The following is a 56,855-nucleotide window of genomic DNA, read 5'->3' as shown; positions in this document are numbered from 1 at the left end:
AGACCCGTTCCTGCCCCTCAAGATCCAGGAGGGCCGCATCGACGACATTCGGGAGTGCATCGGCTGCAACATCTGCGTGGCGGGCGACAACATCGTCGCGCCGATGCGATGCACCCAGAACCCGACGATCGGCGAGGAGTGGCGGAAGGGCTGGCATCCGGAGCGGATTCCGGCGTTGGCTGGCCCTGCGACGACCCTGATCGTCGGCGGTGGGCCTGCCGGGCTCGAGGCCGCCCGCGCATTGTCGCAGCGGGGTGCATCGGTGATCATCGCGGACGCGGGAACCGAATGGGGCGGGCGCGTATCCCGCGAGAGCCGGCTTCCAGGGCTTTCCACCTGGGCCAGAGTGCGAGATTGGCGCCTCGGGCAGCTTCAGGTCGCATCCAATGTCGAAATGTACCTTTCGAGCCCACTCACGGCCGATGACATCCTCTCCCATGGGAGCGAGCATGTCGCGATTGCCGTGGGCGCCAGATGGCGGGAGGACGGTGTCGGCCGGGCTCACCGCTTGCCGCTGCCGTTTCTCAGGAATGGCAAGGTCGCCGGGGTAGATTTGCTCTTGGACGAGGGAAGCTCCGCCGCCGGGCAAGGGCCTGTGGTGATTTTCGATGACGATCGATACTACATGGGCAGCGCTTTGGCTGACAAACTGGCTTCGGCAGGTATCGATACGACCTATGTCACCCCGGCGCCACTGGTGGCGGCCTGGACGGTGAACACTCTCGAACAGGCCCGTATTCATCGCCGATTGCTGGAACTGGGCGTGAAAATCAGGGTTCTTTCGGCTCTCGCAGATCGAGCAGCCGACACCTTGTCGATCAGGTGCGTTTACTCGGGCGCAGTCGAGGTCATTCCCTGCGACTTGCTCGTGCCTGTCACCGCGCGTGTCCCCTCAAGCGATCTGTGGACGGCGTTGCAGGCCCGGCAGGAGGAATGGCTGGATAGCGGGCTGACCCGCGTCGACAGGATTGGGGATTGCCTGGCGCCGGGCACTATCGCCGCAGCCAACTACAGCGGTCACCTGTTCGCCAGGAGCATCGGTGCGCTGGAGGAAACCGAGGGCGCTGACGCTTTCCGGTAGCTCCTGGGCCGCCGCGGTTTCTCGGCCAGTTGCCTGCCGTCACGCTGCCGAGCAGGGGGAAATTCTCAATTGGGTTCGCGAGGTCGTTATCAGCGGTAGCACGGAGTATCGCCGTTATCAGTTTGCGGCGGCGAAGCGGAGATACGCCCTGCGCTTCAAGGGCCTGGGGCTGGAACCGACGGCGGGTAGGCACGCCAGAATCGACACCGCGCGCAACGGCGCCCTTGTCGACGCACCGCCGCAATTATTGCACGAGATGAGCGAGATCGTTCGCTTCAACACCTCCCATCTGACGGCAGTCGGCTTACGACGGAACGGCGTCTGGAACGCCGAGACCGCGTCCCAGAAGGTCGAGCACTTCGCGCTCATGTTCGGCGCCCTCGGTTCCGATCCTCAAGGCGACATCGCCGGTCACGGTGTTTCGCTCGAAGCGATGACGCTCGCCATGCCGGTCTTTTCAGCCGTGTGGGATTGGTATCTCGGCTGGCGTGATCGAGGGTCTGCTTTCACACGGGCCCCATAACGTTCGGGACGTCCTTGCAACTCACATCCTGAAACAGACCGGCTCGCACGAGCAGCCCAGTTATGCGATCCAGGACACGCCAGCGATGATTGCAAATCACTACGGTCGCTTCCTCCCACAGGACAAGTCTGTCACCGCAGCCAAAATCCTGAATCGTGTCTGGCCGGACGCATAGGCGTCGGTGCTGGAACCCGCAGAAAGAGGCAGGCAGGCCGGATCGTCTAGCTCAGGCTCGATTACGGCGCCGGATGATCGGAACGGCAAAGAAGAAGGCGGGGCCGGTTCCGGCCCCGCCCCTCCAGAGCGATGGGATGTCGTCTCTGCTTACTTCGCTGCGCGCCCGGCCGCGACCCAGCTGTCGAACTGAGTCTTGTGGGCACCGACCCATTCATCGGCCATCTTGGTGATCAAGGCGTTGCTGCCGCCGTTCTTGTTGATGTTGAACTCCCAGTGCGACCAGTCCTCAAGCGGGAACTTGATGTTCTCGATCAGCGCCTTCACGGCCGGGTTGGCGGCGACGAACTTCTTGTTCCCGACGGCGCCCCAGTTCCAGGAGGCCATGGCCATGCGGCAGGGATCGGCGCCGCCGGCGCATCCCTTCACGCCCTTGACCAGCGCCGAGCCCTTGTTCGGGACAGAGGGCGGCAGCGCGTCTTCCGGCGTCGGCAGCCAGACGACATCCTTGCCGGGAACGAGCGCGTTGTTCACCCAGGACGGGCTCCAGGCGTAGAAGAAGGCCGGCTCGCCGCGCTTCACGCGGGCCACGGCTTCAACCATCAGCGCCTCGTACTTACCGCGAATAGACTTGACGTTGTCCTTCAGGCCGAACTTGTCGAGCTGAAAGTCGACGACGTCGCCACAGCTCCAGCCGGGATCGCAGTTGATCAGGTCGGCCTTGCCGTCTTTGCCGAACAGCGCCGCGATCTTTGGATCCTTCATCTGGATCAGCGAGGTGATGTTGTGGGCATCTGCCGTCTTCTTGTCGATCAGGTAGCCGTTGATGCCGCCACCGACGATCAGGCCGCCGCCGACGATCTCCGCATCCTTCTCTACCGCGCGGAAGCCAGGCTCGCGCTGCGGGAAGTTGACGTCGGTCGCGAGGTCGAGATCGCCCTGCGCCGCCGCCTGGAAGAACAGCGTCGTGTTTATGGTGCTGAGCTTGACGTCGTAGCCGAGCTCCTTCAGCGCCTTCATCACGATCTGGGCGGTGACGTAGTTGGCGCCGAGGCTGTCACTTTGGGCGTAGCGCACGGTCTTGCCTTTACCGGGCATCTCCTGCGCTTGCGCGGGCGCTGCCGCGAAGGCGAGCGCGCCAGCGGCCATTGCCGCCGTCAACATCTTCAATCTGGTCATGGTCATCGGCTGTTCTCCTCGTCGTCGACCCGTGCCGGTCGTTTTGTTGCTTTCCCCTCCCCGCCTTGCGGTGGGGCTTTAAAAGCCGGGACGCTGTGCTGTCCCGGCCATTCCTTGAATGCGAGAGCCTCGGGTGACCTGGAGCTCCGCGAGACGCTCAGAGCGCCTGCTTCGCCGGCATCACGGCCTGGACGGTCTCGTCCGGGCGGCCGCCTTTGAACAGCCGCGCGACGATGCCGAGCAGCGAGGCTCGTGCAGCGGTCCGGCCGCCTGCCTTGGGGGCTGCAAGCTTCTGGGTGATCCGGTCGAGCACCATGGCCAGGAGCACGATGGCGATGCCGCCCACGGCCGCACGACCGACATCGAGGCGACCAAGGCCCTGCAGAACGACGAGTCCGAGGCCCTCCGCGCCGATCATGGCGACGACAACCGACAGCACCATAGCCGTCAGGACGGTCTGGTTCAGGCCGCCGAGAATGGTCGGGATCGCCAGCGGCAGCTGGATCTCGAAGAGGAGCTGGCGCTTGTCGGCACCGAAGGCGAGGCCGGCCTCGACGATCTCGTGCTCGACCATGCGAATGCCGAGATTGGTGAAGCGGATCAGCGGGGGCACCGCGGCCGTCACGACTGCGACCTCGCCCGGTACCGTGCCGACGCCGAACAGCATCACTACCGGCACGAGATAAACGAAGCTCGGCGTAGTCTGCATGATGTCGAGGATCGGGCGCACGACGTTCCAGACCCGATCGCTGCGCGCGCACCAGATGCCGATCGGGATGCCGATGACGGCGCAGAAGACGATCGCGGTCGAGATCAGCGACAGCGTCGTCATCGCCTCGTTCCAGACGCCGAGCACGGCGATGACGATCAGCGAGACGGCGCTGAAGATCGCGATGCCAAGCGTCGAGAGCCGCCAAGCCAGCAGGAAGAAGCCGACGACGAAGACCGGGAACGGAATCGCGTGGAGAATCCAGTCGTTCAGGCTCAGCAGGTTCTCGACCGGCCATTTGATGGCGAGGAAGATCGGACGCAGGTTGAGCGCGACCCAGCTGACGCCCTGCTGGATCCAGGCGTCGATCGGGAAGACGGCAAGATCGTCTGCCTTAAACATGGCGCTCTCCGGCGGATGCGGTCTTGCAGGAGTTGGAGGAGATGCGGGCCAGGATGTCGTCGGCGCCGAGCGAGCCCATGAACTTGCCCTCATCGTCGACGACCGCGATCGGGCGGCCGTCGCGATAGCTGCGGGCAACGTCGAGGAGCTTCGCGCCGGGGGGGACGCTGACATAGTCGCCGCTCGGTGCTGCGACCCCACCGCCCGCGCGGGCCTGCCCGCAAGCCTCGGCGTCGAGCGTGCCGAGTACCTTGCCGTCGCGGTCGAGCATGAAGCCCGGCCCGCCGGCCTCGCCGACCAGCGTGCCCCGCTCCGATTGCAGGATCGGCTCGGCCGCCCGCATCACCGAGCGCGCGTCGAACAGCCGGGCGCGGTCGACCTCGCGGGTGAAGGCGGCGACATAATCACTGCCCGGTTCCAGCACGATCGACTGCGGCGTGCCTTCGCGGACCAGCTCGCCCTCGGACATGATGGCGATGCGGGTGCCGAGCTTCAGCGCCTCCTGGAAATCATGGGTGATGAACAGGATCGTCTTGTTCAGCGTGCGCTGCAGACGCAGCAGCTCATCCTGCATCTCCGAGCGGATCAGCGGGTCGAGCGCACTAAAGGCCTCGTCCATGATCAGGATGTCGGCGTCGGTGGCGAGCGCGCGAGCAAGGCCGACGCGCTGGCGCATGCCGCCGGACAACTCATGCGGGTAGTGGTAGCCCCAGCGGCCGAGGCCGACGACGGTGAGCACTTCCTCTGCCCGGCGGCGGCGCTCCGCCGGCGCGATGCCGCGCAGTTTCAGGCCGAACTCGACATTTTCGATGACACGCTTGTTGGGCAATAGCGCGAAATGCTGGAAGACCATCGAGATGCGAGTGCGGCGCACCTCGCGCAGCTCCTCCTCACCGAGCGGAACGATGTCGCGCCCGTCGAGCAGGATCTTGCCGGCACTCGGCTCGTTCAGGCGGTTGATGCAGCGCGCCAGCGTCGACTTGCCGGAGCCGGACAGACCCATGACCATGTACATGGCGCCCTGCGGCACGCTCAGCGAGACGTTGTTGAGCCCGACAACCGCGCCGAGCTTCTCGAAGACCTCGTTCTTGTTGCCACCCCGCGCCAGCATCTCCAGCGCCGGGCGGGGCGTGTTGGAAAATATCTTGTACAGATTCTGGATCTGCAGTCGCTCGGTCATATCCGGACCCCTCTTCTCGGCGCCCGATTGATCGGGCTTGTTCGACCTGCCTGCCGACAACCATTAAGTGCCGGCCGGGATGGCGCGTCTTCCTGCGATCCGATGGAGGAACGAGCTCCTCCCTCGTTCCTGCGGAGGAAGATGCGCTTGGCAGCCGCTAACGCAGCGGCGAAAAATCCGTCGGCAGCAGGATCCGGTTCTCGGCCTGCTCGATGTTCTCCGAAAGCTTGGGCAGGAAAGCCTGCCAGCGCGGATCGTCCGCGAGCAGCTGGCGCCGGCGGGTCCTGTCCTCGAAATCGGCATAGGCCCAGAGATGGGTCACATGACTGAGCGCGCCGATCTCGGTGGTGAAGTAGCCGATCAGATGGCCGAGGATCGGCTGCTGGATCGCCAGCCCCTCCTCGCGCACGAGCTGGAGATAGCGGCCCATGCGGCCGTTGCGGATGCGGTAGATGCGTTCTTCGACGATCATGGCCGTGCGTCCTCCCTGCCATCGCCGAGGAAGCCGCCCATCAGCCCGGCGATCTGCTCGGGTGCCTCGGTCAGGATCGAGTGGCGCAGGCCCGGCAGGATGTGCAGCTTTGACCCGGAAATGCGCTCCTGCATGTAGAGCGCCATGCGCGGGTTGGAACCGGCGTCCTCCTCCCCGGTCGCGATCAGGACGGGGACGCGGATCTGGTCAAGCAGCCCGCCGAAATCTGTCTGCGCCAGAACGCGATAGGCCGCGGCATAGCACTCCGGGTCGTTTTCCGCATTGCGCTGGCGCAGCTTGGCGATGAGTTCCGGATTCCTCGCCTGGAAGTCTTCGGTCAACCAGCGCGACAGCGACGCGTCGTAATGCGCGCCGCGATCACCCGCCTGCAAGGCGGCGAGCCGGGCGGCGACGCGATCGCGCTCCTCCTCGGTGCGCCCAGCGACAGTCGATAGCAGCACGAGGCGACGGATGCGGTTCTGATGGGTCAACGCCAGGCGCTGCGCGATCAGCCCGCCGAGCGAGAAGCCGGCGAGGTTGAAGCTCCCGAAGCCGGCCCGGTCGGCAAGCGCCAGCACGTCGCCGACGAAATCGTCGATCTCGTAGCGGCCGCGCACCTTGCTCGAGCGGCCATGGCCGCGCAGGTCGAAGGTCAGGATGCGGAAGCGATCGGAGAGACGCGCGACTACGCCCTCCCAGGCCTCCAGGTAGGAGCCGACGCCGTGGATGCAGATCAGCGGCTCGCCCTGCCCATCTATCCGGTATTTCAGCGTCACGCCGCTGATGGTCAGGCTCTGCGGACCCTCCGCCGGCTTGGCGCTCCGGGCAGCCGTTGTTGCGGCGGCCATCGCCTAGTACCCCACCGCGGCCAGGCGCGGGGCCTGCTCCGCCACCTTGGCCTTCTCGCGCTCGCGAGCGGCGAAATGCGGCATCACCTCATCGATGAAGAGACGCAACGTCTTCACCTGCAATTCGAAGGGCAGGTTGAAGGAGAGGCCCAGCGCGAACTGGTCAACGCCGGCATCCTCGTAGACCTGCAGCTTGCGGATGATCTCGTCGGGCGTGCCGAACATCAGATTGTCGCGCACAGCCTGCGGATTGTAGTTGCCGCGGTTGGCGATGGTTTCGAAGGGAATGGCCTCGGGGAAGCCGTTCGTCACCGTGCCGCTGTTCTGCATCAGGTTTTCAAAATAGCCGCCGTAGTCGACCGAGTGCCGCACCGCGAGCTCCCAATCTGCCTGCCCGTCGTAGACGCAGGTGCGCCGCTGCATCATCAGCTTCGGACGCGACCGCTCCGGATGGTCGGCCACCGCCTTGCGGAACTTCTCACCGAGCACGCCGACCTCGGCCGGGGGCGCCGACAACGGCGTCGACAGGATGTTGGCACCGATGCCGACCGCCCAGTCGAAGGTGCCGGGATCGCGCGCGGCGACCCAGATCGCCGGGTGCGGCTGCTGCAAGGGCTTGGGTACCGATGTGGCGAGCGGAAACTTCCAGTAATGACCGTCGTGCTCGTAGTCGCCGGCCCAGAGCTTCTGCACGGCCGGGACCAGCTCCTTCATGAAGGCGACGCCTTCCTGCTGCGGGATGCCGCCGGCCATGCGGTCGAACTCGTATTGATAGGCGCCGCGCGCGATGCCGAATTCGAGTCGCCCGCCGGTTAGGTGGTCGCAGAGCGCCGCCTCTCCGGCCAGCCGGATCGGCGACCAGTAGGGCGCCACCAGCGTCGCCGTGCCGAGCCGGATGCGGTCGGTGTGCTGGGCGAGCCAGGTCAGCGTCTGGAAGGGGTTTGGCGAGATCGTGCACTCGATGGTGTGGTGCTCGGCGGTCCAGAGCGTCTCGAAGCCGCCCTCGTCGGCGATCTTCGCCAGCGCGCGGAAGTTGCGGACGGCGTCCTGCATGGATTCCTGCGGCGAGAACCGCTCCATGGAGAGCGAAACGGCGAATTTCATGGCTTTCCTCCGTTCTGGTTTCTGTCGCGGACAGCTCAGCGCAGGCGAATGACGAACGGGTCCTGCATGGCGCCCGAATAGTCGATGAGAACGTTCTTCAGGCGCGAGAACTCGCGCATGACCTCGAAGCCGCCGCGGCGGCCATAGCCGCTGTTCTTCATGCCGCCATTGGCGGACATGTAAGCGGCGGAGCGGTAGGTGTTGATCCAGACGGTGCCGGCATCGATGTTGCGGGCGAAGCGCATCGCCCGGTCGATGTCCTTGGTCCAGATGCCGGAGGCGAGGCCGTATTCGGTGTCGTTGGCGAGCTCGATCATCTCCTCCTCGGTCTTGAACGGCACGATGCCGACGACCGGTCCGAAGATTTCCTCGCGCATGAAGCGCATGTCGTTGCGCGCCTCGACCAACACGGTCGGCTCGAAAAACCAGCCGCGTGCCAACTCGCCGTCCTGTGGCTTGCGGCCGCCGGCCGCGACCTTGGCGCCCTCGCGCACGCCAGAGCCGACATAGTCCTCGACCTTGGCTAGCTGAGAGGCCAGCGCGACCGGGCCGATATCGGTGTCCTCGACCTGCGGATGGCCGACCTTGATGCGGCGCGTGCGCTCGACCAGCGCATCGACGAAGCGATCGTAGATCGGCTGCTCGACGAAGCAGCGCGAGCCGGCGACACAGGTCTGGCCGGCGGCGGCGAAGACGCCGGAGACGACGCCGTTCACCGCCCGGTCGATGTCGACATCCGAGAAGATGACATGGGGTGACTTGCCGCCCAGCTCCATCTGGCAGGGCACCAGGTTCTGCGCGGCGTTGCCGGCGATCTTTCGCCCGGTGAAGGTCGAGCCGGTGAAGACGTATTTCGCGATGCCGGGATGGCGCGTCAGCGCCTCGCCCGTTGTGGCGCCATCGCCGGTTACGACGTTGATCACGCCCGGGGGAATGCCGGCCTCGATCGCCAGCTCCGCCAAGGCGAGGCTCGACGCCGTGGCGTGTTCGGAGGGCTTGACGACGATGGTGTTGCCGATCGCGAGGCAGGGCGCGAGCGTGCCGGTCAACATCATCAGCGGCGAGTTCCACGGAATGATCATGCCGATCACGCCGAGCGGCTCGCGCAGGTTGAAGTTCAGCGAGTCGAGCTTGTTGACCGGAATGGTCTCGCCGAGCAGCTTGTCGGCCATGCCGGCGAAATAGAGATAGGAATCGGGAATGGCCCGCATCTGCGCGCGCATTTCCTTGAGCAGCTTGCCGTTGTCGCGGCACTCGATCATCGCCAGCGCGTCGGCATTCGCGAGCACGAGCTCGCCGAGGCGGCGCACCAGCTTGCCGCGCTCGGTCTGCGTCATGCGGCGCCAGGACGGGTTGACGAAGGCGGCCTTCGCCGAGCGCACGGCGGCGTCGACATCGGCCGCGTCGCCCTGGGCGAATTCGTACCAGGGCTCGGCCGTGGTGGGATCGTAGGACGGAACGTAGACGCCGCTTTTCGGAGCGACGAAGGCGCCGTCGATGAACAGGCCCTGGCGCGAACCTTCGAGGGATGTGACGGTAGTCTTCATGATCGCTCTGCCGGCTCAGGATTGCGGAAGGTTGGCCCAGGGCCGCGCGTCGCCGACCATGGCGAGGCGGCCGCCATCATCGGAATCCATGTAGATTCCGAAGCGCTTGCTGGCGCTCTCGCGGGCGTAGCGCCGCAGCATCGAAGAGATCTCCCGGGTCGGAATCTCGTCATAGGGAAGCTGATCGATCGGAAAGAAGCGCAGGCCTGAGGAAAGCTGCTGCGAAGCGGCTTGCTGCGCGAGGCGGGCGCGGTAGATCAGGTAGCCCGGGTCGCCGTCGGTCACATCGAAAACGGAGTAGACGAAGGTGTCGTCGGGCACGAGCGTCAGTGCGTCGCCGCCATCGAGCTTGAGCTCGTTGTCAGCGATGCGGCGCTTCGCGCTCGGCAGCACCCAGCCTCCCTTACCATCCGACCGTAGCAGAAGATTTCCTTCCGCTTCAATCAGATAGCCGACAATCATGCCATGCGACTCGAGCCAGCCTGGCGGCAGCGGATCCTTCACATTGGCATAGCGGCCGCGGCAGAAGCCGAGCGGCGCGGTGGGGCTCGTGCCGAAGGCCTGCACCTCGCCGATCAGCACCAGATGATCGCCGGCATCGACGCGGCTATGCACGGTGCAGTCGAACCAGGTCAGGCAATCCGTGAGCACCGGTGCGCCGGTATGGACGCGATCGTGATTGATCGTGTCGAACTTGTTCGCAGCCTTGGAGGCGAAGAGGTTGGAGACGTCGGTCTGCGCCTCGTGCAGAAGATTGACCGCGAAGGCGTCGGAACTGTTGAAGGCACCGTAGCTATGGGCGCTCTTGCCGACGCAGACCAAAAGCAGCGGCGGGTCGAGCGAGACCGAGGTGAAGGAGTTCGCGGTCATGCCGCGGGGTGCGCCCTCGGCATCGCGCGTGGTGATGACCGTGACTCCAGTCACGAAGGTGCCGAAGGCGCGTCGCAGCGCGACCGGATCGATCGCTGTTGCTGTTTTTTCCGCGGGAGCGAGCATCCGCCTCACCTCGATCAATGCGGGATCGTGGTGAAAGGCTAGGCGACGGGAATGCCCTTCGCTTCCTAGGAACAGCCGGACAAATTCTGGAAATGTTTCGTCGGATCGATGGAGGAGAACTTCGCCTCACGCCACCGTCACTTCGCTGCTTTCGATGACACCGTGCAGCCGGATGGCAAGCTCGATGGCGAAGCGCTTGTCGGCGGTTTCGGGGTCGATACCGAACAGATCCTGAATGCGCGAGAGCCGGTAGCGCAGCGTCGTGACATGGAGCCCCATCGCATCGGCACAGGCCTGGGCACGGCAGCCCTCGCGCAGATAGGCGGCGAGCGTCTCCAGATAGGGCGTGTCGTGCTTGCGGTCATGCGCGATGACCGCGCCGATCGCGCCATCGACGAAGCTACGCACATCCGCCGATTCGGCGGCACCGATCAGCATCGGCATCGGGCCGAAATCGAAGGCCGACAGGGTGCCGCTGCGCCCAAAGGAACGCGCGATACGGATCATGCGCCAGCAGCGCTCCCATTCCTTGGGATAGCTTTCAAGGCCATCGCAGATGCCGCCGAGCACGACGATCGGCTCGCGGTTGAAGCTGTGGCGGAGCACCTCGACCATGCGGCGCGGCAAACGTCCGGCGCGCTCCGCCTCCCCGCTCTTCTCCTCCGGAACGAGGCAGACGAGCCCGCCACCGACCGCGATGACGCTGATCGGCAAGTTCATCTGGCGCGCAAGCCGGGTCACGGCATGATGGCAGTCGATGCTGATATCGGCCGGGAGGGACGGGCCGTCGGGAAAATCCACCACGATCATCCGGGCAGGCGCGCCGAGCGCGAGCCCGAGCCGACGACCGCGCTGGACGATGTCGTCGGCGTCGCGCCAGCGACGCTCGACGATCTCGAAGAAAAGCTCGGTCAAGGTGCGCGTCTCGAAGCGGAAGCGGATGACGCTGCGCATCATCTGCACGCTCAGGGCGAATTTCACGCTGTCGAGCAGCAGCCGCTGGAGATCGCCGCCACTCTCCCCGGCCTCCGGAAAGACCACCAGCGCGCCGACCGCCTGCCCGTCGACATCGAGCGCCTCGATCCGCGCCGTGATCTGCAGACGCTCGATTCCGTTGTCGAGACGCAGACCCAGAGGCTCGGTGCGGCCCGCTGCAACCGCGTCGCGCGCGGCGGCTGTGATCTGCGCCCCGATCGCGCCGTCGAGCCCCCGCTGCCAGGCGGCATCGTCGAAGCGCAGCGGCGCCGGCGAGCGGCTGGCCGCCAGCGCGTTGCCGGCGAAATCCACCACCAGGATCGCGTCTGGCAAGAGTTCGGCGAGCATCGTCGAGAGCGCCACAGTCGAGCCACCTGACAGGACCGCCTGCAGCAGCATGGTCTGGGTCTGCAGCGCGTTCTGCAATTGCTCGGCCGCCTGGCGCTGCGCGCGCAGGCGGTGCTCGCGCTCGACGGCGATGCCGCCGAGATGGACGATCATGCTCATGAAGGCGAGATCGTCGGCCGAGACGTCCTGGATGTCGCGGGAGACGACGTTCAGCACCATGGCCCGCCCCTGCGCATCGGAGCAACTCATCGGCAGCACCAGCACGGTGCGGTAGTCGCGTTCGAAAGCCTCCCGGCGATAGCCGGGGAATTCCTCGGAGGCGCGTGCGTCCCGTATATAGATGGGCTCATTGCGCTGGAGCGCGATCAAGGCTGGGCTGGTGGCCAATTCCCAGCGATCCTCCAAGCGTCGGCGCAGCAAGGTCGGATCATGGCGGACAACGACATGGGCGTCGCCATGAGGAGCGTCGATCGCCATGATCGAACCCAGCGCCCAGCCGCCGTGCTCGCAGGCCGCGCGGATGAGATCGCGGAGCACCGTGTCGAGATCGCCGCCGGAATTGATCCGGCTTGCGACATCACGCAACGAACGCATCTGCGAGGCCTGATCCGCCATGGGTCTCTCCCTACCGACCGCATGCGATCTTACGCTGCATCGCAGGTCGATCCATGAGTTTCTTCCCGCGTTCCGATGGAAGACGATGCGGGAACGGTCTCGCTAGGCTGCTTCACCCATTCACGATCGCAACAGGTGGACACGCCATGGACTACGGCCTTCGCAAGATCTCGACCTTCGTCGAGGAAACCTTCATCGAAGGCGGCAAGGGCGCCGACAAGCCGGTGCGCTTCGTCGTGGTGGCGGCCGTGCTGCACAATCCCTGGGCGGGCCAGGGCTTCGTCGAGAATTTGCGCCCGGAGATCCTGCGCATCGCGCCTGAACTCGGCAAAGAACTGACGAAGCGGCTTGTCGCCGTGATGCCGGCCGAGCAGGTCGAGGCCTATGGCAAGGCTGCCGCCGTCGGCACGAACGGCGAGATCGAGCATGCCTCGGCGCTGATCCACACGCTGCGCTTCGGCAACATGTTCCGTGATGCGGTGAAGGGCACGGCCTTTCTGAGCTTCACCAACACCCGCAATGCGCCGGGCGCGCTCATCTCCCTGCCGATGATCCACAAGAGTGAGACTGGCAAGCGCTCGCATTTCCTCACCGCCCAGTTTCAGATTCCGGACGCTCCGGCCGCCGACGAGGTGCTGGTCGCCATCGGCGCCGCCGACAACAGCCGCGCCCATCCCCGCCTCGCCGATCGCTTTCAGGACATGGAAGAGATGAAGCGAGAGCTGGTGGACGCCTGACGCCACCGAACCGAACAGCTCCCCCAGTCTTGCAGGGCCCGCCCATCCGGCGGCCCCTTTTTTCGTGGCCAGAGAGCGCCGGGCCGCCATCTCAGGCGAGCGCGACCTTGTCACGGGCGAGCTCGTCCATCACCTCCCGCACCGCCTTCTCAGCGATGACGACGATCTCATCGACCTCGTCGCGAGTCGTGACCAGCGGCGGCGCGAAGCCGAGGATCTCGCCATGCGGCATGGCCCGGGCGATCAACCCGCGATCGCGTGCTGCCTTGGAGATACGGGCGCCGACCTTCAGGCCGGGATCGAAACGCGTCTTGCGCTCGCGGTTGGCGACGAATTCGAGCGCGCCCAGCATGCCGACACCGCGAACCTCGCCGACGATCGGCAGTTGCGCGAAGACCGCCTTCAGTCGCTCCTGGAAATAGCCGCCGACCTCGCGCGCCTTGCCCGCCAGATCCTCCCTCTCGACGATGTCGAGCACGGCGTTCGCTGCGGCGGCGCCGATCGGATGACCGGAATAGGTGTAGCCGTGCGAGAAGGCGCCGACGCGGTCCGCGCCCTCCTCCATCACCTTGTAGACCTTGTCGCCGACGATCGCCGCCGAGAGCGGGAAATAGGCCGAGGTCAGCCCCTTGGCGACGGTGATGAGATCGGGCTCGATGCCATAGAGATGCGAGCCGAAAGGCGTGCCGATGCGGCCGAAACCGGTGACCACCTCGTCGGCGATGAGCAGCACGTCGTATTTGCGCAAGATGGCCTGGATCGCCGTCCAGTAGCCCTCCGGCGGCGGGGTGATGCCGCCCGTGCCGAGCACCGGCTCGCCGATGAAGGCGCCGACCGTCTCCGGCCCCTCGCGCAGGATCAGCTCTTCCAGTTCGGAGGCGAGGCGCTTCGAGAACTCGGCTTCCGTCTCGCCGGGCTGGGCGCCCCAATAGTGATGTGGCGCGCCGGTGTGGAGGATGCCGGAAAGCGGCAGGTCCATATGGTCGTGGTAGAAGCTCATCCCGGTCATCGAGCCGGAAACGACGCTGCAGCCATGGTAGCCGCGCAGCCGCGAGATGATCTTCTTCTTTCGCGGCTGACCACGCAGATTGTTGTAGTACCAGACGAGTTTGGCCTGGGTTTCGTTCGCGTCCGAGCCGGACATCCCGTAGAAGACCTTGCTCATCTTGCCTGGCGCCATCCTGACGAGACGATCCGACAGGATGGCGAGCTCATCCGTCGTGTGGGCGGCGTAGGAGTGGTAATAGGCCAGCCGGTAGGCCTGCCGGGAGATCGCCTCGGCGACTTCCGTACGGCCATAGCCGATATTGACGCAGTAGAGCCCGGCGAAGCCGTCGATATAACTGCGGCCTGTCGCGTCCTGGATGCGGATGCCCTTGCCGGTCTCGACGATGGTGGGATCGCCGAGCTTGCCGGTGGCGAAGTCCTTAAGCTGGGTGAAGGGATGCAGGGTGCTGGCGCGATCCAGCGCGCCGATCGTCGCGATGTCGATCGTCATAGTCTTGCTCCTTGATTACGCTGCCAGATTGCCGAAGCAGACATATTTCGCTTCGAGATACTCGCTGAGGCCGTGGCGCGAGCCCTCGCGGCCGAGTCCGGACTGCTTCCAGCCGCCGAAGGGAACGGGCGCGCCCGTGAATTTCGGCGTGTTGACCGCGACCATGCCGTATTCGAGCGCATCGGTGAGGCGCATCGCCCGGCGCAGATCCTCGGTATAGAGATAGGCAGCGAGGCCCATCTCGGTCGCATTGGCGCGGGCTGCGACCTCCTCCTCCGTGTCGAAGGGCAGAATCGCGGCTACCGGACCGAAGGTCTCCTCGCGGGCGATGGTCATGTCATCGGTCACATCGGCCAGCACGGCGGGCTGGACGAAATTGCCGCCGAACGGGCTGTCCTGGCCGCCTGCGACCAGCCGGGCGCCGGCCGCCACCGCCTGCGCGATGTGCAGGCGGCACTTTTCAGCGACCGAGGGCCGCGTCATCGGGCCGATATCGACGCCCTCCTCCAGCCCGTGCCCGACCTTGAGGCGGGCCGTCGCTTCCGCATAAGCCGCGACGAAGCGCCGATAGACGCCGCGCTGGACATAGATGCGGTTGGCGGCGAGGCAATCCTGTCCCGAAGTCGCGAACTTGGCGGCGATGCCGCCGATGACCGCCTGATCCAGCGGAGCGTCGTCGAAGACGATGAAGGGCGCGTGGCCGCCGAGCTCCAGCGAAGTGCGCTTCACCGTCTGTGCCGCCTGGCCGAGCAGGAGACGGCCCACCTCCGTCGAACCGGTGAAGGAGAAGGCGCGGATTTCCGTATGCGCCAACAGACGATGCGCCATCGGCGCGGCCTCGCCGGTCAGCACCTGGAAGACGCCCTTCGGGAAGCCGACCTCCTCTGCCAGCTTCGCCAGCGCCAGCGCCGAGAGCGGGGTTTCGGGAGCGGGCTTCACCGCCATCGCGCAGCCGGCGGCCAGCGCCGCGCCGGCCTTGCGGGTGATCATCGCGCTCGGGAAGTTCCAGGGCGTCACGGCAGCGGCGACGCCGATCGGCTGCATCTGCACCGAGAGCCGGCTGCCGGGCATATGGCTCGGGATGGTCTCGCCATAGCTGCGCTCGCCTTCGGCGGCGAACCAATCGAGGAAGGCGGCGGCATAGGCGATCTCGCCATGGGACTCGGCGAGCGGCTTGCCCTGCTCGGCGGTCATGATGACGGCGAGATCGTCGACATTGCGCCGCATCGCCACCGCCCAGTCGCGCAGCAGGCGGCCGCGCGCGATAGGCAGGATATCGCGCCAGAGCTTCTGGGCCGCGACCGCGGCGGCAACCACCTCATCCACGGCTTCCAGCGGCAGCGAAGCGACGCTCACGATCGTCTCCTGCGTCGCGGGATCGACGACCGCGATATGCTCGGCCGCGTCGCGCCAGCTTCCATCCACGAAAGCCCGGCTCTCCAGCAAGTCGGCACGCTTCAGCTCTTTCAGCGCTTTCGCGGATAAACCCCGCATCGCATCCTCCGCTTCGATGATTGAACGGCGGGGAGGCTAACGTGGAGAATGCCGCCTATGCCGCCGAAACAGGCGATTTCGCGAGGAATTTCGGCTTAGATCAACGGAGCGGCGCAGGGATTCGGCATGCTTGAACTCGACAGGCTGGATCGCAGACTTCTCGATGCGGTACAGCAGAACAATCGGTTGACGACGGCCGAGCTCGGCGAGCGCGTCGGCCTCTCGGCAACGGCTTGCCAGCGTCGCCTCAAGCACCTGCGCGATGCCGGCGTGATCGAGGCGGACGTCGCAATCGTTTCGCCGCGCGCCGTCGGGAGGCCGCTCTCGATGCTGGTGCTGGTGACGCTGGAGCGCGAGCGGGCCGACATCGTCGACCGCTTCAAGGCCTCGATCCGGGCGACGAAGGAAGTGATGATCGGCTTCTACGTCACCGGTGACGCTGATTTCGTGCTCCATGTCACAGCGAAGGACATGGAGGATTACGAGCGCTTCACCCGCCGGTTCTTCTACGAAAACCCCGACATCAAGGGCTTCAAGACTATGGTGGTGATGGACCGGGTCAAGGCGAGCTTCGCCCTCCCGATCGATCCGTGACCGGAAGGGCAGCGGCGTGGGCGGACATTTGCGACTCGACCGGATCGACCTCAACATCCTCGCGCAATTGCAGCTGGATGGGGCGCAGACCAATCGGGGCGCAACTTTGCGAGCCGTTTGACATGGATGCCCCCGCCAGAGGATCTGCATTGCTGGTGCTGCAGGGGTTTTGCACTGGCGATCCGATGCTTGCCCGACGCGCACCGCGGCCGCCGCCCGCGTCACAAGATCGAGAGCGAATTCGGCCGGACCAAAGGCCGGCGGCGAATTGCGCGGCGTTGCAGGCGCTGCATTCGCGCCGCTTTTACAGCATTTTCTGACGCTCCGGGTGCTGCTTTCCGGCTCCGCCGGCCAAATCTCTGTCGCGAGCCGCGGTGGATCGGCTCGCAGATTGACGATGTCGTCTCGGAAACCCACCGACGGGCGCCGCGTTGTTCCCGCACAGTCGTGAGGGGCATCGCTGCGGCGCCACGGGGTGACGCCTTCGTCTTTCGGCGGATGCGAGCATGGTCGAGAATGGGAAGAATGGACGCAAGCACCGCGGCCGCGGTTGGCTGCTTGTCGCCATGCTGGCTGTTGCGATCCTTGGCTATCAGGGCTGGCGCGAATGGGGAGGCCATGCCTCCACCGGCAGCACCGCGACCGGGCCGGCCGCGCCACCGCGAATTCCGGTCGCCTATTCCAATGTCCGCGAAGCTGACTATCCCGTCTATGTCCATGGCATTGGCACGGTTTCGGCTTTCAAGACCGTGACGGTCAAAAGCCGCGTCGACGGGGCGATCACCAAGGTACTGTTCAGGCAAGGCCAGATCGTTCGCCAGGGTGACCCGCTGGTCGAAATCGACCGGCGCCCCTATCAGGCTTCTTTCGATCAGGTCGTCGCCAAGAAGGCCCAGGATCAAGCCAATCTGAAGAACAACCAGCTCATTCTCGAGCGCTACCAGTCACTCGTCGCAAAAGACTTCCAGTCGCGCGAGAATCTCGACACGCAGCAAGCGCTGGTCGAACAGCTCAAGGCACAAATCCAAGGCGATCAGGCTGCGATCGATAGCGCCAAGGTCAATCTGGACTATGCGACCATCAGCTCCCCGATCACCGGTCGGGTCGGGTTTCGGCTGATCGATCCCGGCAACATCGTCCATGCGGCCGACTCGACCGGCATCGTCACCATCGCCCAGCTGCAGCCGATTGCGGTCGAATTCACCGCCCCGCAGGATCGTCTCCAGGCGATCGCCAAGGCTTTCGACGGCAGCCAAGTCCCGGTCGATGCGATTTCCTCGGACGGCAGGCGGACGCTGGCGCACGGCCAGCTCGTCGCCATCAACAACACCGTCGATCTCGCCAGCGGCACGATCGGTCTGAAGGCACGCTTCGACAACAACGACAATGTGCTTTGGCCGGGACTTTCGGTGAGCACGCGGATGCGGATCGATACGCTCAAGCAGGTCATCCTCATTCCCGCGAATGGGGTGATGCACGGCCCCGATGGCCTGTTCACCTATGTTATCGGCGATGACAGCAAGGTGAGCGCCCGGCCGATCCAAGTCGGTGCCAGCGACGATGACCGTGCGGTGGTCCTGTCCGGGCTCGGCGTCGGGCAGAAGGTCGTGGTCGCCGGCCAGTCCCGCCTGCAGGACGGCACTCTGGTCGATGCCAGGCCGATGCTCCCCGATTCCGAAGCGCCAATGGCCTCGAATGCCTCCGCAGAAATAGCCCCGGCCTCGGCGAAGAGGGCGGACTGAGCTATGGCCAGCAAAATCTCCACTCCCTTCATCCGTTTCCCGGTCGCCACTTCGCTGCTGATGGCCGGTCTCCTCCTCGTCGGTGTCGTCGCCTATCCGCAACTGCCGGTCGCGCCATTGCCGGAGGTGGATTTCCCGACGATCCAGGTCTCGGCCAACCTGCCAGGCGCCGATCCCGCCACCATGGCAGCAACCGTCGCGCAACCGCTTGAATCCCAATTCTCACTGATTCCGGGCGTCGCGGAAATGACCTCGTCGAGCCAGGCCAACTCGACCCAGATCACTCTCCAGTTCGATCTATCGCGCAATATCGACGGCGCCGGCGCGGATGTGCTCGCCGCCATCAATGCGGCCGCCGGCCAACTGCCCAAAAACCTGCCGAGCCCGCCGACCTATCGCAAGGTCAATCCGGCCGACTCGCCGATCCTGCTGCTCAGCGCCACATCCGACAACTTGCCGCTCACTCAGGTCTCCGACGAGGCTCTCACCAAGCTCGCCCAGGCCATCAGCCAGATCGGTGGCGTCGGCCAGGTCAATGTCGGCGGCCAGCAGACGCCTTCGATCCGCGTCCAGGTCGAACCGGCGAAGCTGGCCGCGCGCGGACTATCCCTGGAAGATATACGCACGCCGCTTTCCGTCACCACCGTCAACAGCCCGAAAGGCACCATCAACGGCAGCGCACGTGCCTACACGATCTACGCCAATGACCAGCTCACCGACGCCAGGAGCTGGAACGACGTGATCATCGCCTATCGCGACGGAAACCCCGTGCGCGTGCGCGACATCGGCCAGGCCGTCAGCGCGCCGCTCGACGATACGCAAGCCGGCTGGGCCGACGGCAAGCCCGGCGTGTTCCTGGTGATCTTCAAGCAGCCCGGGGCCAATGTCATCGCCACCGTCGACAAGGTCATGGAGGCTCTGCCGCACCTGACCGCGGGCATCTCGCCCGGCATCAAGATCGGCGTGCTGTCCGACCGGACGCAGACGATCCGCGCGGCGGTCAAGGACGTCCAATTTACCCTGCTGGTGACGATCGCACTGGTCGTTCTGGTGATCTTCGTCTTCCTGCGCAGCCTCTGGGCCACCATCATCCCGTCGTTGACCGTGCCGCTCGCGCTGCTCGGCGCCTGCGCCCTTATGTGGTTCGCCGGCTACAGCCTCGACAATCTCTCGCTGATGGCGCTGACCATCGCTGTCGGCTTCGTCGTCGACGACGCCATCGTCATGCTGGAGAACATCACGCGCCATATCGAGGACGGCGAGGAGCCTATGGCCGCCGCCATCAAGGGCACGAGCGAGATCGGGTTCACCATCCTGTCGATCTCGATCTCCCTGGTGGCCGTGCTGATCCCGCTGCTGCTGATGGGCGGGATCATCGGCCGGCTGTTCCGCGAATTCTCGGTCACGCTGGCAATGGCCATCCTCGCTTCCGCGGTGATCTCGCTGACCCTGACGCCGATGATGGCTTCGCGCTTCATGAAGCCGCTCCGCGAAGTGCATCACGGCCGGATCTATCAGGCCAGCGACAAGCTGTTCCGGGCGCTCGCTGGCGCCTACGAGCGCAGCCTCGATGTGGCGTTGCGCTTCCGCTTCGCCACGCTGATGGTGTTTTTCGCGACGCTCGCGCTGACCGTCTACCTGTTCGTCATCATCCCGAAGGGCTTCTTTCCACAGCAGGATACAGGCCTGATCACCGGTGTGATCGAGACCGCCCAGGACACCTCCATCGGGGCCATGGCCCGGCATATGGAGGATGTCGGCGCGATCGTCCTCAAGGACCCGGCTGTCGATCATATGGCGATGCGCATGGGCGGAACCGGCGGCACCCTCAATGACGGCCTCATGTACATCACGCTGAAGCCGCGGGAGGAACGCACGGCCTCGGCCGACGAGGTGATCCGCCGGCTGCGCGCGCAAACCGGCCGGCTGGAAGGCGCCAGCCTCTACCTTCAGGCGGCGCAGGATGTGCGCGTCGGCGGCCGGCCCTCGCGCACGCAGTTCCAGTTCACGCTTCAGGGCACCGACGTCGCCCAGCTCGACGAATGGGCTCCCAAGCTGCTCGCCAGGATGAAGGCGATGCCGGAGCTGCGCGATGTCGCCTCCGACCAGCAGGCAGCCGGCTCCACTCTGACCCTGACGTTCGATCGCGACCAGGCCGCTCGCTATGGGCTCACGCCGGACGTCATCGACGCCACGCTCTACGACGCCTTCGGGCAGCGGCAGATCGCCAGCGACGCGACGCAGCTTTCGACCTACTATGTAGTTCTTGAGGTGCTGCCCTCGCTGCAGCAGAAGATCGCGACGCTCGATCAGATCTACCTGCGTTCCGCGACGACCGGCGGCAACGTACCGCTCGCGGCCATCGCCACATGGAGCACGGTCCCGGCACAGCCGCTGGCGATCAACCATCAGGGCCAGTTCCCGGCGGTGACCATCTCCTTCAACCTGGCGCCGGGCATCGCGCTTGGGCAGGCGACTGCCGCCATCGGCGGCCTGCAAAATGCGATGGATTTGCCCGCGACGATCACGACGTCGTTCCAGGGCACGGCGCAGGCCTTCCAGGACTCGCTCGCCTCGGTGCCGATGCTGATCGCTGCGGCGCTGGTCGTGGTCTATCTGATCCTCGGCATCCTCTACGAGAGCTACATTCACCCGCTCACCATCCTCTCCACCTTGCCTTCGGCCGGTGTCGGCGCGCTTGCGACCTTGCTGCTCTTTGGCTTCGATTTCAGCCTGATCGCACTGATCGGCCTCATCCTGCTGATCGGCATCGTGAAGAAGAACGGCATCATGATGGTCGACTTCGCGATTGCCGCCGAGCGCGAGCAGGGCTTGTCCTCGCTGGAGGCGATCCGCCGCGCCTGCCTGCTGCGCTTCCGCCCGATCCTCATGACCACCATGGCCGCCCTCCTCGGTGGCGTGCCACTGATGCTCGGCCACGGTACGGGCTCCGAGATCCGCCAGCCTCTCGGCTACGCCATGGTCGGTGGCCTCTTCGTCAGCCAGTTGCTGACCCTGTTCACGACGCCGGTGATCTATCTCTATCTGGACGCGTTCTCGAACTGGCTCGTCCCGACGCGCAGCGCGAAAGCTGCCGGGATCGAAGAAGGACATCGGGCGGTCGCCAATACCGATGCCTGACGGCGGCCGAGCGCAGCCAGCCTGGACGCGTTCGACCAATCGCAACGGCAAATTTGCTTCGCGACGACGAGCGGAGGCTATTTTGCTGTACCTCCCGGCCCCGCATCAGGTCCGGCCGCTGTCATGGCGTGGCTTGCGAGCAGCTTGTCGATCCGGCGCCCGTCCATATCGACGATCTCGAAACGCCAGCCTTCATAGGTGAAGGAATCTCCGACCTCCGGGAGGCGTTCGAGCTGGGTCAGCGCAAACCCGGCTATGGTGTGAAAATCGCCGTCGACGGCGTCCAGGCGAAGGCCGAGTCGTTCGAAGGCTTGATGGGCAGGCATCATCCCGTCGATCAGCAGCGAGCCATCCTCCCGTTCGATGAGATCGGGCTCCTCGGTATCGGAATGGGGGAGATTCCCTGCCAAGGCCTCCAGAAGGTCGGTCTGCGTAACGATGCCTTCAAGGCCGCCGAACTCGTCGATGACGAGCGCAAGGCGAACGGGTGCCCGCTTGAATTCCTCCAATGCCCGGAAGATGCGTATTCCCTCGTGCAGAACGAGCGGAGAGCGGATGACGGCCGTCGGGTCGATGGACGAGCCGTCGAGCACCTGGTCGAGAAGATCCTTTTTGAGGACCATCCCCAACGGCTCATCGATCCCGCCGCGACCAACCAGCAACTGTTCGTGACGGCACTCACGAAGGATCCTCAGGGTCTCCTCGGGATCGTCATCGAGGTCGATCCAGTCGACATCGCGCCGGGGCGTCATGATGTCAGAGATACGGCGGTCGCCGATGCTCAGGACACGGGCGACGACCTCCTGCTGCTCCAATTCGAGGATGCCCGCTTCCTGGCTGGCTCGAATCAGCAGCTTGAGCTCTTCGGGAGAATGCAGCGCACCCTCCCCGCCTCCCGGTCGAAGGCCGCATAACCGCAGCACCAGATTGCCGAGACCGTTCAGGACCATGATCGCGGGCTTGAGCAGGAACAGGAAGAGGCCGAGCGGCCTCACCACCCAGAGGGCCGTGCCTTCGCTGCGCTGGAGCGCAAGGCTTTTCGGCGCCAGCTCTCCCAGAACGATGTGCAGCGCCGTGATGATGATGAAGGAGATCACGATGGCGATCGCATGCGAACTCGTCGTCGCGAGAGCGCCCGGCAGTCCCTGAAGCACGGGCTCGATCAGGTGAGCCAGGGCTGGCTCGCCGACCCAACCAAGTGCGAGCGAGGAGATGGTGATCCCCAGTTGCGTCGCGGCCAGATTGGCATCGAGGCCGTCTACCGCCCTCTTTAGCGCGATCGCATTCACGCGTCCGGCCGCCACGAGCTCCGTGACACGGCTGCGCCGAACCGAAACGAGGGAAAATTCAGCCGCGACGAAAAAGCCGTTCGCGGCGACGAGAAACAGAACAGCCAATATGCCGAGGATATCGAACATACTGCCACCGGGGCTGGACATGAACTCCCTTCTTGCGGACGGAGCCGCACCATTGCTGATTGGATTCTGCACCCTATAGCACGAGCGGACCGCATCCGCCCTGCGGAGGGTCGCCGGCGAGCCAATCGGGATAGCGTTCGGAGAACTGACCGAAAGCAGCGCCGGCCGCATGGCAAGCCAGACAATTCGTCTCCCTGCCGCTATTCTAGGTTTCGGAACAGGATCGGCCGAGGTGACCTATGTTCGAAGCCGTCAAAGAGAAAATTGAAGCGGAAATCGTCTCGCTGGTGAGCCAGAACGAGCATCTCCTGAAAGACTTCGCGGGACAGAAGGCGTCCGATCTCGTCAACGACGATGCCGCCATGCGCGATCTCGCCCTAAGGCTCTACGGCCTGCTGCCGGCCATGCTGAAGTCTATCGTCGGGCAGGATATCTTCATCGCCTTCGTGCTCGATAATCGCCAGCGGCTCATCGAGGCCATCACAGCGGCAACGCAGGAGCCCGGCGGCAAAGGCGCCTGATCTCCTCGATGGAGCGACCTGGACTCGGGCCGATGAGGTCGTGGTGCCGGTTGCCCAAGCCTCTGTGAGCCGGCGTTCCGCCCCGCACCGCGCAGCCAGCATTTCGCATGCCGACCACCTGCCGAATCTCTTGAACAGCAAATTTGCGCCTTGGTCCAACAATGGACCCATTTTCCTTCAGAATTTCATTTGTCAGAACTTGGCCTGGCGGCAGCAGGGGCAGGTCGATCGTGCGGGAAACGACGAAGTTGATGCTCCCAACCGGTAAAGCTGAGCGAGGAGCGCAAAGCCCCCTGCCCCCTGCCAGTGCAAGGAAGTACATTTTCCGTCCGAGGACAGTGGAATTGAGCCTCGGCGAAGCGTTTGCGTTCCCTGTCCCGCATTCTGGCTGACTTTCGGGCTTCCGCCTTGCCGCCCTTCCTCGAAAGATTCCGTCAGGCAGCGCTCATCCTGGGCTGGATTGCTCTCGCAGCGATCGTCTTCGCCACGCTGTCCCCGATCGAGCTGCGCCCGCACATCCCCGGACTTCAGCCCGATAGCGAACGCCTTCTGGCGTATTTCGCGGCAAGCGCATTATTGATTTTTGCTTATCCGCGAAAGCGCTTGGTCGTTTTGAGCGCCATCGTTCTCATCGCGTTCGGGCTCGAATGGCTTCAAACACTCGAGGCAACCCGCCATGGCCGACCGCATGATGCCATCGTCAAGGCGATTGGCGCGGTGACCGGAGCCTGCTTGGCGATGCTGTGTGAGCGCGCATTGCGCTGCTTTGGGTTGCCGCGGTGAACTCCTCGTCGAATGGATACAATCTCGATCGGCCCGATGGGCATCACAGGAGACTTTTATCGCGATGCAACGCAGCAGAGGACATGGCCCGAGATCGGCAACCATCCTGGCGGTGCTCGCGTTTGGCGGAGCAGGCGGCGGCTACGCCTGCGCGGCGCCTGTGACGCAAACGATCGTGTTGATCCGGCACGGCGAAAAGCCGAAGGGCGGATTGGGCCGGCTCGACTGCCGCGGATTGAGCCGCGCGAACGCCCTGCCGCCGGTCCTTGCAAAGCAATTCGGCCGCTTCGACGCGATCTTCGCTCCCGATCCCGAGCGGCAGAAGAAGGACGAGGGAATCAAATATCGATATCTGCGCCCCCTGGAGACTGTCGCGCCTCTCTCCAAGGCGACCGGGGTGCCGGTCGAGACGCAGTTCGGCTACAAGGAGATCGACAAGCTCGAAAAGGCGCTGCAATCCCCTGACTATAGAAGCGCGACTTTGCTGATCGCGTGGGAACACAAGCAGTTGGTCAAGCTGGCTCGCAACCTCCTTGACCACCACGGCGGCGATCCTCGCCAGGTCGAAAAATGGCCGGGCAACGATTTCGACAGCATCTATGTCGTCCGGATCGTCCGGGATGGCTCCGCGACACAGGCGCTTTTCAAGCACGGCATTCAGGGCCTGGACGGCGCGAGCGAAGCCTGCACTGGGGGCTAGACACCGCCTGACGAGCGACATTGGCTGCCAAGAGCATGCGCGTGAAATCGAGCATTTCCATCAGGCAACCCTCGGCTCTTTCGTCCTTCAAAGCCCTCAGTTCTCGTGCTCCCGAACTTCGCCGCTCCAACAGTTTTAGGTGCATGGCGATGGATTGCGGGGGGATAATGTCACGCGTCCTCGAACGAAACGAGACTCTGGCGCCGCCGATCGACGACCAGGCGCGTCACATCCGGTCGAGCATAATGCCCCGCCTGATCGAAGTTCTGGCGTTCCCGGCGCACCAGGCGGTGGTCGAGCTGCGCCACCAGCAGTTCCTCGCGCCCCGTCACGGGCTCCACCACCCAATCGCCGTCGGGGCCGGCAATGCAGGATCCACCGTCGGCCAGCCAGTCGGGGCAGCCCCGCTCCAGCATCGCGGCCGCCGGACTGTCCGAGGGCACATCCGCTCGCCGCATCAGCCCCGACACGGCCAGCACATAGCTGCGCCCCTCCCGGGCGAGGAAGCGAGTCGTATCCTGTGTGTTGCGGCGATTGCCGGGCCAAAGGGCCACATGCAGGTCCTCGCCCTGCGCATAGAGCGCCGCCCGGGACAGCGGCATCCAGTTCTCGTAGCAGTTCAGCCCTCCGACCGTGAAAGGGCCCACGGGGTGAACGCAGAGACCGTGCCCATCGCCGGGCGCCCAGCTCAACCGCTCCTCATAGGTCGGCATCAGCTTGCGATGGACCGAGGCGACCTTGCCGTCGGCGCCGATGTGAACACGCGAGCAATAGACGCTGTGCCCACCTCTGTCGGCCGGACGCTCGATCGCGCCCAGCATGACGGCGATGCCGAGCCGGGCCGCCGCCGCCCGCACCCCGTCGAGATGTCCCGCTTCGAGCTGCACCGCCTGATCGAGATAGTGCGCGTGGATTTCCTTCTGCAGGGAGGATTCGAAGCGCGCGCCGTCCGTATGCTCGATCCAGAAGGGATAGCCCGGCACCAGGGCTTCTCCGAAGACAACGAAGCCGCAGCCCGCCAGGGCCGCCCGCTCGACCCATTGCTCGATCTTTGCCAAAGTCGCATCGCGGTCCAGCCAGATCGGGGCGATCTGCGCCAACCCCACCGTCAACCCGTCTCTGTTCGTCATGATGCCCGTCCGCAGCGTTTCGGTTGCGTCAACTACCGAACCGGATCAACATCAGTCCAATTAATCGTTCTGAAATCCATCTATCATGTTAGCTAATATCACTCTGACGCAGCTCCGCTGCTTTCGCGCCGTTGCCGAGCGGGGCGGCTTCACGGCCGCAGCAAGCCAGCTCTGCCTGTCCCAGTCAGCCGTCAGCCAGGCCGTCGCGGCGCTGGAAAAGAGCCTGGGCGTCCCGCTCCTCGTACGGGGAGGCCGCGATGGCGCAACGCCGACCGCTGCGGGGGGCGAGGCTTTGGCCGAAGTGAGAACCGCACTGGCCGCTCTTGAACGCCTCGCGACCGGCGCGGCAGCCGCCGCTGGTTCTCGAAGCCTGACCGGCATCCTGCGCGTCGGCGTCGTGCAGAGCGCCGCCGTGCAACTGCTGCCGGACTGGATGCGGCGCCTGCGCAGCGAGCACCCGGGCATCACCGTGATACTCCATGAAGGCACGGATCCGGAGGTGACGAGCTGGGTCCTGTCCGACGTGGCCGAGATCGGCGTGACCAGCCGGACCCATGCGAGCCTCTCGTCCCGCGCGGTTGTCCAGGACGACTATGTCGTCGTCGTTCCGGACGGCCACGCCTTCGCCAATCGGCGCGAGGTTGCGCTGAAGGAGCTCGACGGGCAGCGCATGCTGCTGTCGGGTGGTGGCTGCGAGACGCTGATCCAGGAGCTCCTGGCCTTGGCCGGAAGCAACCCCGAGATCGTCTGTCTCGTACGCGACAACGCGACCCTGGCGAGCATGGTGCGCGGAGGTCTGGGGCTGACGATCATGCCCGAGCTCGCCCTGCCGGCGGACCGCCATGGCATACAGGTTCTCGGCCTGCGGCCGAACGTCCGCCGCACGCTGCATCTGCTGACCAAGCCGCGCGACGCGCTCGGTCCCGTCGCGCTCGCTTTCGCCGATATGGTGGAACGGACGGAGCGCGCCAGTTGATTGCGCCCTGCTTCCGGACGGTCTCGCGCATTCGGTAGCTTTTTGACCGGGCCGATCGGACCAGCTCGCGCGTCCCGGCAGCAGCCTCAGGCCGGCAGCGGCGCGAGCCGGGACATCGGATTGCCGGCCGAAGCAAGGCCGGGCAGCGAGATTCGTTCGATATCGCCGAGGCCCGCCGGCTCACGATGGGCGATCGCGATCACGGTCACGCCCGGTAGGGCCGCGCGGACGGCCTCCAGCACCTGCTTCTCGCCGGCCAGATCAAGCGCGCTCGTGGCCTCGTCCAGCACCAGCCAGTCTGGCCGCTGCAGCAAGGCGCGCGCCAGAGCGAAGCGCTGCCGTTCGCCGCCGGAGAACCCGCGCCTGGCATCGGCCCAACCCTGATCGTCAAAGGACCACAGCCCTTCGAGCCCGACGGATCCGAGCGCCTGCCGCAGTGCTTCGTCGCCGATCGCGCCAGGCGGCTGGGGGTAGGACAGAGCTGTGCGCAGGTCGCCGAGCGGGAGATAGGGTTGCTGCGGCAGCACGAGGATTCGCCCTTCCGGCCGTTCGATCCGCCCCTCGCCGTGACGCCACAGCCCGGCCATCGCCTTCGCCAGGGTGCTCTTGCCGTGGCCGGAGGGAGCCGAGAGCCAGTAATTGCGCCCCGCTTCCAGCGTCAGCTCCGGCCACGGCGTCAACCGGCGCCCGGCTGGCGTCTCGAGCGCGATGTCCCGAAGCCTCAGCCTCGCATCCGCCGTGGTGTGCAGGCTCGGGCGCAGCGCCGGCGCGGCTTCCGCCTCCGCCACCCTGATGAAATGCGACAGGCGGCTGGCTGCCGCGGCGAGCTCGGTGAGGTCGCGATAGGAGAATACGAACCAGGAGAGCGTCGTCACGACGTTCTGGAAGGCCGAGCCGATCTGCATCAGCCCGCCGAAAGTGACACGCCCGGCGAGATAGGCCGGCAGCGCCAGGAATAGACGAATGCGCAGCACGGTCTGGAAATAGGGTCGGGTGAACAGGCCCAGGATCAGGTCGCGATTGGCGAGGCTGCGCCAGTTCTGGACGATCGCGGCGAAGCGCTCGCGCATCAGGCGTCGCTCTGCCGGCTCGCCATCGGCCAGCGCCACCGCCTCGACATGCTCGCGCAGCCTGACCAGCGCGAAGCGGAAATCCGCCTCGCGGCGCTGCTGCTCGACGGAAAGCGCCTTGAGCGGCCGGCCAAGGAGATGGGTGATCCCGCTGGCGATCGCGACATAGAGCGGCGCTGCCCAGACCATGTAGCGGGGGATCTCGACGGAAAAGCCCAGAGCGCTGAGCGCAAGCGGGAAGGTCGAAAGCGACCACAGGATCCCGAGATAGGTGACGAGCGCGACGATATTGGTGGCAAGTTCGAGCCCTTCGCTGGTCAGCTTGTCAACGAAGATGCGGCAATCTTCGGCGATGCGCTGGTCGGGATTGTCGAGCCCGTGGTCGGTGCGCTCCCGCAAATGCCAGAAGGCCTTGCCGGTAAGCCAGCGGTCAAGCGCAGCCTCGGTCAGGGTGCGCCGCCAGCGGATCTGCAGCATCTTGCGCAGATAGGTGCTGCTGAGATGCAGCGCGACGCTGATCGCGATGAGCCCGAAGAAGATTCCCACTTGCCGCAAGGCGCCATCGACATCGAGCTTCTGCAAGGCGTTGTAGAAATCCGCCGTCCACGAGATGAGCCGCACGCCGACCTGCACGCCGGCCAACCCCAGCCCGAAAATCAGCCCGAAATAGAGCGCGCCGACCCTGCCGCCGGGGCCGGCGATGCACAGACGCGTCAGCCAGGCGATCTGGGAAAGGACGGCCCTCATGATGCGGCTCGCGGCAGGGCGCGCCGCGATTGCGGCGGCTCCGGCATGTCGAGGCGGAACACGGCGTCGGCGATGCCCCGCAGGGCCGCGGCATCGTGCTCGGCCTCGCTCGTCGGCAGCAGCACCGCGACATCCTCGATGCCGAGATCGCGGAGCTGATGCGGCGTACCATGCCCGTATTCGAGATGGCCCCGGCCGATGATGCCGATGACCAGCGGATCGTCCGTCGCCTCGGCCAGATGATCGGCGATGCGGCAGGCGAAGGCGCGGTCCCAACATTGCTGCGCACGGACGAAACGGTCGAAGCGTTCCGGCGCCATCGCTTCCGGCCGATCGGGCCCGGCGAAGCGGCCGGTGATTGCGGCGAGGTAGTCGCGATAAGCCTCGGTCGCAGGCGCCGCCGGGGTGACGCCGTCGCGCTCCTCGACGGGGATGGCCTCCCAGCCCAGCTGACCGACGCGCGTCACCAGCGGCCGGTGGCAGTTCAGGGCCAGCATCTTCACGCGCTGCTGCCGGCAGAAATGGAAGAGTGGCAGGTAGAGCTCCGGATCGAAACCCCAGACCTGTGTCCATTCGCTGCGCTCGATAAAGGTCGCGGTGTCCATTGCGCCATCGACCCAGGCGTCGAGGATCGGCTGGATGCGCAGCGGAAACATCTCGAAGCCAACGGCGAGCGCCGGCCGCAGCATGTGCAGGACCGCTGTAACATGCAGCTGCCAGCGATGGATCTCGGCGACGTCATGCGTCTCGCCGAGCAGGACGACGCGCTTGCGCGCCATCGCCTGCATCAGTTCGCCGTGCGGCAGCGGGCCGCCCGTTTCCGGGCAGAGCCAGCTCGCGCGCGGATGTGCATGACGCCCGCCCCTGCCCTCCCATTCAGCTGCGAGCGGCATGGCTTTCCGGGACCTTGGCGAAGGCTGCGGCGGGCCCCCTCAGGACGAGACCGAAAGGCTTGCCTTCGCTGTCGAGGGCCTGGAGCGTGACGGTTCCGCCGCTTTCGCTGCGCTGCCAGCTCGCGACGGCACCGGCCCTGAGATGGAGGTGAAAGTCGGGCTGCATGATGTTGACGAAGCCCATCGCCGGCTTCGGCTCGGGCAGCACGGCTTCCCAGTGCTGGAACAGGCCGGGCCGCTCGATGTCGATGGCGATGGTCTCGCCGCTGTCGAGGATGGCCGCGAAGCTCCGGGCGCCGAGATCGTCCGCGGGTATGTCGGCCGCGCCGCCTGCGCCGGGCGCCTCGCGCATGGCCGGCTCCAGAGGCTCGCCTGCGCCGAAGGCTGCCAACGCCTTGTCGAACGGCTCCAGCCCGTCGAGGCCGATCAGGCTGAACAGGGTCTCGCCATTGGCATCCTGACATTCCAGGCGCGGCAGCACACGCTCGCGCATCTTGCTGGTCCGGTCGGCGACGATGCGCACGACCGCCGTCAGGTCGATGCGGCTGTCGTGCAACGCGCCCGAAAGCCTGGCTTCGTTCCCTTCGATCGCGACCGCCTCGACCTCGCCCATACGCTCATGCGTGGCGCCGCCGGAGCGGGTGCTCAGCATGACCCGCCCCATGGCGGGCAAGCTCTTAAGGATTTCGGACGGCGCGCGCGTGAGCCGTTCGCGTGGATTGGTCTCTTGGGTCATCGTGGTCTCCAAATGAGGCGGCGCCCGGGTCTCGCCGGGAGCGCCGCCGATCCGCCGCGCCTTCGGGCGAGGCATCTCAATCGAGGGTCAGAACTCTGCAGACGCAGAGAGCTTGAATATGCGCCCCGGCGCGGTCTGCAGTTCGAGCGGGTTGGCGGCCGCGACGCTCAAGCTTGCGACCTTGTCGTAGTTCAGGACGTCGGCGAAGTAGCGCTTGTCGAAGATGTTCTGGACGCCGGCACGAAGGGTCAGGAAGCTGGTCGGCTTCCAGTTCAGATAGGCGTCAAACACCGAATAGCCGCCGGGCTTGAACGTGGTGGGTGCGTCGGCGCGCGTCGCGCCGGCCGCGAAGGTGCCGATCACCTCGGCTTCCAGTCCGTATTCCGGCATCAGGTACTTCAGGCCCGTCACCGCCTTCAGTGGGCTGACATTATAGGGGACTTCGAGCGCGCCCTGCTGCTTCCGCTGCTGGCCGTATTGATAGCTCAGCGCCAGATGGGTGACCCAGCGCTCCTGGAAGCGCCACTCGGCCGAGGCCTCGATGCCGGAGATTTTTACCCGCGCCAGGTTGCGCGAGGTGATGTCGGTCGTCCCGGGCACCTCGTAGAGCTCCTGGATGAAGTCCTTGTAGTCGGCATGGAAGACGCCGATCGAGAACCAGCCATCGGCGAAGCGTCCGCGCACGCCCGCCTCATAGGATGTGACCATTTCAGGCCGCAGATCCGGATTCGGGATCAGGTTCTGCGTGCCGAAGGGCAGCGAGGTGTAGAGCTGCTGCGCCGTCGGCATCTTGAAGCCCTGGGCGTAGCGGGCATAGAGCGAATAGGTCTCGTCGAGCTTGAAGATCGTGCCGACCTGCGGGATGAGCCGGTGCGAGTCGAGCTCGCGCGGCGCTTTTCCGGGCACGATGACATAGCCGGGGCCGACGCGCGGATCGATGTTGTAGTTCGCGTAGCGGACGCCGGGCGTGATCGTCCAGCGCCCGTTCAGGAGCTCGATCTCGTCCTGGAGATAGATGTCGGCCCGCGTCGTCGTCGCATTGGCGAAGTTGAAGCCGCCAGCGATCGCGGTCGTCGTCACACCGGTGGTCAGGTTTCTAACATCGTCGCGCCGCTCATAGTCGGTGCGCGTGACGTCGCCCTGGAAGCCGTAGGTCAGGCGGTGGAAGCTCAACCCCAGCGCGAAGCTCGACTTCGCCTGGACGTCGAGCTGCGAGAATTGCTCGGTATAGTCGAGCAGGCCGCGCGTGAAGCGCTGCTGACCATTGGCGAGCGTCTGCAGGTTGTTGGTGATGAAGGTGCGGCTCTGGGGTGTGAAAGAGGCTTGCCAGCGCAGCGAGTCGAGGAAGCTTGCGCCGACATTCCACTCATGCTCGAGCGCCAGGCGCTTGCGCGACTTGATCTGATCGCGAATGTTCGGTCCGTTGCGGATGCCCAGGCTCAAGACGTTGTAGTTGTAGAGCTGGTTCACAGTGGATTCGCTGTCGAAGTATTCGCCGGTCAGCTTGAAGGTGTGATCGGGCGTCGGCTTGAATACGATCTTGCCGAAAGCGTTCCAGACCTCGGTATCGAGCGGGTTGAGCAGATTGCAGCCGAGGAAGCGCAGGGTTGGCACCGGGCAGCCCCAGCGGCCGCCATCGGCGCGGGCATTGCCGAGCTTGGCTTCCTGCGCGTTGCGCTGGCTCACGCCGATGATCGCTTCGAGGGCGGGCGAGAAGCTGTAGGCGCCGATGCCGGTCTTGACGAAGGAGCGGTCCAGGCTGTCGTAGCTGGTGTCGAGCTTCACCGCCCAGGGCTTGTCGGCGCGGCCCTTCAGCAGGTCCTGCGGATCGAGCGTGCGATAGGCGACGATGCCGCCCAGCGCATCGGCGCCCCACAGCACCGTGCCCGGGCCGCGCACGATCTCGACGCTCTTGAGGAAAGGCAGGTCGACGAAGTCGCGGTTGCCGTCGGTGATGCGCTCGATCACGCGCGAACCGTCGACCTGCATCTGCACGCGGTTGCCGCCGACGCCGCGGATGGTGAAGCCGCCATAGTTGCCGAAGGGATCGGTCGCCGTGGTCTGGCGGTTGACGATCACGCCGGGCTCGTAGCGCACGAGGTCCTGGGTATCGCGGGTGATCCGCTGTTCCATGTCCTGCCGCGTGATGACGTTGACGGTCCCGGGCACGTCGAGAGCCTGCTTTTCGCTGCGGGTCGCCGTCACGGTGATCTGGTCGAGGGCAATCGGTTCGGCACCGCCCGGAGCAACCGGCGCCGACTGGGCATACGCGCCCGTCAATGCGGTGGAAGACAGGAAATATACAGCAATATATAGCTTAGAATTATTATTCATAATTTCGTCCCGGGTTGAATTCGGGACGAGTTATTTCTGAAAGAAGAGATTCGCAACCAACATTTGAACACAAATTGTCGATTATAAATACAATACATTCAGATCTAAATTGATATCCGAGTAATATAATGGGTAAATTGGAATTATAACAATGATTCAGAACCATCTTGATCTGAATTTAATTCGTTATTCGCACGCAATCGATTGAACCTGACCCATCTCTCCGCCGCAGGCCAATGCGTGCCGCTGATACGCCCCAAAACGGGCCATCTGAGCGCCAGAAGCCGGCCAGAAAGCTCAGCGTTCGCCCGGCTGGACGGGCGGGCGAAGCTTGGCTTGGCATCTCGCGGCCGCCGCCCCTGGAGCACACTCCGAGACCAAGCGTATCCCGCGGTCGCATGAGGCTGCGCGATCGGCGCGGTTTGACGCCGCCACTTTTTCGCCCTAATCCTCGCCGCGACGGTTCCCTCACGGGATCAAAAGGGAACGCGGTGCGGGCGGAGTTTTGCCCCATGCCGCGGCTGCCCCCGCAACTGTAAGCGGCGAGCCTTTCGCCATACGCCACTGGGGCCTCGGACCTGGGAAGGCGGCGCAAAGGCACCGACCCGCGAGCCAGGAGACCTGCCGTCAGCCGTGGTCACACGCGAACACGTTCGGACGGGGTGCGCCGATCGCTGATTTGACTGTTTGCCGCCTCTCGCGCGGCCGATGGGAGATCGCGTTCGCGGTGACGTGCCACTGACGTCAACGCCCGAGGTCTCCATCGTGAACGTCTTCTTCCCGGCCGCAGGACGCGGCCGCCTGCTGCTGTCCGCCTCCCTGCTCGCCCTCGCCTGCTCTGTCCCTGCCCTGGCGCAAAGTGACGCCGGCCCTCTCGCCCTCGACGAGATCGTCGTCAGCGCCACCGGCACGCCGACGCCGGCCCGCGAGATCGCAAGCTCGGTCACTGTCATCACGGCGAAGGACATCGAGCAGCAGCAGCGCCGCACCCTGCCGCAGGCGCTCGCCACCGTGCCCGGCCTCAACATCGTGCAGACGGGCGGGCCGGGCGGCCAGACGTCGGTCTTCATGCGCGGCACCAACTCGAACCACGTCAAGGTGCTGATCGACGGCATCGAGGCCCACGACCCCTCGACGCCCAACCGCTCCTTCGATTTCGGCTCGATGCTGACCGACGATATCGAGCGCATCGAGGTGCTGCGCGGCCCGCAGAGCGGCCTCTACGGCGCCAACGCCCTCGGCGGCGTGATCTCGATCACGACAGAGCGCGGCGAGGGTCCACCAAAGGCGACCGCGCGCATCGAAGCCGGCTCCCACGGCACCTTCAACCAGTCGGCCGGCTTCGGCGGCGGCAACGACCGCTTCAACTACGCCTTCAACGTGGCCCACTTCCGCTCGGACTCGACCCCTGTGACGCCGCCGAACCTCGTCCCGCCGGGCCGGCGCATCAACCCCAACGCCTTCGACAACTACAGCTATTCCGGCCGTGTCGGCGTCGCGCTCAGTGACACGCTGACGCTGAACTGGGTCGGCCGCTATCAGGACGGGCAGTTGCGATTCACCAGCGACACCGGCTTCCCGAGCCGGCCTGCGCCCTATCGCTCGGTGCAGAACTACGCCCAGGCCTTCACCCGCGGCGAGGTTGTGTGGGATCCGTTCGGCGGGCGCTTCGTCAACACCTTCGGCGTCTCCTACACCAACCAGGACCGGGCGACGCGGACGGCCAACGGCACGACCGGCATTCTCGGCCTGCCCAACGAGAATCTGGGCGAGCGCACCAAGCTAGACTGGCGCGGCAATCTCGAGATCGCCAAGGGCCACAATCTGCTCATGGGCTTGCAATACGAGCGCGAGCGGCTCGACACCACCAGCCTCGTCGCCTCCAACGGCAACAAGGCCGGCTTCCTCGAGTACCAGGGCAATCTCGAGGACCGTTTCTTCCTCGTGGCCAACATCCGCCGCGACGACGACGACAGCTACGGCGGCCACACCACTTACCGCATCGCGCCGGCCATCATCATTCCCGGCACGGAGACGAAACTGAAGGCGAGCTACGGCACCGGTTTCAAGGCGCCGACGCTCAACGAGCTCTTCGTCGACTATCGCCCCGGCTTCAACTTCCATGGCAATCCGAACCTACGGCCGGAAGAGAGCCGCGGCTGGGATGCCGGCTTCGAGCAGCCGCTTTTCGACCGGAAGCTGCAATTCGGTGCGACCTGGTTCCAGAACGACATCGACAACCTGATCGTTACCAACGCCACCTTCGATTCCTACGCGAATGTCGGAAAGGCCAGGACGAAGGGCGTCGAGGCCTTCGCCGCGCTGGAGGTGTCGCCGCAGTTCCGCATCCGGGCCGACTACACCTTCACCCTCGCCAAGGACGAGATCGCGCGGCAGGAGCTGCTGCGCCGGCCGCGACACAAGGCAAGCGCGACCGCGACGTGGACGCCGACCGACAAGCTCACCCTCTCGGCGACGCTGCTCTATGTCGGCTCCTGGGTGGACGGCAATCGCGACTTCTCCGTCTCCCGGCTGAACGCGAAGGGCGCGACGCTGGTCAATCTCGCCGCCGAATACAAGGCGACCGACAAGGTCACCGTGTTCGGGCGGATCGACAACCTGTTCGACAAGCGCTGGGAAAATCCGGTCGGCTTCCTGGTTCCCGGCTTCGGCGCCTTCGGCGGCATCAAGGTGGCCATCGGCGGATGAAACCGCGCCGCGCCAATCATGCCTTCGCCATGGCGGCCTTCGTCGCCATGGCTGTCGGCGCCGCGCCGGCCGCCGGGGCGAAGCCGACGCGGATCGTCTCGCTCAACATGTGCACGGATGAACTCGTCCTGCGCCTCGCCGAGCCCGAACGCATCGCTTCCGTCACCTGGCTCTCGCGCGATCCACGCAGCGCCAATATGGCGGAAGCGGCGCGCGCGGTCGGCGTCAATCACGGCCTCGTCGAGCAGGTCCTCGCCAGCCAGCCCGACCTCGTCATCGCCGGCGCCTATACCACCCGCTCGACCGTGGCCCTGCTCAAGCGCGTCGGCATGGAGGTGCGCGAATTCGGCGTGCCGCGGAACATCGCCGAGATGCGCGACCAGATCGGGCAGATGGCGGCGCTGGTCGGGGAGGAGGAGCGTGGCACGGCGCTGATCGCCGACATCGATGCACGGCTCGCCGGGCTGGCCGCGAAACGCCCGCACGAGCGCCGTCGCGCCATCGTGCTCAGGCCGAACGGCTTCACGGTCGGGCGTGGCTCGCTGGTCGACGAGATCCTGACGCTGGCCGGCCTCGACAACATCGCCGCCGAGCTCGGCATCGACAGCTACGGCCAGATCGCGCTGGAGACGGTGGCGCTGAGCGGCGCCGAGATGCTGATCCTCAACGACACTCGGGACGGGCCGCCCTCTCTCGCCCATGAAGTGCTGCACCACCCCGTGATCGGAAAGCTCGGCGCGCGCCTCAGGCTCGTCGCCCTGCCCTCGCGACTCTGGGCCTGCGCCGGGCCGAGCGTGCTCGACGCCATCGAATTGCTGGCCAAGGCGGCCGGAGGGAAGCGATGAAATCCTCCTCCATCAAGCCGCCTTCCCTGCCGATCCTGATCGCGCTGCTCGCTGCGGTGACGGTCGCCGTCTTCGCTCTCTCGATGGCCGTCGGCTATGCGCGGCTCGATCTCGGCGCGGCGATCCGCGATTGGCTGGCGGGGCGCCCGACCCTGCCGGCGCTCGTGCTGACCGAGCTGCGCCTGCCACGCGCCATCCTCGGCGCGCTCGTCGGATTCAGTCTGGGTCTGTCCGGTGCGGCGATGCAGGGGCTGCTGCGCAATCCGCTGGCCGAGCCCGGCGTGGTCGGGATTTCCAGCGCGGCCGCCTTCGGCTCCGTCCTCGCCTTCTACAGCGGGCTTTCGGCCAGCCTGTCGCTCGCGCTGCCGCTCGGTGGCATCGCCGGCGCCATCTTCGCTACGCTGGTGCTATTCGTCCTGCTCGGCCGCGGGGCCGGCACGACGACGCTGATCCTCGCTGGCGTCGCCCTCAATGCCTTCGCGGGGGCTGCAACCTCCCTCGCGCTCAACCTCGCGCCAAACCCCTATGCGGCGCTGGAGATCGTGTTCTGGCTGATGGGCTCGCTCGCCGACCGCAGCCTGAACCATGTCCTGCTTGCTCTACCGCTGATGCTCATCGGCTGGGCGCTGCTGCTCTCGACGGCACCGGCTCTCGATGCGCTGACGCTGGGCGAGGATACTGCCGCGAGCCTGGGATTCGATCTGACCTGGCTGCGTGTTCGCCTGATCGGCGGCACGGCGCTTGCCGTCGGCAGTGCGGTCGCGGTCACCGGCGCAGTCGGCTTCGTCGGCCTCGTCGTGCCGCATCTGCTGCGCCCGCTCGTCGACAACCGCCCCGGCCGGCTGCTGCTCGTCAGCGGCTTCGGCGGCGCCATCCTCGTGCTGCTGGCCGACATTGCGCTTCGGCTCACGCCGATCCGGCCGGAGCTGAAGCTCGGCGTGGTCACGGCGCTGATCGGCGCGCCCTTCCTCTTCAGCCTCGTCAATCGCATGCGGCGGGAGGCGTGATGGCCATCGAAGCTCACGACATCGCGGTCGCGCTCGGCGGCAAGACGATCCTTCAGAACATCGACCTCGCCTTGCAACGAGGCGAACTTCTGGGCCTCGTCGGCCCGAACGGCGCCGGCAAGACGACCCTGCTGCGGGTGATGGCGGGCCTGCTCGCCCCTGCAAGCGGCACGGTCCGCTATGACGGCGAGAAGGCGTGCACGCTGGGCCGGCAGGCGCTCGCACGGCAGGTCTCCTTCCTGGCGCAAGGCGGCGATACCTCCTGGCCACTCTCGGTCGAGGCCGTGGTCGGTCTCGGCCGCCTGCCGCATCGCCGTCCTTTCGGTAGCCTGACCGAAACGGACCGCAGGGCGATCGCCACCGCGCTGACCCATTGCGACGTGGCCGGCTTCGGCGACCGCACGGTGGGCACGCTTTCGGGCGGCGAACGCCGGCGGGTCCTGCTGGCTCGCGCGCTGGCGGTAGAGGCGCCCCATCTCCTCGCCGACGAACCGCTCGCCGGCCTCGACCCGCTGCACCAGCTGGACGTGATCGAGCTCCTGCGCCGGACCGCACGCCGTGGCGCGGGCGTCGTCGTGGTGCTGCACGATCTTACCCTCGCCACCCGTTTCTGCGACCGGCTCGCCTTGCTCGATCAAGGCAGGCTTGTGGCCGAAGGCGCGCCAGAAACGGTCCTCGACGAAGCCAGCCTTGGCAGTGTGTTCGGCGTCGAGGGGCTGCGCGGCAACCATGACGGCGAGCCTTTCCTCCTGCCCTGGCGGGCACAGAACCAAGGACGATCCCACGATGTCTGACAGCGCCACCATCCGCGCCGTTCTGCGCGAGCATCTCGGTGCCCCTTCGAGCCAATGGAACCTCGGCACCTTCGGCGCCATCGCCGAGTTCATGCGCGATGCTGGGGAGGCGGTCGCGATCACGGACGAACCGCACCGGCTTGCCGCGGTGACGGAGCGCGGCGGCATCGGCTTCGGGCGGCTCGACGACACCCGCCTGTTCGCCTCGGAGAGCGCCGTCGGCACGAGCTGGAGCCATCGCCTTGCGCTGTGCCTGCCGGAGGACGCCTGCTCGATGCACAGGCGCACCGTCCTGACCGAGCTTGGCCCGGACACGGACGCGCTACGCGCCGAGGATACCGCCGGTATCCTGTTCGATATGGGGCTCGGCACACTACAGGCCGATATCTGCATCCGCACGGACGATCCGGAACTGCTCACGCTGCTGCGCGCCCAGGCAGGTCGCTCGCTGTTCGGGCCCGGCAACCCCGCCATGCCGGCGATCATCGCAGCCGGGCCGCATCGAGTTTTCGTAGCCCGGATCGGGCGCTGCGAGGTCTACCAGCCGATCCCGGCGGCCGGCGGCAAGAGTCCGGAAGGCCCGCATACCCATGTGCTGCCGCAATTGCTGCGGGCGGGCCGAACCCATGCTGCGACTGAGCCGGTGCCCGACGGCTTCGTACCTTGTGCCCATCTGGTGCCGGCCCATCCGGCCAGGGACGCAATGGGGCGGCCGCGTTCGTTCGACCGCCAGGCCTTCGAACGTTTCGAGAATCTTCTGAATCGGTACGGCGATCCCGAAACGGTGGCAACGCAGCGGGCGGTGCGAGAGCTTTTGGCAAATAATGCGCCGCCGGCGGCTTTCTCAGCGCCGCCGAGCCGGTTTGGCCGCAATGCCGTGAAGGTCACGTTGCGCCAACAGAAGGAATTCCACGAGTCTGCCGGCCGATTGCAAGACTGGCTCCGTCGCTACGATAGGCGCGACGGCCGGGATCCCGGCGACGGCGACACGGATGATTACGGCCATCGTTGAGTCGGAACGGCATATCGCAACATCAGCCCGATCCCACGCTCTTTCCCCCAAGGGATGTCCGTGCACTTCATCGCCAGCTGCCATGGAGCACCGCTGCGCATCCAGACCGCCTTCGCGACGGCCGAGATCGCTTGCTCCTGGATGAGCGAAGCGACAGATCTCTGGAAGGAGAAGAACCTGCTCGGGACCCGCATCGTCAAATGCCAGAATGGTGGCGCATTAAGCGGGGGCAGCGGCCAGGGCACATCGGTTACGCCAACGATGGGCCAATTTCGACTGCGCTAACATCGCCCGGCTATCGCAGGAGACCCTCGTCTTTTCCCAGCAGACTCAGGACACACCAGACGCCCATCGCCACATGAAACGCGACCGCTGGCCACAGCAGCATGCCGTACAGTCCGTGGCCAAAGCGGGCGAACAGGAGAACGCTGGCGACCGCAATGTTATAGAACAGCATTGCAATGACCACTCCGCGCGAGGCGAGGCTCTGCGCATCGGCGCGCGCCAGCCAGGAGACGATACTGAGCGCAAGTATCGCGACGCCGCCAACGCGCACCAGGCTCACGGCGACGGGCGCGTCGAGCGGCGCCCCAAGCAACAGCCACGCCGTGACCGATGGAACGCCCAACAGCGCAAGGGCGGCACCGGCCTCGACGATTGCGGTCGCTGTTTGCAGGCTTCTCATGGTCATCTGGAGTTTCACCCGGCACGAGAAGGAAGGCGGCGGCGCGCAGGCGCGAGAGTTACGGTTGATATTTCGGGCCGCGGTGGCGCTCTATCCTTGACCTGTGCAGCGCAGACCATCCGCGAAATTGCTTGCGAATTCGCGCAAAACGCAGTCGTGGCCGTTCCAGTTCAACGATCAGATGAACCCAGGATCGTGCCGCAGTCGTATATCTTGTTCAGAATGGCTACCGTTACCTTCTTGATGGATCGAATACCTGCGAGCAGCCCCCCATCGAGCGGGATCGTTTTCCGCATGGTTTGAAGGTGGCCGAGGCAACCCAGGTGACGCCGGAGTGAACCGGCGCCACCTTCCAATTGCTTGAGCCAATCATTCCTAGTCTTTCGCCCGAGCGACCGCTTCCCGCAATTTCCTCTGGTCCGCCTTGGCCAGTTGCATCGGCCCAAGGTTGACGGTCAGTCTGTCGATCTTGCCATCGAAGGCAAACGGCACCTGGTAGTCTTTATCATTGACCCCCGTGCGCGTATCGACGCCGATGTCGAAGGTCTCGTCGGACACCTGCAGGAACGCGATCGAGTTGGGCTGCTTTCCGGTGGCGACGACTTTGCCGTCCACCTTCAGCTCACCGCTGCCGCCCTTGGCAATACCCGGGCCGTCATAGGTGTATTCGAACACGATCGTATGCTTGCCCGGGGTGAGAGCATCCGCGCCTTCCCAGCGATATTGGGCGAGGATCAGCATGTTGTAGTTGAACACCGGCTTGCCGTTGAGCAGGTAGAGCCCCCATCCACCCCAACGGCCTCCAGTGGTGGCGAGCATGCCGTTGCCGCCGCTCTGGGGAACGTCAACCTCGGCGGTGATCTTGTAGGATCGGCCGATGACGTTTGGCGAGTTGGCCATGGGGATGCCGGAATTCACGCCGGTATAGGTGAACACCGTCTGGCCCGCGGTGGCGCTCGGCCGCGGCTCGACTGCTCGCGCGAAGGACCTGTTGTCCAGCGGCAGCACATTGTACTTGGCAGCCTCCTGGACAAACAGCTTCTGCATCTCCTTCAGCTTGCCAGGCATCTTTGCGGCGAGATCGTTGGCCTGAGTGTAGTCCTCCTTCAGGTTGTACAGCTCCCATTTATAGTCGCTGATCGGCGGCAGGGGCGCGTTCAGGATCCAGGGGCCATGCGGCGGTGTCGTGTTGGCGTACCAGCCGTCATTGTAGATGCCGCGATTGGCGATCATTTCGAAATACTGGGTCTTTCGCTTCGAGGGCGCATTCGCATTGGCCTTGTCGAAGGTGTAGGCCATGCTCACGCCCTCGATCGGCTTTTGCTTGATCCCATTGACCGTCTGCGGCGCCTTGATGCGGGTCGCCTCCAGAATCGTCGGCACGATATCGATGATGTGGTGGAACTGGTTGCGGATGCCGCCGGGGTCATTGATATGGCCGGGCCAGCTGATCGCCAGGCCCTGGCGTGTGCCGCCGAAATGCGATGCGATCTGCTTGGTGTATTTGAACGGCGTGTCGAACGCCCATGACCACGCGACAGCCATATGCGGGTAACTGGCCGCCGACCCCCAAGTGTCGTAGAATTTCATCTGTTCGGCGATCGGGAAGTCGAGGATACCGTTATAGGCGGTCCACTGGTTCGGCGTGCCGGACAGGGTTCCTTCGGGGCTCGTGCCATTATCGCCGACGATGTAGATGATCAGCGTGTTGTCGAGCTTGCCCATGTCCTCGACCTGCTGGATCACCCGGCCGATTTCGTTGTCGGTGTAGGCAGCGTAGCCGGCAAAGACTTCGGCCTGGCGGGCGAACAGCTTCTTCTGGTCGGGCGACAGGCTGTCCCATTTCGGCAGGCTGTCGGGCCAATCGGTGAGCTTTGCATTGGCGGGGATCACGCCCAGGCGCTTCTGGTTGGCGAAGATCTGGTCGCGCATGGCATTCCAGCCCATGTCGAACTTGCCCTTGAACTTGTCGATCCACTCCTGCGTCGGGTTGTGCGGAGAGTGGGTTCCGCCGGGGGCGTAGTAGATGAAGAACGGCGTGTCGTGCGCGGCAGCGTCAAGCTGCTTCAGCCGCGTAATGGCTTCATCAGCCATATCGGTGATGAGGTTGTAGCCGGGCTTGCCGACCCACGGGAAAATCTGGGTGTGGTCACGGAACAGATAGGGCGTCCATTGGTCGGTCTCGCCGCCCTGGAAGCCGTAGAAGTAATCGAAGCCCATTCCCGACGGCCATTGGTCGTAGGGCCCGGCAACGCTGTACTGGAAATCCGGCGTGTTGTGGTTCTTGCCGAACCATGAGGTCGGATAGCCGTTGCCCTTGAGAATGGCGCCGATCGTCGCGTTGTCCGTACCGATGATCGAGTCATAGCCGGGGAAGCCGGTCGACAACTCGGTGATCACACCGTTGCCCGTGGAATGGTGGTTGCGGCCGGTAAGCAGGGCCGCGCGGGTCGGCGAGCACAAGGCGGTCGAGTTGAACTGGGTGTAGCGCAAACCCGCCTTTGCGACGCGGTCAAGCGCCGGCGTCGGGACGACGCCGCCGAAGGTACCGCTGACGCCATAGCCCTGGTCGTCGGTCATGATCAGCAGCACGTTGGGGGCGCCCCTGGGCGGAGCCACGCGCGGCGGCCACCAGACCTTCGACCCTTCAAGAGTTTCCTTGATCACGCCGCCAAATTTGGGGGGCGGCGCCGGGAGCTGCTTGCCATCGAGGGTGATCGTTGCGCTCGGCTGCCCCAGGGTTCCGTTGATCTGCTGGGCCGTTGCCGGCAAGTAACTTGAGCCGATTAAAAGGCTAACCGCACCCGCCAGCCCAGTGCTTATACGCAAATTGTGACGCGACCTCATGATAAATCACCTCGCTATTTTCCGTTTTAGACACAGATATCAAAGTATAATTATATAATTATTATCGCTATCCGCATTCCATTCGCAGATTGACGAGTGCAGACTCAAATGATTTTCTTATTCCTTGAATTCTATGGGGACTTCGTCCTTTCCGAGACCAAGGGCCACCCCTTCGCTCTGGCCAACGAGATGCATGATGACGCCAGCCTTATTCTCCAGCCAAAGTTCGCTGCGGGCGCCCACCTGGAGGCCCGCGGGGCCGGTTCCTTCCGCCCAAATGCCCGAGAATTGCGAGAGGTCGTCGAGTATAGACCTCGCCCATCACTTGCCGCTTGCAAAGGGCGAGGCCAACCTCAGATTCGCAGGCTGACCGCCTCCGCCTCGCATTCTGATCATTGCTCATGTCGATCTCCGCCATTCTAACTCGCTCGGCGCTGCGCCGGCGATTAGTCGGGCTGGCCGAGGAACTCCGTGGCCGGGATCATTGGAAGGATTCCGGCGCCTGCTTGGCCGGGCTTGCACAGATCTTCGTGAATTGGCACGAAGTTTGAAAATAAACACCGCCTGAAGTGGCAGTTGACGTAAGATTCGGCCGTCTACTTTTCCATAGCAGCTTTTTGTTGTTAATTTTTGGGTATTCTCTCCGTCGTCTTAATCTTTATGCATCTTGATTTTTTCCTCCTTCAGCAGACTGTCCATCGCTTCGATCACTGTTTTCCCGCGGTTTTCCTTGCAATACACGATAAGGGCGTGCTCGCCAGGTTTGACGCGGGTCAAATGGTAGAAGTGCTTCTTGGCGAGGCCGTTGTACCAGCCGGAATACCAGTTGGTGAGCGCGTCAGCGTCCTCCTGATACGTGTTTGCGAGTTGGGCGCATGTGATTTTCTGAACGTCAATGAAACCGTTCGCGTCGGCCAGAGTGTCGAGGCCAACTTGGGCTTGCGCCGAGGAGACAAGGGCCAGCAGAGAAACAGCGATAGTGCGAGCGGTTATCTTCATCGTCGTGCTCCGAAAATCGTTGTGTTCCGAAATTCGCGGCGGGGGATAGATGCACCGCGGAGGGCGACAGACGTTAGCAGCGCCCGCAAAGGATGAGCACGTAGCTTACTGTAGGGTTACGTCGAGGAAGCGCCTGATTTCATCGTCCTGATGCGGGAAACGCAGATGTCCCCCCGCATTTTTCCAGTCCCTTCCTACGTCCTCGCATCCGAGCCAGATTCCCCCACGTCGAACCCAGCGCCTGGGAGGACGTGTGCTCTTCAGAACGAACGCGAGGACGTCACTGCGGATGACGGCGATGGTCTGACCATTGCTGGGCGGCGCCCCTCTCGTAATGCGTCTGCCCAAGGTCACCGCCAGACGCGAATACCCCGTGTTCGATTATTCGGGATACGTCTCGCTACGGTCCGGCGTCGCCTTGTGGAAAAGGATGAACACCAGAGGGTTGCCGGGTTCGGACATCGCGTCGCTGCGCTGTCCCGTCACCTCACCGGCCACGCCGCTTGTATATTCCGCGACGACTTCTCCGAAGCTGTTGCGCTGGATGGCAACCTTCTGGCCGGCTTCGACCTTTTCATTGAGCTCGACGAGATGCTCGACGATCCCGCCCTGGCTCGCCAGGATCGGGAACGCGCTGTTGCCAACGAAGACATTCACGTCCTTGCCTGTGCGCCCCATCGGCCCGGCCAGGATGCCGTGATGCTTGAGGACGTTCAGGGTGCCTTCCACGAACAGCGAGATCATCTCGAGGTTTAGCACGCGCGCAGCGCCAATCTCCGGCGTAAAGGCGGGGATGCCCGCGTCCATGAACGCGTTATGCAGGACGCCTGGATAGACATGATTGTCGAAGATCTGACCCACCGGGTAAAGTTCCAGCATTGCTTTGACCTCCGGCACATCCATGCCGCCGATATTGAAGGCGGTGACCTCGAACCCCGTTGTCCCGGTATGGAAGTCGATCGCGGCGTCGGCGTTCGGGCGCAGCAGCCGGTTGAACAGCAGACCAGCGTGTCGGCTGGCTGCGGTCGGGCCATTCTCGTTCCCCGGCCATTCCCGGTTCATGTCGATCAGATCGTTGCCCCTGCCGAAATTGGGCCATCTGCGCTGCATGCTTTCGACGGCCGGGCGGGCGACATCCGTGACCGCCATCACCGTGCCCGACATCTGCGCCGGATCGAGCTGATTCATCACCGTTTGAACGGTATGGATGGAACTCATCTCGTCGCCATGCACGCCGCTGGTGAGGACGACGCGCTTGCCCGGCCTTGCCCCCTTGGCGACCGTCACGGACGCGTAGCAGTGTAGCCCGGTGGGCATTTGCACGCCCCGAAAATACAGATGGTGCTTCCTGCCGGGCTCCAAGTCACTGACGTCCAGCGTGCTGACGACCTTCTTTCCTTCGATCGTATCGCCCGTATAGACCGTGGCGGACGCCGCCCCCGAGGCAGGCCGACCAACGGGCGTAGCAGCGTTTTGGGCCATCGCAGAGCCCGTGCTCGCTAAGAGAGCGGCCGATGTGCCGATCGTTGCAATCATAAAGTCGCGGCGATCGGGGCGTTCTTCTGGCTTGCCTGGCATGATCTGTGTCCTAACCGTGTGAACCGCGGTGCAAGGTCAAATTGACCGTCTCTTCCCTCGCCTAATCACCGTCGAATCCGCTCTTCCTGGGAACGCGAGGATGGTCACGACGGGCCGGCCCCCCCTCGACGACCAGCGCGTCGTGAAAGCTCGGTGGCTTCGCGACGGCTACGAGGAGTTCTGAAAGCTTCTGCCACTCGAACACAAGATGGCCGTCTTGGGACGTTTCTGGAGAAAAGGGGGGAAATTCGGCGAGCAGATCGCGAATGCGCTCGGCAGGAGCGTCGTCCGCATGCGCCGCGACGCTGATCCGCCGAATAAGATGCTCATCCATATGTCAGATCCGCCTGCTGGATCGGATGTTAGTCCGCAGCCGTGCCGGATGCGAGGCGAACCTCGCTGCGCCGCGGTGCGCCAGAAGCTGACGTCGGCATACTGCCCTATAGTGGACGATCGCGGCCCTGGCCCTGAGTGGGGGCTGTCGCCGCACCGGAAGCGGTGATTCAGTCTCGGAACGCCGCCCCTTTGGCGAGACATTCGCACAGCTCTGCATAGACCGACGCAATCCGCTCTCGGGAAGGGAAAGCGCCGAGCGCGCGCTCAATTCTGCTCGCAAGCGTGCCGGCCCGAGAGATGCGCTCCAAATGCGGGATGCAGCTTCCGTCAGTAGAGCGCCCGAGCAGATGGCGCCAGAGTTCGCCGGCAGTGCACGCGTTTCCCGGTCGGCCGAGGGCGGAGAGATAGTCCGCATCGTCGATCAGCGCGTCCTCGGCCCGCTCGATGCAGCGGCCGAGGATGCTGACGAGGCGGCTGGTACCCAAGGGAGCGGCGAGAGGGGCCTCGTCCAGGTACAGCAGCCGAACAGCAGCGATTATCGCTTTGGCAACGGCGAGGTCCGCTTCAATGCATTCCTGCGTGTCGGTAACGCGGATCTCGATGGAATGGCGGTCAAATCGTGGTATGGCGCCACGGGAGTTCAGCCAAGGAAAGCGCAGCGTACCCTCGGGATCGGCCTGTGCAAGACTGGCGAACATCGGCGCCAGGATCTCCGCCTCATAGGCGCCTGCGCTGCCAATGCTGTCCGGGATGATGTTGCCGGCGACGAGCGGGTAACGCGCAGCATTCGTCCGATAAGCCTGCATCCGGAAATTGCGGAAGCCGGTCAGCCGAGCGTCCGCTACGGGTGAGCTCGCCGCGATGGCGGGGATGATCGGAAGTACGCGCCTGATGGCCTCGTGGAGCCGCGCGAACTCACCGTCGTCCGCGAAAGGCAGGTTGATATGGATGCTCTGGAGATTGGCCCAGCCATGCGTCCTCGTCTCGAAGATGCGTTGGTAAGCACCGTAGATGCCGTGCGGATCCACCGGCCAGGGTCGAGCGTCTCGCGGATCGAGCCACGGATGCATCGCGGTCGGCATCAGCCTCGCCCCGTGCTGCGCCAGGCGCCGGTTCATGGCGTCGATCTCGGCCTGCATCGGCTGTCGCAGCGCGTCCAGCCGTTCTATCGGAGTGGGGTTCTTCAGCTCGAGTACGTGGAGCATGAATTCGTTCGACCAGCCGAGCGCACCGGCTGGTGTGTCGAGATCGTCGAGGACGACGTCGGCGATCGGCATGCAGCGCATGTCTTCGCGGCCGACGATCGCGTACTCGATCTCGATGCCGAGGCGCTCGAACGCGCCATAGCGGGTCACTGCCGAACCATCCGCAACGCGCGGCGCACAATGGTGGCGATCACTGCCTCGTAGAGCTCCATGCCGGCGACGCCATCCTCCTGCCCGGCATCGACATTCGGATTGTCATTGACCTCGATGACGACGCTGCGGTCCGTCAAGTCCTTGACGTCGATGCCGTAAAACCCGTCTCCGATGGCACCGGCCGCCATTGCCGCTACCGCAAGCACGCGTTCAGGAACATTGACGAGGGACACGGCCTCGGTCCTGCCTTCCTGATAGCTGCGCGTTCCAGCGTTGCGCACGACCTGCCAATGGCCCGGCACCATGTGATAGCGGCAGGCGAAGATCGGCTGTCGGTCGACAAACCCTATGCGCCAGTCGAAGTCAGTCCGGAGGTATTCCTGTGCCACCACGGCGGTTTGGCTCCGGAACAGCGTCGAAGCGTGCTCGTACAGTTGGGCTGCACTGTCGACGCGGTACACGCCTCTGGAGAACGAGCTCCCCGGCTCCTTGAGCACGCAGGGCAGTCCGAGCATTGCTACGGCCCGGTCAATGGTTTGGCTGGTGAGGATCAGCGTTTTTGGCGTCGGCACACCGTGCATGGAGAACAGCCTCGCCTGAACAATCTTGGACGCACAGCTCAGGATGGAGGCGTGATCGTCGACGGTTGCGAGGCCGAGCTCAGCCGCCTTTCTCGCGAAAGCATAGGTGTAGTCATCGGTTCGAGTGTGGTCGCGAATGAACAGCCCGTCGAACTCGCCGAGACGCTCGATGTCGCCGGCCGTGACGATCTCGGTCTCTACCCCAACCGTATCCGCGGCCCGGACGAACAGTGCGATCGCCGCAGCATTCGAGGGAGCGAGGGCGCGCCCTTCAGTTCTGAGGATGGCGACCCGAAGCCGCGGACGAACCGCAGCTTTGAGGGGAGTTGCCATAACGCGAGCCGGGTCAGCCATCTCGCGCAGCATGCCGCCGATACATAACCAGTCACTTAAACTTGATGCCCGCTGCCGGCTCGCGGTCGCGCTGTGGAGCGCGGTAATGCTCACGATCTCACCGTGCGATCGATCACGTTTCGGCGCGTGTTCCAGACCACGCTGCTTAATCCGAAAGGAGCGATCTCGCCTTCGCTCTGCTCCCGGCGGCAGATTACGGGATGCTGGCTTGCTTCGCCGGCGTGGTCGCCGCCCGCGTCATCATGGTGCTTAACCGATCACAAGCCGCAAACGTCCGAAATCAGCCCGCGCCAGGCTATGTCGAACCGGAAGGCCGCGATCAGTGGGGCCAAGAATTGAAGCCCCCGTTAGACGAGAGCCCGCCGACCGCGCCAAAGAAGCCAGACGAAAACCGGCCCGCCGATGAGCGCCGTCAGCACGCCCAGCGGGATTTCGATCCGAGCTGCGCTGCGCGCGAGCGTGTCGACCGCGACCATGAAGCTCCCACCCAGCAGGATCGCCACCGGCAGAAGACGGTCAAACCGCGAACCGGCGATGAGCCGCGCCATGTGCGGTACCATCAAGCCGACCCAACCGATTACACCCGAGATCGCGACCGCGGCGGCGGTGATCAGCGTCGCGGAGACGATGACGAGGCGGCGCAGCCAGACCGTGTCGATGCCGAGGGCGCGCGCCTCCTCCTCTCCGAGCCCCAACACGCCGATGCGCCAGCGCAGCAGGACGAGCGGGACGAGACCGATGAGGACGATCGGCACGGCCGCGAGTGCATCGCCGCGCTGGATGCCGGAAAGCGATCCGAGCAGCCAGAAGGTGATGGCGGGAAGCTGCTCGTAGGGGTCAGCCAGGACCTTGACCAGGGCGATCGCCGCGCCCGCCAGCGCTCCGACGACGATACCAGCGAGCACCAGTACGAGAATATCAGCCTCTCCCCGCAAGGCGCGCGCGAGCATCGCGACGCAGAACACGGTCGCAAGACCTCCACCGAAACCGAGTAACTGAACGGCGAAAACGGGCAATCCGAGCAATATGCCGAAAACCGCGCCGAGCCCTGCCCCACTCGACACGCCGAGGATGTCCGGCGAGACAAGCGGATTGCGAAACAGGCTCTGATAGGCGCTTCCGGCAGCCGCGAGCGCCGCGCCGACCAGCAACGCCGCCAGCACACGCGGCAACCGAATATCGAAGACGACGTGTGCGGAGGCGGGATTCGCCGCGCCGCCGGCGAGCATCCTCAGGACCGTCAACGGCGACACGGGATAAGGTCCGATGCCACAGGCTACGACGACGGTGACGATGAGCAGCAGCCCGAGCAGCGGCAGGATGGAGCGGCGCATCGAACTCGTCAGGGTGAACTGCCAAGCAGCCGGTTGAGTGCGGAACCGTCGAGCTCGATCTGGTAAAACAGCCGGTAGAAGCCAGCCACTTCCGCGCGCAAATCACCCTCGACCTTGCCCGGGTAGAGCAGGTGCAGCAGCCAACTCAGCCCGATCAGCCGGTTTACGGAAGGCGGAGAATCGATGAAGCCGAACGGCAACGCAGGCGCGACGTAGACCCGGCCCGCCCTTGCGGCCTCGAGCTCTGGCCAGGGCGGGCGTGTCGCGAGGCTGTCGCGCAGCGAAGCATCGAGCGTGATGATGGCATCGGGAGCGATCGCCAGCAGCCGTTCGGCCCCGACCCGCACCAGCCCGCCGCTTTCGCGCAGGCCGTCGACGGGATTGATAGCGCCGACGCGCTCGATCATTTCCGTGTTGATCGATCCGCGCGTCCCGCTTTCGAGACCGTCCGGACCACGTGCCAAATAGACCTTCGGGCGCTCGGCCTGCGGGATCTTCGCCAATGTCGCATCGACGGCGGCAAAGATGCGCTCGGCGTCCTTCGCCAACGCTTCCCCCCGTGCCTCGACGCCGAGCACGCCGCCCAGCAGCCGCAAGGCCGTCGGTGTGTTGGCGAAGCTGCCGTCGATCAAAAGGTACGGAATGCCAGTTTGGGTTTGCACGCGGTCGGCAAGTGAGCGGTAGGTATCGTTGATCGTGCCGAAATCGATGATGAGGTCGGGCTTCTCGGCAAGCAGGCGCTCGAGGCTCAGCGTGTTGCCGCGACCGGTCAACCTGCCGAGTTCAGGGAGATCGCGGGTTCCGGGCACCAGGAAGGGTTTCTCTTCGGCCCGCGGCGCCCTCACCCATCCGACCATCGTTTCCGGAGCGACGACGTAGAGAAGCGTGGAGGCGGGAGGCCCCGCGGCGAAAACCCGGCGAACATTGTCCGGGACCTCGACGACGCGCCCAGCCGAATCCGTGACAGGCCGGGCAATGGCGCCAGCTACGCAGGCTAGCCCGAGCAACAGAGCCGCAGGGACCGAGATCCACGATCGCCACATGTCTATCACCTCTTGCAATCTTCGGTGTTGTTGGTGCTGCCAGCGGCCACGATGCGGGCAACCCGAACTCTCCCGCTAGATGTCATGGCTCGCACTCGTCCCGTCCGAAGCCAGAAAGCCGTTGGCAAGGAGCACGGCCCCAGCCTGCTCCCCGATGAGAAAGGCGGCAAGGGCACGCCCCGCGTCCCCACCGGCGCGCGCGACCGCCAGGCCATAGGTCGCGGTGACCGCGCAGTTCCCGGGCAATGCCACGACCGCACACGGACCTGAGTGATCTAGACCGAGCGTGCCCGAGCGGTAACCCAGGACGATATCCGCCTGTCCGGTCTCGATCAGCCATGATCCGGGTGAACGCCCCGCTGGCACGTCCGAAACGAAGCCTCCACCAAGCAGAAGGTGCGCCTTGGCAGCGAGCATGCGACCCATGCCTGGTCGAATCCGATCGACATGTTCGAACACCGCCTGGGCATAGTCTCCCGAAGGGTCGGCAACGGGTGTCGAGGTTGCCAGCACCAGTCCCGGATCGAGCATCGCGTTGATCAGCCCGGCGGTGTCGATAGCTAGGTCGCGCCGAACGACTGCGCAAATTTCGTTTCGGGCAAAGCAGATGGGTTCATCGAACACTCCCACTTCGAACAAGCGGCGGGGATGCTCCATGTTGGCCGAAGCGAAGACATTGGCCCCCTCGCCGGCTTCGATCCGTTGACGCAACAAACCTGCCGGGCCGAACAACGCATCGACGCGCGTCGCATGAGCCTGCTCGAAGAGCGGCAGCAGCCCGCCGAAAGCACGGCGCAAGCTTCCGGCTGCATAGAGCGTCACGGACCGCATTCTCGCAGCCTCATTCGACATGACCGTCTCCCGGAGCGCGCTTGCTCCCCCGCGCGACCTGGCTTCTGAAGATCGGAGCGAAGGCCGTCAGCTCCCTGCCCTCGGCGGCGAAGCGCAGCAGGCGCACCGGCACCCTGTAGAGCTCAGCGAGATTAGCCTCCGTCATGGTCTCGACCGCCGGGCCTATCAGGTGCCGCTCGTCGTCGTGCATCAGCAGTACCCTGTCGGCGATCGCGAAGGCGTGGTCAGGATGATGCGTCGTGAACAAAACCGCGAGCTGCCGGTCGTCGGCGATCTTTCGGATCAGGGCGATCACCTCGTCCTGATGGTGCAGGTCAAGCGCCGCCGCTGGTTCGTCGAGCAGCAGGATCGGCGTCTCGCCTGCGAGCGCCTGGGCGATCAGGACGAGTTGCCGCTCGCCGCCGGACAGCGAATTGAAGGAACGCTCCGCCAGTCTCGCAATGCCGAGTTCGGCCAGACAGGCGGAGACGATATCGCGATCGCGGCGCCCAGGCGTGCGCAGCAGCGGGATGTGCCGCGTGCGGCCCATCAGCACGATATCGAAGGCGCTGTAGGAAAAAGCGGGCATGAAGGCTTGCGGCACGAAGCCGACATCGCCCAGCGCCTTGATGTTACCGACGCTCGGACGGATCAGGCCTGCCACGGCCCGCAGCAGCGTCGACTTCCCGCGTCCGTTGGGTCCGAGCACGGCAACGATCTCACCGGCCGAAACGATGAGATCCAGCTCCCGGAACTGCCAGCGTTGGCCGTCATAGGAATGGCCAGCCCGGGTCGCCTGAATGCGGGGCTCAGCCATTTCCACGCTCCGAGCTGGTGGCGCGCAGGAAGACGAGTGCGAAAACCGGTGCGCCGATAAGGGCGGTCAGAATTCCCAGTGGGATTTCGCTCTGGCTCAGCGTGCGCGCGACATCGTCCACCAGCACCATGAACAGGCCCCCGGCCAGCATTGCTCCGGGCAAAAGAACGCGATGGTCCGGACCGACCAGCATCCGCGCCAGATGCGGCACGACGAGGCCGATCCAGCCGATCACGCCACTCACGGCAACCTGGGCCGAGACGATCAGCCCGATCAGCATCAGCACAAGCCATCGCGTCGGCTCTGCCCGGACGCCGAGCGCCTGGGCCTCTTCCTCGCCCAGCGAGAGGATATTGATGCGCCAGCGCAGCAGCAGAAGCAGAGCGGCGCCCGGAACGAGCGGCCCGATCATCAGCAGGAGCTTGTCATAGTCGGCTGTGGCGAAGGAGCCGAGCAGCCAAAACACAATGCGCGGCAGCTTCTCCTCGGCGTCGGCGAGATATTGCGCCAGGCCGACCAGCGCCCCGAAGAAACCACTGACCACGACCCCGGCGAGGACGAGCACCAGCATGTTGCGCCGTGCCACCAGGGCGTTCAGCGCGTAGACCATCAGCAGCGCCAACATGCCGAAGAGAAAGGCCAGCGCCAGCAGGAGGCCGCGCGACTCGCTCATCAGGATCGCCAGCGTGCCGCCGAAGGCCGCTCCGGTCGAGACGCCGATGATGTGCGGACCGACCAGCGGATTCCGAAACACGCCTTGCAGCGCCGCCCCGCACAAGGCGAGGCCTGCCCCCGCAAAAAGCGCAGTCAGGACGCGCGGCATCCTTACGGTCAGTACGACATGCCGCTCGATCGCGTCTGTGCCGTCGAAGCCAAGCAGGATTTGCCCAACGCGAGCGGGCGAGATGCCATAGCGGCCGATGCCGAGAGAGACCAGCAAAGCGACGAGAAGCGCGCCCGCAAGCAGCCCCAGCACGACGCCGGGACTTTGGTGACGAGCGGCGCGCACCACCTGGCGATCGGCGCCCGCGGTCAATGGAAGGAATCGTAGCCAGTACGGTAGAACCGCCGGTAGTAAGCGTCCGCCTCGGCCTGCATGTCGATATCGGCGAAACGTTCGGGATAGAGCTTCTTAGCCATCCAGAGCTCGCCCAGCGCCATCGCCTCCGGCATCGGATAGCCCCAGGCCTTGGCATATTCCGGCATGAGGTAGACGCGGCCCGCCTTGACGGCCTCGATGGGGTGCCACGCCGGCGCGCGCTTGATCTCGTCGACCACCTGCGGATAGCGCTCCTGCACGAAGATGACGGCAGGATTCCATTTCAGGACATCCTCCATCGTCACCTGCTTGAAGCCTTGCAGGCTGGCCGCGACATTGGCCGCCCCCGCGCGCTTGATCATGATGCCGGTGTACTTGCCCGAGCCATAGGTGGTGAGATCGGGATTGGCCATATAGGCCGTTATGCGCTGCGCCGGCGCCACCGTCGCGAGACGTTCGGCGACGAGCTTCCGCTTTGCGGTGGCCGTTGCGATCAGGGCCTCGGCCTCGTCCTTGCGATCGAGCACTGCGCCGATCAGCCTCACGCCTTCCGCGAAACCGCTCTCATAGGCGGCTTCCTCGTCGGCTACGACCGGGCTGACCTTGGCCGCTTCTCCCTGCGGGGCGGTCAGAAGCGAAATCGCGACGACGGGGATGCCCGCCTTCTCGATCTGGCCGATCATCTCCGCTGGAGTGTAGTTGGTGACGAAGACGACATCGGGCTTCAGTTGCAGCAGAGCCTCAATGTTGACCTTGGTCAGGCCGCCCGGCATCGGCAGCCTTGCGAGCTCGGGCGCTAGGCGGACGTAGTTTGCCCCGAGCTGCTGCTTCCACTGGTCGAGGATGCCGACGATCTTGCTGGTCGCGTTCATCTGCACGGCGAGATTGAGCGTCTGATGCTGGAGGACGACAGCACGGGACACGCTGTCCGGCAGCGTCACCTTCTTCCCAAGCTGATCGGTCACGGTCCGCTCGGCCCGAGCGGAGAATGCCATGAGCGGCAGGAGGAGCAGAGCGACGAGCACTGCGATGGAACGCTGGGGCAAGGCCGCCTCCCGTGTAGTCCAAGCTACGCGCCGTCCGCGAATCCGTCGTCGGGCGTCGCCTTCGTTGTATTTCCACGGGAATAACGCGCGCCCGTTCCGACAGCAAGCGATCGTGCCAGGTGTGGTCTCCATGGCGATCAGCTCGAACTACGGTTCTGCTGTCGATGGGCCATCCGGCGCTGCGCGGCTTGCTGGGCTGGCTGTCGGGCTCCACGGCCAGCGTCGAGCCCCTCGGAGCGATCGCGGCCGTGCTCGCCCTGATCGACGCGCTGGCGGTGCTGCCCCCGTTGCTGCGCTGACTCGCGATATTGCCGCTGGGGCAGGCCACCGCCGGCGCGGTCGGCATATCCGTGAGGCGCGCCCGCGCGATCGTTCTCGCCTATTGCGCCGTTGTCACGGGGGCGGCGACCTTGCTGATCGGCCCGCTCAGCTTCGCCGGCCTGATGGTACCGCATATCGCGAAACGCTTCGGCCTCGCGGCCGCGGGGAGCCAGCTCGTCAGCGCGATGCTGGTGGGCGCCTCGCTTCTCGTCGTCTCCGACTGGATCGGGCGCGCCGTGATCTTCCCTTGGGAAATCCCGGCGGGATTGGTCTCGGTGTTCCTGGGCGGGTCTTATTTCATGTGGCTGATGAAGAGGCGCGGGCAATGAGGACCTCGGGCATAACCCACAATCCCGGACGCGGGGCGTTCCGTCGGCTCGAGGTTCTGCGCGCCTGGCGGGTGACGACGAATATGCGCCGGGTGATCCTCACCGGGCCCGAGCTGGCAGGGTTTTCGTTCTACCGCTACGGCCTCGGGCCGTATGTGAAGCAGCTGGTTCCACCGATGAACTTCAAGGAGCCGGGCTGGCCGCGCCTTGGAGAAAGCGGCGCGATCGAATGCCCTGATGATCAACGCCCATCGGTGCGCACCTACACGGTGAGAGATTTCGACGACGAGCTGCTGGAACTGATCATCGGCTTCGTCCTGCACGGTGATGAGGGCCCGGCGTCGCGCTGGGCGACCAAAGCCGAACCCGGCGACAGCATCGCGCTCCTCGAACGCGGCTTCTCGCAGCCCCACGGGGTGGATCGCTATGTCTTCATCGGCGACCATACGGCTCTGCCGGCCATCGCCCAAAGTCTGGAGAACCTGCCTGACGACAGCACGGGCCAGGCCGTCTTTGCTTGCACGACGCCAAGGACAAGCAGCCCCTTCGTGCCCCACCCGGCTTTTCGGTAATCTGGCTGATCGGCAAGGAAACGATCGAGCTGCCGTCTTTGATGAGGGATCTGCACCTATCGCCGGTCGACGGCCGGTCTACGGCTCTTTGGCGAGAGCAGCCATTGCCTGCGACAGGCCACGAAATGACAATGGCAGTGCGGTGTCGCGATCGGCCGCATTCCTGAACACGATCCGACCCGGCTCGGATTGCGCGGCCAGTTCGCCGATCGCGGCGCTCGAGATTTCCGCCGACGCGAAGCAGGCGCCCGGCAAGCAGCGCTGCCAGGTCAATTCGAACGGCGCGGCGCCTGCCTTGGAAGTCGCGACATAGGGTCTGACGCCGATCGCGATGTTCGGCGGAACAACAACAGTCAATCGTTCGCGCTCGCCCGGCGCCTGCTTGCCGATGGCGATCTGCGCGACGGGCGCGGTTTGACCTTGCGCCACGATCATGTAGGCGACTTCGCAAACTCGCCTCGGCGGCGCGGCGATGCCGTCGCAGCGCAGGAGCCAGTCCCCGAAACTCGCCGCCGTCCGTTCAGGCGTGGCCGGCACTGGAGTTGCCGCGGACTTCGTCGCGGGGCCATCCGTAGCCGTAACCGCCCCCTTCTGCGTCTGCCCCATGGCGATCAGAGGGGGCAGGCAGAAGGCCACGACAAGCAGAAAACCAGGCAGGCGGCACATCGGATGCAATCTCATGTCAAGAGCGTGCCTCTATTGAGGCACGGAAGAACACACTTGAGCGGTTCCGCCGCCACCGCCGAAGCAGATGTAGACCTGGTCGAAGCGCGGATCCGCGTGGACCGTGCCAGTGCCAACGCCCAGCGCAGCAAAGACGGGCTTGGCAGGGTCAGGCAAAGCCGGCGGGTAAAAACTGTCGTTCACAATCGTGTTCGCCAGCGGGGCAGGCTCGACGCTCGGAACGGCGGTCACAGTCCAGTTGCCGGCGATGCGTGCGGTGACGATGTAATTCGCATTGTTCAACACGCCGACGACGTTCAGCGCATACGGACTGCCGGCCACGCTTGATGTGCTGGTGATGCCGAACGAGTTCGAAAGCCCCGTCAGCACGCTGGCATTTTCGCCGTTTTGCAGGCCCGTTGCCGAAAGACCGGGATTTGCCGGTTGTGATCCGTACACCGAGGTTCCGCCCATCGCGATAACGATGATGGCTGCCGGATTGATTTGCACCGTGCCGGTGCCGCCGACCAGCGTGTAGTTGCTGTTGCTCAGCGACAGCCCCGACAGGTTCAGCACCTGAGCTCCCGCGCTGACATTCGCCGAGGCGACCGACCCCGTCCCGGTCAGCCCGATCGAGGCCGCCGTTGCGCCGGAAACGCCGTTGGTGAGGGTCAGGCCACCCGCCGCAACGCTGGTGCCACCGCTATAGGTCTGCGATCCCGTCAGCGTCACCGCCAGCGGGTTGACCGTCACCGTCCCGCTGCCACCGGTCAGCGTGTAGTTGCCGTTGCTCAGCGACAGGCCGGCCAGCGAGGACATCGCCTCCGSMCCGGCATTGGCCGARGCCAGCGTGCCSGTCGGCGTGCCGCTGACCGTCAGCGTGTCGCCACCGATCTTGTTGCTCGCCGTCAGTGCCGCCGTGATCGCCGTCAGGCCGTTATAGGTCTGCGATCCCGTCAGCGTCACCGCCAGCGGGTTGATCGTCACCGTGCCACTGCCGCCGACCACGGTGTAGTTGCCGTCGCTGACCGACAGCCCCGCTGTGTTCAGCGCCTGCGCTCCCGCGCTGACATTCGCCGAGGCGACCG

General features: G+C 65.0%; 50 protein-coding genes, 1 pseudogene and 1 riboswitch (1 of these 52 running past the window's edge). Of the genes and pseudogenes, 19 read left to right on the top strand and 32 right to left on the bottom strand.

Going from position 1 to position 56,855, the window contains the following annotated elements; genetic code table 11:
* On the top strand, positions 1–1,081 hold the 3' portion of the coding sequence (locus AB4Z10_RS25850) for an oxidoreductase (protein WP_441473271.1). Its footprint begins 971 nt before the window's first position; only the last 1,081 of its 2,052 coding nucleotides appear in the window; the start codon falls outside the window, past its left edge; its stop codon occupies positions 1,079–1,081.
* Positions 1,041–1,604: a hypothetical protein gene (locus tag AB4Z10_RS25845; RefSeq protein ID WP_441473270.1), complete on the top strand. Its 564-nt coding sequence runs from the start codon at positions 1,041–1,043 to the stop codon at positions 1,602–1,604. The genes AB4Z10_RS25850 and AB4Z10_RS25845 overlap by 41 nt, the downstream gene beginning before the upstream one ends.
* Before the next feature lie 324 nt (positions 1,605–1,928).
* Here the strand turns inward: AB4Z10_RS25845 and proX are convergent, their stop codons facing one another.
* The 9 genes from proX to AB4Z10_RS25800 form a co-directional block, all read right to left on the bottom strand.
* Positions 1,929–2,963, bottom strand: coding sequence for a glycine betaine/L-proline ABC transporter substrate-binding protein ProX (proX, locus tag AB4Z10_RS25840; protein WP_441473269.1), 1,035 nt, complete (start codon positions 2,961–2,963; stop codon positions 1,929–1,931).
* Between the two features lie 151 nt (positions 2,964–3,114).
* Positions 3,115–4,068, bottom strand: a complete 954-nt coding sequence (locus AB4Z10_RS25835; RefSeq protein ID WP_441473268.1) for an ABC transporter permease — start codon at positions 4,066–4,068, stop codon at positions 3,115–3,117.
* Positions 4,061–5,248 carry a quaternary amine ABC transporter ATP-binding protein gene (locus AB4Z10_RS25830; protein WP_441473267.1) on the bottom strand — a complete coding sequence of 396 codons (1,188 nt, stop codon included), beginning with the start codon at positions 5,246–5,248 and terminating at the stop codon, positions 4,061–4,063. The genes AB4Z10_RS25835 and AB4Z10_RS25830 overlap by 8 nt, the downstream gene beginning before the upstream one ends.
* Before the next feature lie 157 nt (positions 5,249–5,405).
* Complete coding sequence (locus tag AB4Z10_RS25825) at positions 5,406–5,720, bottom strand: NIPSNAP family protein (RefSeq protein ID WP_441473266.1); 315 nt, start codon at positions 5,718–5,720, stop codon at positions 5,406–5,408.
* Positions 5,717–6,568, bottom strand: a complete 852-nt coding sequence (locus AB4Z10_RS25820; RefSeq protein WP_441473265.1) for an alpha/beta fold hydrolase — start codon at positions 6,566–6,568, stop codon at positions 5,717–5,719. Before AB4Z10_RS25820 ends, AB4Z10_RS25825 begins: the two co-directional genes overlap by 4 nt.
* 3 nt (positions 6,569–6,571) lie before the next feature.
* Entirely contained in the window at positions 6,572–7,672 is a 1,101-nt protein-coding gene (locus AB4Z10_RS25815) for an LLM class flavin-dependent oxidoreductase (RefSeq protein WP_441473264.1), read from the bottom strand.
* Positions 7,673–7,707: 35 nt separating this feature from the next.
* On the bottom strand, positions 7,708–9,219 hold the full coding sequence (locus tag AB4Z10_RS25810) for an aldehyde dehydrogenase (RefSeq protein WP_441473263.1): 1,512 nt from the start codon (positions 9,217–9,219) through the stop codon (positions 7,708–7,710).
* A gap of 15 nt (positions 9,220–9,234) precedes the next feature.
* A complete protein-coding gene (locus AB4Z10_RS25805) occupies positions 9,235–10,215 on the bottom strand; it encodes a flavin reductase (RefSeq protein WP_441473262.1) in 981 nt (326 codons plus the stop codon).
* A gap of 126 nt (positions 10,216–10,341) precedes the next feature.
* Positions 10,342–12,153, bottom strand: a complete 1,812-nt coding sequence (locus AB4Z10_RS25800; protein ID WP_441473261.1) for a helix-turn-helix domain-containing protein — start codon at positions 12,151–12,153, stop codon at positions 10,342–10,344.
* 146 nt (positions 12,154–12,299) lie between these two features.
* Here AB4Z10_RS25800 and AB4Z10_RS25795 point away from each other — a divergent pair, with 146 nt between their 5' ends.
* The gene (locus AB4Z10_RS25795) at positions 12,300–12,890 is read left to right on the top strand and encodes an amino acid synthesis family protein (RefSeq protein WP_441473260.1); all 591 of its coding nucleotides are present in this window, start codon (positions 12,300–12,302) and stop codon (positions 12,888–12,890) included.
* A gap of 91 nt (positions 12,891–12,981) precedes the next feature.
* Here AB4Z10_RS25795 and AB4Z10_RS25790 read toward each other — a convergent pair whose 3' ends face one another.
* Positions 12,982–14,388: an aspartate aminotransferase family protein gene (locus AB4Z10_RS25790; protein WP_441473259.1), complete on the bottom strand. Its 1,407-nt coding sequence runs from the start codon at positions 14,386–14,388 to the stop codon at positions 12,982–12,984.
* Positions 14,389–14,403: 15 nt separating this feature from the next.
* A complete protein-coding gene (locus tag AB4Z10_RS25785; RefSeq protein ID WP_441473258.1) occupies positions 14,404–15,882 on the bottom strand; it encodes an NAD-dependent succinate-semialdehyde dehydrogenase in 1,479 nt (492 codons plus the stop codon).
* A gap of 126 nt (positions 15,883–16,008) precedes the next feature.
* On the opposite strand from AB4Z10_RS25785, the gene AB4Z10_RS25780 reads away from it, so the two are divergent.
* The 3 genes from AB4Z10_RS25780 to AB4Z10_RS25770 all read left to right on the top strand — a co-directional run bounded on the left by AB4Z10_RS25780 (position 16,009) and on the right by AB4Z10_RS25770 (position 21,359).
* On the top strand, positions 16,009–16,476 hold the full coding sequence (locus AB4Z10_RS25780) for an Lrp/AsnC family transcriptional regulator (protein WP_441473257.1): 468 nt from the start codon (positions 16,009–16,011) through the stop codon (positions 16,474–16,476).
* A 506-nt stretch (positions 16,477–16,982) separates the two neighbouring features.
* Positions 16,983–18,218 carry an efflux RND transporter periplasmic adaptor subunit gene (locus tag AB4Z10_RS25775; RefSeq protein WP_441473256.1) on the top strand — a complete coding sequence of 412 codons (1,236 nt, stop codon included), beginning with the start codon at positions 16,983–16,985 and terminating at the stop codon, positions 18,216–18,218.
* A 3-nt stretch (positions 18,219–18,221) separates the two neighbouring features.
* Complete coding sequence (locus AB4Z10_RS25770) at positions 18,222–21,359, top strand: efflux RND transporter permease subunit (RefSeq protein ID WP_441473255.1); 3,138 nt, start codon at positions 18,222–18,224, stop codon at positions 21,357–21,359.
* A gap of 77 nt (positions 21,360–21,436) precedes the next feature.
* Here the strand turns inward: AB4Z10_RS25770 and AB4Z10_RS25765 are convergent, their stop codons facing one another.
* On the bottom strand, positions 21,437–22,798 hold the full coding sequence (locus AB4Z10_RS25765) for a hemolysin family protein (RefSeq protein WP_441473308.1): 1,362 nt from the start codon (positions 22,796–22,798) through the stop codon (positions 21,437–21,439).
* Positions 22,799–23,016: 218 nt separating this feature from the next.
* On the opposite strand from AB4Z10_RS25765, the gene AB4Z10_RS25760 reads away from it, so the two are divergent.
* The 3 genes from AB4Z10_RS25760 (at position 23,017) to AB4Z10_RS25750 (ending at position 24,781) form a co-directional block, all read left to right on the top strand.
* Complete coding sequence (locus AB4Z10_RS25760; RefSeq protein ID WP_441473254.1) at positions 23,017–23,298, top strand: hypothetical protein; 282 nt, start codon at positions 23,017–23,019, stop codon at positions 23,296–23,298.
* 363 nt (positions 23,299–23,661) lie between these two features.
* On the top strand, positions 23,662–24,081 hold the full coding sequence (locus tag AB4Z10_RS25755) for a VanZ family protein (RefSeq protein WP_441473253.1): 420 nt from the start codon (positions 23,662–23,664) through the stop codon (positions 24,079–24,081).
* Positions 24,044–24,781 carry a histidine phosphatase family protein gene (locus AB4Z10_RS25750; protein ID WP_441473252.1) on the top strand — a complete coding sequence of 246 codons (738 nt, stop codon included), beginning with the start codon at positions 24,044–24,046 and terminating at the stop codon, positions 24,779–24,781. The genes AB4Z10_RS25755 and AB4Z10_RS25750 overlap by 38 nt, the downstream gene beginning before the upstream one ends.
* A gap of 170 nt (positions 24,782–24,951) precedes the next feature.
* Here AB4Z10_RS25750 and AB4Z10_RS25745 read toward each other — a convergent pair whose 3' ends face one another.
* The gene (locus AB4Z10_RS25745) at positions 24,952–25,911 is read right to left on the bottom strand and encodes a carbon-nitrogen hydrolase family protein (protein WP_441473251.1); all 960 of its coding nucleotides are present in this window, start codon (positions 25,909–25,911) and stop codon (positions 24,952–24,954) included.
* Positions 25,912–25,996: 85 nt separating this feature from the next.
* Here AB4Z10_RS25745 and AB4Z10_RS25740 point away from each other — a divergent pair, with 85 nt between their 5' ends.
* The gene (locus tag AB4Z10_RS25740; RefSeq protein ID WP_441473250.1) at positions 25,997–26,887 is read left to right on the top strand and encodes a LysR family transcriptional regulator; all 891 of its coding nucleotides are present in this window, start codon (positions 25,997–25,999) and stop codon (positions 26,885–26,887) included.
* Positions 26,888–26,973: 86 nt separating this feature from the next.
* Here AB4Z10_RS25740 and AB4Z10_RS25735 read toward each other — a convergent pair whose 3' ends face one another.
* From AB4Z10_RS25735 to AB4Z10_RS25720, 4 genes are all read right to left on the bottom strand, one after another.
* The gene (locus AB4Z10_RS25735; protein ID WP_441473249.1) at positions 26,974–28,704 is read right to left on the bottom strand and encodes an ABC transporter ATP-binding protein/permease; all 1,731 of its coding nucleotides are present in this window, start codon (positions 28,702–28,704) and stop codon (positions 26,974–26,976) included.
* The gene (locus tag AB4Z10_RS25730) at positions 28,701–29,597 is read right to left on the bottom strand and encodes a ChaN family lipoprotein (RefSeq protein WP_441473248.1); all 897 of its coding nucleotides are present in this window, start codon (positions 29,595–29,597) and stop codon (positions 28,701–28,703) included. Before AB4Z10_RS25730 ends, AB4Z10_RS25735 begins: the two co-directional genes overlap by 4 nt.
* A complete protein-coding gene (locus AB4Z10_RS25725) occupies positions 29,581–30,333 on the bottom strand; it encodes a ChuX/HutX family heme-like substrate-binding protein (protein ID WP_441473247.1) in 753 nt (250 codons plus the stop codon). Before AB4Z10_RS25725 ends, AB4Z10_RS25730 begins: the two co-directional genes overlap by 17 nt.
* A gap of 87 nt (positions 30,334–30,420) precedes the next feature.
* On the bottom strand, positions 30,421–32,667 hold the full coding sequence (locus tag AB4Z10_RS25720) for a TonB-dependent hemoglobin/transferrin/lactoferrin family receptor (protein WP_441473246.1): 2,247 nt from the start codon (positions 32,665–32,667) through the stop codon (positions 30,421–30,423).
* Positions 32,668–33,111: 444 nt separating this feature from the next.
* Positions 33,112–33,310: riboswitch (cobalamin riboswitch) on the top strand.
* A gap of 89 nt (positions 33,311–33,399) precedes the next feature.
* Here AB4Z10_RS25720 and AB4Z10_RS25715 point away from each other — a divergent pair.
* The 6 genes from AB4Z10_RS25715 to AB4Z10_RS25690 are packed head-to-tail and all read left to right on the top strand — an operon-like array spanning position 33,400 to position 39,319.
* The gene (locus AB4Z10_RS25715) at positions 33,400–35,376 is read left to right on the top strand and encodes a TonB-dependent receptor plug domain-containing protein (protein ID WP_441473245.1); all 1,977 of its coding nucleotides are present in this window, start codon (positions 33,400–33,402) and stop codon (positions 35,374–35,376) included.
* Positions 35,373–36,221, top strand: coding sequence for an ABC transporter substrate-binding protein (locus AB4Z10_RS25710; RefSeq protein WP_441473244.1), 849 nt, complete (start codon positions 35,373–35,375; stop codon positions 36,219–36,221). Before AB4Z10_RS25715 ends, AB4Z10_RS25710 begins: the two co-directional genes overlap by 4 nt.
* Positions 36,218–37,228: a FecCD family ABC transporter permease gene (locus AB4Z10_RS25705; protein ID WP_441473243.1), complete on the top strand. Its 1,011-nt coding sequence runs from the start codon at positions 36,218–36,220 to the stop codon at positions 37,226–37,228. Before AB4Z10_RS25710 ends, AB4Z10_RS25705 begins: the two co-directional genes overlap by 4 nt.
* Complete coding sequence (locus AB4Z10_RS25700) at positions 37,228–38,022, top strand: ABC transporter ATP-binding protein (protein WP_441473242.1); 795 nt, start codon at positions 37,228–37,230, stop codon at positions 38,020–38,022. The genes AB4Z10_RS25705 and AB4Z10_RS25700 overlap by 1 nt, the downstream gene beginning before the upstream one ends.
* A complete protein-coding gene (locus AB4Z10_RS25695) occupies positions 38,015–39,034 on the top strand; it encodes a DUF6925 family protein (protein WP_441473241.1) in 1,020 nt (339 codons plus the stop codon). The genes AB4Z10_RS25700 and AB4Z10_RS25695 overlap by 8 nt, the downstream gene beginning before the upstream one ends.
* Positions 39,035–39,094: 60 nt before the next feature.
* Positions 39,095–39,319, top strand: coding sequence for a hypothetical protein (locus AB4Z10_RS25690; protein WP_441473240.1), 225 nt, complete (start codon positions 39,095–39,097; stop codon positions 39,317–39,319).
* Positions 39,320–39,329: 10 nt separating this feature from the next.
* Here the strand turns inward: AB4Z10_RS25690 and AB4Z10_RS25685 are convergent, their stop codons facing one another.
* The 13 genes from AB4Z10_RS25685 to AB4Z10_RS25625 form a co-directional block, all read right to left on the bottom strand.
* Positions 39,330–39,725 (bottom strand): hypothetical protein, encoded by a 396-nt coding sequence (locus AB4Z10_RS25685; RefSeq protein WP_441473239.1) that lies wholly within the window; start codon positions 39,723–39,725, stop codon positions 39,330–39,332.
* Positions 39,726–40,094: 369 nt separating this feature from the next.
* The gene (locus AB4Z10_RS25680; RefSeq protein ID WP_441473238.1) at positions 40,095–42,566 is read right to left on the bottom strand and encodes an arylsulfatase; all 2,472 of its coding nucleotides are present in this window, start codon (positions 42,564–42,566) and stop codon (positions 40,095–40,097) included.
* Between the two features lie 651 nt (positions 42,567–43,217).
* A complete protein-coding gene (locus tag AB4Z10_RS25675) occupies positions 43,218–43,565 on the bottom strand; it encodes an HdeA/HdeB family chaperone (RefSeq protein ID WP_441473237.1) in 348 nt (115 codons plus the stop codon).
* 381 nt (positions 43,566–43,946) lie between these two features.
* Positions 43,947–45,143 (bottom strand): M14 family metallopeptidase, encoded by a 1,197-nt coding sequence (locus AB4Z10_RS25670; RefSeq protein ID WP_441473236.1) that lies wholly within the window; start codon positions 45,141–45,143, stop codon positions 43,947–43,949.
* 61 nt (positions 45,144–45,204) lie between these two features.
* Positions 45,205–45,477, bottom strand: a complete 273-nt coding sequence (locus AB4Z10_RS25665; protein ID WP_441473235.1) for a hypothetical protein — start codon at positions 45,475–45,477, stop codon at positions 45,205–45,207.
* 169 nt (positions 45,478–45,646) lie between these two features.
* Entirely contained in the window at positions 45,647–46,834 is a 1,188-nt protein-coding gene (locus tag AB4Z10_RS25660; protein WP_441473234.1) for a carboxylate-amine ligase, read from the bottom strand.
* Positions 46,831–47,865 carry an ATP-grasp domain-containing protein gene (locus AB4Z10_RS25655; protein WP_441473233.1) on the bottom strand — a complete coding sequence of 345 codons (1,035 nt, stop codon included), beginning with the start codon at positions 47,863–47,865 and terminating at the stop codon, positions 46,831–46,833. Before AB4Z10_RS25655 ends, AB4Z10_RS25660 begins: the two co-directional genes overlap by 4 nt.
* 254 nt (positions 47,866–48,119) lie before the next feature.
* Positions 48,120–49,106 (bottom strand): FecCD family ABC transporter permease, encoded by a 987-nt coding sequence (locus AB4Z10_RS25650; protein ID WP_441473232.1) that lies wholly within the window; start codon positions 49,104–49,106, stop codon positions 48,120–48,122.
* A gap of 8 nt (positions 49,107–49,114) precedes the next feature.
* Complete coding sequence (locus AB4Z10_RS25645; protein WP_441473231.1) at positions 49,115–49,879, bottom strand: ABC transporter substrate-binding protein; 765 nt, start codon at positions 49,877–49,879, stop codon at positions 49,115–49,117.
* Positions 49,880–50,224: 345 nt separating this feature from the next.
* Positions 50,225–51,001: a substrate-binding domain-containing protein gene (locus tag AB4Z10_RS25640; RefSeq protein WP_441473230.1), complete on the bottom strand. Its 777-nt coding sequence runs from the start codon at positions 50,999–51,001 to the stop codon at positions 50,225–50,227.
* A complete protein-coding gene (locus AB4Z10_RS25635) occupies positions 50,991–51,797 on the bottom strand; it encodes an ABC transporter ATP-binding protein (protein WP_441473229.1) in 807 nt (268 codons plus the stop codon). The genes AB4Z10_RS25640 and AB4Z10_RS25635 overlap by 11 nt, the downstream gene beginning before the upstream one ends.
* Entirely contained in the window at positions 51,790–52,833 is a 1,044-nt protein-coding gene (locus AB4Z10_RS25630) for a FecCD family ABC transporter permease (RefSeq protein ID WP_441473228.1), read from the bottom strand. Before AB4Z10_RS25630 ends, AB4Z10_RS25635 begins: the two co-directional genes overlap by 8 nt.
* Positions 52,830–53,882: an ABC transporter substrate-binding protein gene (locus AB4Z10_RS25625; RefSeq protein WP_441473227.1), complete on the bottom strand. Its 1,053-nt coding sequence runs from the start codon at positions 53,880–53,882 to the stop codon at positions 52,830–52,832. Before AB4Z10_RS25625 ends, AB4Z10_RS25630 begins: the two co-directional genes overlap by 4 nt.
* A gap of 164 nt (positions 53,883–54,046) precedes the next feature.
* On the opposite strand from AB4Z10_RS25625, the gene AB4Z10_RS25620 reads away from it, so the two are divergent.
* From AB4Z10_RS25620 to AB4Z10_RS25610, 3 genes are read left to right on the top strand one after another with little or no spacing between them, the layout of a single operon-like run.
* Positions 54,047–54,181 carry a hypothetical protein gene (locus AB4Z10_RS25620; RefSeq protein ID WP_441473226.1) on the top strand — a complete coding sequence of 45 codons (135 nt, stop codon included), beginning with the start codon at positions 54,047–54,049 and terminating at the stop codon, positions 54,179–54,181.
* Positions 54,182–54,190: 9 nt separating this feature from the next.
* Positions 54,191–54,532, top strand: a complete 342-nt coding sequence (locus AB4Z10_RS25615) for an iron chelate uptake ABC transporter family permease subunit (RefSeq protein WP_441473225.1) — start codon at positions 54,191–54,193, stop codon at positions 54,530–54,532.
* Entirely contained in the window at positions 54,529–55,104 is a 576-nt protein-coding gene (locus tag AB4Z10_RS25610) for a siderophore-interacting protein (protein WP_441473224.1), read from the top strand. Before AB4Z10_RS25615 ends, AB4Z10_RS25610 begins: the two co-directional genes overlap by 4 nt.
* A 78-nt stretch (positions 55,105–55,182) precedes the next feature.
* Here AB4Z10_RS25610 and AB4Z10_RS25605 read toward each other — a convergent pair whose 3' ends face one another.
* Together AB4Z10_RS25605 and AB4Z10_RS25600 are read right to left on the bottom strand one after the other, a co-directional pair.
* Positions 55,183–55,710, bottom strand: a complete 528-nt coding sequence (locus AB4Z10_RS25605) for an invasion associated locus B family protein (RefSeq protein ID WP_441473307.1) — start codon at positions 55,708–55,710, stop codon at positions 55,183–55,185.
* Between the two features lie 90 nt (positions 55,711–55,800).
* Positions 55,801–56,855, bottom strand: a pseudogene (locus AB4Z10_RS25600) (hypothetical protein); the annotation flags it as partial.

The organism is Allobosea sp. RAF48 (assembly GCF_052114025.1).
Classification (GTDB): domain Bacteria; phylum Pseudomonadota; class Alphaproteobacteria; order Rhizobiales; family Beijerinckiaceae; genus Allobosea.
The sequence above is the reverse complement of the archived record's forward strand: the minus strand, read 5'-3'. Positions and strand labels throughout refer to the sequence as shown.

Excerpts from the sequence above, each read along its gene's own strand:
- proX (WP_441473269.1), bottom strand. The coding sequence starts at position 2,963 with ATGACCATGACCAGATTGAAGATGTTGACGGCGGCAATGGCCGCTGGC.
- AB4Z10_RS25835 (WP_441473268.1), bottom strand. The coding sequence starts at position 4,068 with ATGTTTAAGGCAGACGATCTTGCCGTCTTCCCGATCGACGCCTGGATC.
- AB4Z10_RS25830 (WP_441473267.1), bottom strand. The coding sequence starts at position 5,248 with ATGACCGAGCGACTGCAGATCCAGAATCTGTACAAGATATTTTCCAAC.
- AB4Z10_RS25825 (WP_441473266.1), bottom strand. The coding sequence starts at position 5,720 with ATGATCGTCGAAGAACGCATCTACCGCATCCGCAACGGCCGCATGGGC.
- AB4Z10_RS25820 (WP_441473265.1), bottom strand. The coding sequence starts at position 6,568 with ATGGCCGCCGCAACAACGGCTGCCCGGAGCGCCAAGCCGGCGGAGGGT.
- AB4Z10_RS25815 (WP_441473264.1), bottom strand. The coding sequence starts at position 7,672 with ATGAAATTCGCCGTTTCGCTCTCCATGGAGCGGTTCTCGCCGCAGGAA.
- AB4Z10_RS25810 (WP_441473263.1), bottom strand. The coding sequence starts at position 9,219 with ATGAAGACTACCGTCACATCCCTCGAAGGTTCGCGCCAGGGCCTGTTC.
- AB4Z10_RS25805 (WP_441473262.1), bottom strand. The coding sequence starts at position 10,215 with ATGCTCGCTCCCGCGGAAAAAACAGCAACAGCGATCGATCCGGTCGCG.
- AB4Z10_RS25800 (WP_441473261.1), bottom strand. The coding sequence starts at position 12,153 with ATGGCGGATCAGGCCTCGCAGATGCGTTCGTTGCGTGATGTCGCAAGC.
- AB4Z10_RS25795 (WP_441473260.1), top strand. The coding sequence starts at position 12,300 with ATGGACTACGGCCTTCGCAAGATCTCGACCTTCGTCGAGGAAACCTTC.
- AB4Z10_RS25790 (WP_441473259.1), bottom strand. The coding sequence starts at position 14,388 with ATGACGATCGACATCGCGACGATCGGCGCGCTGGATCGCGCCAGCACC.
- AB4Z10_RS25785 (WP_441473258.1), bottom strand. The coding sequence starts at position 15,882 with ATGCGGGGTTTATCCGCGAAAGCGCTGAAAGAGCTGAAGCGTGCCGAC.
- AB4Z10_RS25780 (WP_441473257.1), top strand. The coding sequence starts at position 16,009 with ATGCTTGAACTCGACAGGCTGGATCGCAGACTTCTCGATGCGGTACAG.
- AB4Z10_RS25775 (WP_441473256.1), top strand. The coding sequence starts at position 16,983 with ATGGTCGAGAATGGGAAGAATGGACGCAAGCACCGCGGCCGCGGTTGG.
- AB4Z10_RS25770 (WP_441473255.1), top strand. The coding sequence starts at position 18,222 with ATGGCCAGCAAAATCTCCACTCCCTTCATCCGTTTCCCGGTCGCCACT.
- AB4Z10_RS25765 (WP_441473308.1), bottom strand. The coding sequence starts at position 22,798 with ATGTCCAGCCCCGGTGGCAGTATGTTCGATATCCTCGGCATATTGGCT.
- AB4Z10_RS25760 (WP_441473254.1), top strand. The coding sequence starts at position 23,017 with ATGTTCGAAGCCGTCAAAGAGAAAATTGAAGCGGAAATCGTCTCGCTG.
- AB4Z10_RS25745 (WP_441473251.1), bottom strand. The coding sequence starts at position 25,911 with ATGACGAACAGAGACGGGTTGACGGTGGGGTTGGCGCAGATCGCCCCG.
- AB4Z10_RS25740 (WP_441473250.1), top strand. The coding sequence starts at position 25,997 with ATGTTAGCTAATATCACTCTGACGCAGCTCCGCTGCTTTCGCGCCGTT.
- AB4Z10_RS25735 (WP_441473249.1), bottom strand. The coding sequence starts at position 28,704 with ATGAGGGCCGTCCTTTCCCAGATCGCCTGGCTGACGCGTCTGTGCATC.
- AB4Z10_RS25730 (WP_441473248.1), bottom strand. The coding sequence starts at position 29,597 with ATGCCGCTCGCAGCTGAATGGGAGGGCAGGGGCGGGCGTCATGCACAT.
- AB4Z10_RS25725 (WP_441473247.1), bottom strand. The coding sequence starts at position 30,333 with ATGACCCAAGAGACCAATCCACGCGAACGGCTCACGCGCGCGCCGTCC.
- AB4Z10_RS25720 (WP_441473246.1), bottom strand. The coding sequence starts at position 32,667 with ATGAATAATAATTCTAAGCTATATATTGCTGTATATTTCCTGTCTTCC.
- AB4Z10_RS25710 (WP_441473244.1), top strand. The coding sequence starts at position 35,373 with ATGAAACCGCGCCGCGCCAATCATGCCTTCGCCATGGCGGCCTTCGTC.
- AB4Z10_RS25705 (WP_441473243.1), top strand. The coding sequence starts at position 36,218 with ATGAAATCCTCCTCCATCAAGCCGCCTTCCCTGCCGATCCTGATCGCG.
- AB4Z10_RS25700 (WP_441473242.1), top strand. The coding sequence starts at position 37,228 with ATGGCCATCGAAGCTCACGACATCGCGGTCGCGCTCGGCGGCAAGACG.
- AB4Z10_RS25695 (WP_441473241.1), top strand. The coding sequence starts at position 38,015 with ATGTCTGACAGCGCCACCATCCGCGCCGTTCTGCGCGAGCATCTCGGT.
- AB4Z10_RS25685 (WP_441473239.1), bottom strand. The coding sequence starts at position 39,725 with ATGACCATGAGAAGCCTGCAAACAGCGACCGCAATCGTCGAGGCCGGT.
- AB4Z10_RS25680 (WP_441473238.1), bottom strand. The coding sequence starts at position 42,566 with ATGAGGTCGCGTCACAATTTGCGTATAAGCACTGGGCTGGCGGGTGCG.
- AB4Z10_RS25675 (WP_441473237.1), bottom strand. The coding sequence starts at position 43,565 with ATGAAGATAACCGCTCGCACTATCGCTGTTTCTCTGCTGGCCCTTGTC.
- AB4Z10_RS25670 (WP_441473236.1), bottom strand. The coding sequence starts at position 45,143 with ATGCCAGGCAAGCCAGAAGAACGCCCCGATCGCCGCGACTTTATGATT.
- AB4Z10_RS25665 (WP_441473235.1), bottom strand. The coding sequence starts at position 45,477 with ATGGATGAGCATCTTATTCGGCGGATCAGCGTCGCGGCGCATGCGGAC.
- AB4Z10_RS25650 (WP_441473232.1), bottom strand. The coding sequence starts at position 49,106 with ATGCGCCGCTCCATCCTGCCGCTGCTCGGGCTGCTGCTCATCGTCACC.
- AB4Z10_RS25640 (WP_441473230.1), bottom strand. The coding sequence starts at position 51,001 with ATGTCGAATGAGGCTGCGAGAATGCGGTCCGTGACGCTCTATGCAGCC.
- AB4Z10_RS25635 (WP_441473229.1), bottom strand. The coding sequence starts at position 51,797 with ATGGCTGAGCCCCGCATTCAGGCGACCCGGGCTGGCCATTCCTATGAC.
- AB4Z10_RS25620 (WP_441473226.1), top strand. The coding sequence starts at position 54,047 with ATGGGCCATCCGGCGCTGCGCGGCTTGCTGGGCTGGCTGTCGGGCTCC.
- AB4Z10_RS25610 (WP_441473224.1), top strand. The coding sequence starts at position 54,529 with ATGAGGACCTCGGGCATAACCCACAATCCCGGACGCGGGGCGTTCCGT.
- AB4Z10_RS25605 (WP_441473307.1), bottom strand. The coding sequence starts at position 55,710 with ATGGGGCAGACGCAGAAGGGGGCGGTTACGGCTACGGATGGCCCCGCG.